Genomic DNA, 56,856 nt, shown 5'->3' on the forward strand with positions numbered 1-56,856 from the left:
CCATGAGGCCCTCGTCCACCGTGGTGCGGCCGGCGGTGTCGAGCATCACCACGTCGAAGCCGCCGAGGCGGGCGGCGTCCATGGCGCGCTTGGCGATCTGCACCGCCGACTGGCCGGCGATGATCGGCAGGGACTCGACGCCGACCTGCTTGGCCAGCACCGCGAGCTGCTCCATGGCGGCCGGGCGGCGCGTGTCGAGGGAGGCGAGCAGCACCTTGCGCTTCTCGCGGTCGGAGAGGCGGCGGGCGATCTTGGCAGTCGTGGTGGTCTTGCCCGAGCCCTGCAGGCCGACCATCAGGATCGGCACCGGCGCGGGGGCGTTGAGGTCCACGGTCTCGGCATCGGTGCCGAGCATCGCCACGAGCTCGTCGTTGACGATCTTCACGACCATCTGGCCGGGCGTCACCGACTTCAGCACGACGGCGCCGACGGCCTTCTCCTTCACCCGGTCGGTGAAGCCGCGGACCACCTCAAGGGCAACGTCGGCCTCCAGCAGGGCGCGCCGCACCTCGCGCATGGCGGCGGTGACGTCGGCCTCGGTGAGCGCGCCGCGGCGCGTCAGCCCCGAGAGGATGCCGGAGAGGCGGTCGGACAGGCCTTCGAACATGATCCTAGAGCCCCGCCGTCACTGTTCGAGCCCGGCGCGCTCGACGCGGCGGGCCTGCAGGGCCGCCTCGAAGCCGCGCACCGCGCTCGCGAACTTGTCCCGGCACTCCGGGTTGCAGAAGCCGACCACGGCCCCGTTGTAGAGGGTCAGCGAATCCGCCGAGATCGGCTTGCCCGACCACGGGCAGGTCTCGTTGATCGCGTCCTCGATGTTCAACGCTTCTTGATCGCGCGTCATGGGATGCCTCGGCCGGCGGATCCCGTCGCCGCGAATCGGCCAACACCCATCGCGCCCGAGGGCGCGGACGCGCTGTCGGGCGTTGACCTCCGGTCTCATGGGACCGGTCGGCTTGGCATCGGTCGATCTGCAACGGATCGGGAGGGCGGGGCGTAGCGGTACACGGCCGGAAAGTCAATTTTCCGGCCCCGCCGCCGGCGGCGGCGTGCCGGAATGGGCGGCCGATCGAAGTGCGGCTTTACCGAACGTTAAGCATGTTCGGATTGTCTTCGTGCCATATTCGCTCAGGACGCCCTCCGATGTCGGAACCCGCCCGCTCCCTCTCGCCGACCGAGTCCGGCAGCTTCCCCGCCACCGGCCCGCTCCGCGACTGGCTGGCGGCGATGAAGGCCCACGCGCCGACGGAGACGCACGGCGACGCGCGGCCGGCCGAGGCCCAGCCGGAACCGAAGCGGGTCCGCGGCGGAGAGGCGGCATGGTCGCCCCGGGTCGTGCCGGCCCCCGAGGCGCCGCGGGTGGCGACCGAGGATCCCGACATCGCCGAGCTGATGGCCGAGAACCTGATGCTCAAGGCCAAGCTCCGCGTGGAAGCCGGGCGCCAGGACGAGTTGCAGGCGATCCTGGCCGAGGAGATCCGGACCCTGCGCGAGCACATCCGCGACGAGATCGGCTCGCTGGAGGATCTGCGGGCCGAGCAGGAAGAGATCCGCATCGAGCGCGAGGAGTTCCGCGGGGAGCGGGAGCGCTTCCGGATCGAGCGCGAGGAGATGCGCGCCGAGCGCGACCGGGCGCTTGCGGACCGCGACGCCCTGCGGTCCGAGCGGCTGACCCTGGTCGGCGAGCGCGATGGCCTGCGCGAGGAGCGCGACCTGTGGCGCGCCCGGACCGAGGCGCTGGCCCAGCCGCTGTTCCAATCCCAGCGGCGCTGACGCGGCATCCGAACCCCGAAACGACGAAGGGCCACCCGCGAGGGTGGCCCTTCCATTGCCGAACCGTGCTGTCCGGCGGAACTGTCCCGAGATCGGGTCTCTGACGCGTCTTAGAGCGACGCGCCGGAGGCGACGGTCCAGGTCCGATGAGCCGAGACACACGGCTGATGACAATGAGACACTGGATCACCTCCTTTCGTTGGTTGCGGGTGACGCGAAGGTAAGTGGCCGCGCCCGGCTTGTGAAGCCCCGCGCCTGCGCCCGTTTGTCCTCTCCCGGCCCGCGCTTCCCCGCATCTCCGGCGGGGCGTATGACGGGTGCCCCGAGGTCAGCCCGTACCGCCTTGAACGCGCCCTTCGCCAATCCGCAACGTCCCGCCGACGAGGCCGCGCTCGATCCCGACGCGATGCGCCAGCCTCTGGGCAATGCGTGGTACTGCGTCGGGCAGGCCCGGAGCCTCGGCACGGCAGGCAGCCGGACGGGCCTGCGGGCCGTGGAACTCAACGGCGAGCAGATCGTGCTGGGCCGCGCCCCCGACGGCACGCCATTCGCGCTGCGCGACCGCTGCCCCCATCGCGGCATGGCCCTGTCGAAGGGCCGCTTCGACGGCGATACCCTGATGTGCCCGTTCCACGGCTGGCGCTTCGGCACAGACGGGCGCTGCCGCGACGTCCCGACCCTGTCGGAGCACGACGCGGCCGACTTCTCCCGCATCCAGGTGCAGCGCTTCCCCATCCGCGAGAGCGCCGGCTTCCTCTGGGTCAACCCGCATATCGGTCCCGCCACCGGGGCTGTGCCGGAGGTGCCCACACTGGATTTCGCGCCGGCCGGCTCCCTCGTGGTCGAACTCGTGGTCGAGGCCTCCTTCGACCTCACCACCCTGAGCCTCGTCGATCCCGGGCACGTCGCCTTCGTCCACGATTCGTGGTGGTTCCGGCCCTCGAAGCAGCTCCGCGAGAAGGTGAAGACCTTCCAGCCGGTGCCCCACGGCTTCGTGATGACGAGCCACGCCACCACGACGAGCTCGCCGGTCTACCGCCTGCTCGGCGGCGTCCCCGAGGTGGAGATCGAGTTCCGCCTGCCCGGCGTGCGGCTGGAGCGCATCCGCGCGGGTGAGAAGCGGGTGGCGAACTACACCTTCGCGACGCCGCTGACGCCGGACCGGACGCTGCTCACCAACGCCCTCTACTGGAGCATGCCGGCCCTGAACCTGCTCAAGCCGGTGGCGCGCCCGCTGATGCGGCAGTTCCTCACCCAGGACCAGCAGGTGCTTCAGCACGCGCAGGACGGGCTCGACCGCAAGCCCACCATGGTCCTGTTCGGCCAGGGCGATCTGCCCTCGCAATGGTATTTCCGGCTGAAGCGCGAGGCCCTGGAATCGGCCCGCGACGGGCGCCCGTTCGTCAACCCGCTGGAGCGCCGCGAACTGCGCTGGCGCTCCTGAGGCACGTCTACCGCGCCGTCGCGTCGTCCCGGCAGGGACGGATCGCCTCCGGCTTGGGGCGCGCCTCCGGCGCGGGCGCCGCGAAGACCGCCAGATAGGCCCCGTCGGTCAGCGGCTGGAAGCCGGTCTCCCGGTAGCCCGCGGCGGCGAGTTCGCAGCGCAGGAGCGCCGGCGGGGTGCCGTGCCGCGAGGGGATCGCGTCGGCATCCACGATCCCGACGCGGCCGCCCGGACGCATCGCCGCAGCGAGATTGTGGAGCAGGCCGAAGGGCTGGGTGATCTCGTGGTACATGTGCACGAGGATCGCCGCATCCACCGAGGCCGGCGGCAGGCGCGGATCGTGGGGCTCGCCCCGCACCACCGTGACGTTTTTCAGCGCCTTCACCCGCGTCTCCAGGGCCGACAGGTAGGCGGGCGTCACGTCCTCGGCGAGCACGCGGCCCGCCGGCCCGACCCGGGGGCTCAGCCGCACCACGTAGTAGCCGCTGCCGGCGCCGATATCCGCCACGGTCTCGCCGGCGGCGATGCCCATCCCCTTGGCGACCTGCTCGAACTCGCCGGCTTTGTCCCGCTCGGCCTCCGAGGACCAGCGCGGCGCGACGATCTCGGCCACCGGCCGGTCGGGCCGGGGAAAGGCGCCCGCAGGCGCACCCGGGGGGCCCAGCGGCTCGGCGGCGAGGGCCGGGCCGGCCAGGGCGACGGAGAGGACAGCGAGGGCACGGATCATGGCCGACAACCCGCGGGGGGCCCCGACGGTGCCGGGTCCGTTGACCGTGCCGCACCCGGCACGCCATCAAGCGCCATGACACGCGCGGACACGCCCTGGCGGGCCACGATCCTCACCCTCTATCCGGAGATGTTCCCGGGCCCGCTGGGCGTCTCCCTGTCGGGCGATGCCCTGGCGCGCGGCGACTGGACCCTGGAGGCCCGCAACATCCGCGCGCACGGCCTCGGCCGCCACCGCTCCGTGGACGACACGCCGGCCGGCGGCGGCGCCGGGATGGTGCTGCGCTGCGACGTGCTCGGCGCCGCCATCGACGCCGCGACCGGGGCGGAGGATCCGCGCCCGCGCCTGCTGATGTCGCCGCGCGGCCGGCCGCTCACCCAGGCCCGCGTCCGCGACCTCGCGGCGGGACCGGGCGCGCTGATCGTCTGCGGCCGCTTCGAGGGCGTCGACGAGCGCGTGATCGCCGGACGCGGCCTGGAGGAAGTCTCGATCGGCGACTACGTCCTGTCCGGCGGCGAGATCGCCGCCCTGGTGGTGCTCGACGCCTGCGTGCGGCTCCTACCGGGCGTGATGGGCAAGATGGAATCCGGCGTCGAGGAGAGCTTCGAGGGCGGGCTTCTGGAATATCCGCACTACACGCGGCCCCGTGCGTGGGAGGGACGCGCGATCCCGGACGTCCTCTCCGGCGGCAACCATGCGGCCATCGCCCGCTGGCGGCGGGCGGAAGCCGAGCGGATCACCGCCGAGCGGCGCCCGGACCTGCGCGCCGGGGGCGACCCCGGTCAGGCCGGCTCGAGGTCGATCACCGGGCCGTCGCGGTCGTAGTCCAAGGGATCGAGCTGCAGCGGCTGCGGCACGAGCCGCGGCGTCCGGCTCGCCAGCACGACGCGGGGTATTAAGGCCCCAATAACCAAGAGAAGAACTGACCAAATCGCCAATATCGCGGCGCTGTGGAAAGACATCGGCGCACCTCAAACGCAACGCGGCACCGCATTAAGGCTAACGGGCCTGGATTAATCGACTGTTCCCCGCGTCTCGACGCATTGTCCCGGGCAGGGGCATCGACGCGAAGACTGCTGACGGAACAAGCGCTTGCAAGCCGGCGGGTTTCGGCGCATGCGCGAGCCGGGACACGTCTCCCCGCGGAGGAGCGTCCCTCTGCAAGGATGGATCCGTCATGACCAGCCGCCCCACGCAGCGCCCGCGCGTGCCTCATTTCTCCTCCGGCCCCTGCGCCAAGCGGCCCGGCTGGTCCCCGGCCGCCCTGGCCGACGCCGCGCTGGGCCGGTCGCACCGCTCGCCCCTCGGCAAGGCCAAGCTCGCCCGGGCCATCGACCTGACGCGGTCCGTCCTGCAGGTGCCCGCCGGGTACCGGATCGGCATCGTGCCGGCCTCCGACACCGGCGCCGTCGAGATGGCGATGTGGACGATGCTCGGGCCGAAGCCCGTCGAGGTCGCCGCCTGGGAGGCGTTCGGCAAGGAATGGGTCACCGACGCGCTGAAGCAGCTCAAGATCGCGCCCCGCATCCACCAGACGCCCTACGGGATCCTGCCGGACCTCGCGGCGATCGACACCCAGCGGAGCGACGTGGTCTTCACCTGGAACGGCACCGCAGCCGGGGTGAAGGTGCCGGACGGCGCCTGGATCGCGGCGGACCGCGAGGGCCTGACGATCTGCGACGCGACCTCGGCGGCCTTCGCCCAACCCCTGCCCTGGGACAAGCTCGATGTCGTGACCTTCTCCTGGCAGAAGGTGATGGGCGGCGAGGCGGCGCACGGCATGCTGATCCTCTCGCCCCGCGCCGTGGCGCGGCTGGAGAGCCACACGCCGTCCTGGCCGCTGCCGAAGATCTTCCGCCTCACCAAGGACGGCAAGCTGATCGAGGGCATCTTCAAGGGCGACACGATCAACACGCCCTCGATGCTGGCGGTGGAGGACTACCTCGACACCCTGGACTGGGCCGAGCGGATCGGCGGACTGCCGGCGCTGCACGCGCGGGCCGACGCCAACGCCCGGGCGATCTACGACTGGGTCGCCCGGACGCCCTGGATCGCGCCGCTGGCCGTCGATCCCGACACCTACTCCAACACCGGCGTCTGCCTCGTGATCGCCGATCCGGACGTGCTCGCCCGGGGCGACGCGGCGGTCTCGGCCTTCGCGGCGGGGATCGTGGAGCGCCTCGACCGCGAGGGAGTCGCCCTCGACATCGGCGCCTATCGCGACGCCCCGGCGGGCCTGCGGATCTGGTGCGGCGCCACCGTGGAGACCGCCGATCTGGAGGCGCTGACGCCCTGGCTCGACTGGGCCTTCGCGGAGGAGAAGGCGGCGCTGACGCGGGCGGCGTAAAAGCGTCGGGGTCGATGCCCGGTCGCAGCCCCGCATCGTCATCGCGAGCGCGGCGCAGCGAAGCGATGACGGCCTGACGTAAAAAACCCCGGCCCTTTCGGAGCCGGGGTTTTCGTTTGCCTGGACGCGGCCCCGCAGGGCCGCGCCGTCCCATCTCAGTAATTGTAGGCGCGCTCGCCGTGATCGGCGATGTCGAGGCCCTCGCGCTCCTCTTCCTGCGTGACACGCAGGCCGATCGTCACGTCGACGAGCTTGTAGAGGATCGCCGAGCCGAGGCCCGACCACAGGAGCGTCAGGCCGACCGCCTCCGCCTGGATGATGACCTGGCTCACCATGTCGTAGGCACCGACCGCCAGCTCGCCCGGCTTCGAGGTGTAGTCGGGGATGCCGACGCCGCCGAGGTTCGGATCGACCAGGATGCCGGTCGCGAGCGCGCCCAGGATGCCGCCGACGCAGTGGACGCCGAAGACGTCCAGGGAGTCGTCGTAGCCCAGCGCGTTCTTCACGGTGGAGCACATCACGAAGCAGACCACGCCGGCGACGAGGCCGAGCACGATCGAGCCCATCGGGCCGGCGAAGCCGGAGGCCGGGGTGACGGCCACGAGGCCGGCGACCGCGCCCGACAGCATGCCGAGCAGCGACGGCTTGCCCTTGAGCGCCCACTCGGCGAACAGCCACGCCACCGCGGCGCCGCAGGTCGCCACGAAGGTGTTGAGCATCGCCAGCGCGGCGGTGCCGTTGGACTCGAGGTTCGAGCCGGCATTGAAGCCGAACCAGCCGACCCACAGCAGCGAGGCGCCGATCATGGTCATGGTCAGCGAGTGCGGGGCGAGGAGGTCGCGGCCGTAACCGATGCGCTTGCCCATGATCAGGCAGCCGACGAAGCCCGCGATGCCCGCGTTGATGTGGACCACGGTGCCGCCGGCGAAGTCCAGGGCGCCCTTCTGGAAGAGGAAGCCGGCATCCTTGTTGACCGCGTCGAGGGCCGCCTGGGCGGTCGCCTTCGAGGCGTCGTCGGTGGCGGCGGCCAGCGCCTTGGCGGCGTTACCGACGGCGTCCGGGCCGGCCCAGTACCAGACCATGTGGGCCATCGGGAAATAGATGATCGTGACCCAGAGGATCGTGAACACCACCAGCGCGGAGAACTTCATCCGCTCGGCGAAGGCGCCGACGATCAGCGCGGGCGTGATCATGGCGAACGTCATCTGGAAGCACAGATAGGCGTATTCCGGGATCACGACGCCGTTCGAGAAGGTCGCCACCGTCGAGTTCGCGTCGATGCCCTTCAGGAAGGCCTTCGAGAGACCGCCGACGAAGTCGTTGAGGCCGCCGCCGTTGGTGAAGGCGAGGCTGTAGCCGTAGAACACCCAGAGCAGGCCGACGATCGACACGATCGCGAACACCTGGGTCAGCACCGACAGCATGTTCTTGGTGCGCACGAGGCCGCCGTAGAACAGCGCGAGGCCGGGGATGCTCATCATCAGCACCAGGGCCGAGGAGATCATCATCCAGGCCGTGTCGCCCTTGTTGGGGATCGGCGACGGCGGCGGCGAAGCGGCTTCCGGGGTCGGCGTCTGTGCGAGGGAGGGCTCGATCAGGAGGGCGGCGATGGCCGCCCCTCCCAAGCCGAGCATGAGGGCATGACGAAGTTTCATGGGCACGTGGCTCCCGGTCTTAAATCCGTGTTGTGTCAGAAGGTCTCGACATCGGCGGGCCCGGACGCGCCGGGCCGCGGATCAGAGGGCGTCGGCGTCGGTCTCGCCGGTCCGGATGCGCACCGCCTTCTCCAGCGGCATCACGAAGATCTTGCCGTCGCCGATCTGGCCGGTGCGGGCAGCCCCGGCGATGGCGTCGATCACGCTGGACGTCAGGTCGGAGGCGACGGCGACCTCGATCTTCAGCTTGGGCAGGAAGCTCACCGCGTATTCCGCGCCGCGGTAGATCTCGGTGTGGCCCTTCTGGCGGCCATAGCCCTTCACTTCCGTCACCGTCAGGCCGTGGACGCCGATTCCGGTGAGCGCGTCGCGCACCTCCTCGAGCTTGAACGGCTTGATGATGGCCATCACGATTTTCATGGGCGACGCCCCCTTCGAAGTCCTTGGGAACCGTTGCCGTCACCCGACTGCGGGATGGCCCGGCCCGGACCATCCGCAAGCTCGGGATGACCCGCGGTCGCAAGCCGCTATTCAAGGACTATGCCAGTCGCGCTTGGCTGGGAACATTTTCGCGGATCGTCATTCTGCCCATCGATTAGCCCGGATCGATCACATCCCGGGCAGACCCGGCGCAGGAGCCGCACAACGATCAGGCAAACTGCACGATTCCGTGCACACAGCGATGTTGCGGATCGGCAACGCACGCGTCGGATCGCGTTTTAATCCCGGATCGGGCGGATCAAACCCTCCTGGGCGACCGAGGCCACGAGGTTGCCGGCCCGGTCGAAGATCTGGCCCCGCGCGAAGCCGCGGGCGCCGCCCGCGACCGGGCTGTCCTGCGCGTAGAGGAGCCAGTCGTCGATCCGGACGGGCCGGTGGAACCAGAGCGCGTGGTCGAGGCTCGCGGCCTGGATCGCCGGATCGAACACCGAGCGGGCGTGCGGGATCAGCGAGACGTCGAGCAGGGTCATGTCGGAGGCGTAAGCCAGCACGGCCCGGTGGAGCGCCGGATCGTCCGGCAGCGCCGAGGCCGCGCGCAGCCAGACATTGAAGATCGGGTCGGGGGCCCGGCCGCCCGCGCCCGCGGGCAGGTAGCGGTTCAGGTCGACCGGCCGCAGGGCGATCGGCCGCTCGCGACCGAAATAGGCCGCGATCGCCTCCGGCATCCCGGTGCCGCCGGCGGCCGCCAGGGCCTTGCCGTCGAGGAGCCCCTCCGGTCCGGCCACCGCGGGCATCGCCGGCTGGTGCGTCAGGCCCTCTTCCACAACCTGATAGGAGACGGTCGTGGCGAAGATCGCCCGCCCGTGCTGGATCGCCTTGACCCGGCGGGTCGTGAAGCTCCGTCCGTCCCGGATGCGCTCGACCTCGTAGACGATCGGCGTCCGGGGGTCCCCGGGCAGGAGGAAGTAGGCGTGGAGGGAATGGGCCGGGCGGTCGTCCGGCACCGTCCGCGTCGCGGCGACCAGCGCCTGCGCCACCACCTGCCCGCCGAAGACCCGCCGCCAGCCCGTCTTGGGGTTCTGGCCTCGGAACAGGTCGACCTCCAGCCGCTCCAGATCGAGAATGGCGATCAGCTCGGCGACGGCATCCGTCATCGCGTCGGTGTTGGCGTCGGTCATGACCCGCGGGGTTTCCGTTCGTTGTCCGCGTGCGACATAGGCTTTTCGAATGCACCAATCCACGCGTCCCGCATGCGCGACCCAAGGAGATCCGCCACGATGACGGCCGAGACGCCCCGACCCGGCAGCCGCCGCCTCCTGATCGCCGGCGGCGGCCTGCCCAGCCTCGCCCTGGCCCTGGCGCTCAAGCAGGCCCATGGACCGGCGCTCGCCGTGACGGTGATCGATCCGGGCCGCGCCGATCCCGGGCGGCATCGCGGCCGCGCCTACGCCCTCGCGGCGGGCGGCCGGCGGATGCTCGACCGCCTCGGCCTGTGGCCCCGCGTCGCGGAGGCGGCCGAGCCGATCACCGAGATGGTCATCAGCGACAGCCGCCTCGCCGACCCGGTGCGGCCCGTCTTCCTGACCTTCGGCCGCGAGGCGGAGGACGACCGCGACCCCGGCGAACCCTTCGCCCACATGATCGAGGCGGAACCGCTGGCCGAAGCCCTGGCGGAGGCCTGCCGGGGGGCGGGGGTGTCGATCGTCGCCGCGGGAGTCATGCGCGCGGTGCCGGAGGGTGCGGCGATCGGTGCGGTGCTGACGACCGGCGAGACCCTGCGGGGCGATCTGCTGGTGGCCGCCGACGGGGCGCGCTCGCGGCTGCGCGAGGCGGCGCGGATCGGCTGGGTCGGCTGGTCCTACCCGCAGGTCGGCATCGTGGCGACCATCGGCCATGCCCGGCCGCACGGGGGACGCGCCGTCGAGCATTTCCTGCCCGCCGGCCCGTTCGCGATCCTGCCGCTGCGGGACGGCGGCCCCCTGGGGCACCGCTCCTCCATCGTCTGGACCGAACGTTCGGACGACGCCGAGGCCCTGCTGTCCGGCGGGCCCGACGAGGTGCTGGCCGAGATCGAGCGGCGGTTCACCCTGGATCTCGGGACCCTCGCGCTGGAGCACGGCCCGAGCCGGCATCCCCTGGCCTTCGGCATCGCCCGCGCCTTCCGGGCCGAGCGCGTCGCCCTGCTGGGCGATGCCGCCCACGTGATCCATCCGATCGCCGGCCAGGGCCTCAATCTCGGGCTCGCGGATGCCGCGGCTTTGGCCGAGGCCGTGACCGAAGCGCTGCGTCTCGGGCTCGATCCCGGCGGACCCGACGTGCTGCGCGCCTACGAACGCGCCCGGCGCTTCGACAGCTTCGCCATGGCGGCGGCCACCGACGGGTTGAACCGTCTGTTCTCAAACGACGCCCTGCCGCTGCGCCTCGCCCGCGACCTCGGCCTCGGGATCGTGGACCGGCTGCCGGGGCTCAAGCGCTTCTTCATCGGCGAGGCCGCGGCCGCGCGCGGATCGCGGCCGCGTCTGTTGCGGGGCGAAGCGCTCTGAGCGGGCGTCAGGCCCGCTCCGGAGCGGGACCGGACCCGGAGACGAGCGGGCGGTCGGCCTCCGGGGCCGGCCTCCCCCCGAGGGCCCGCGCGGCACAGATCGCCAGGGCGGCGACGACCAGTCCGGCGATCACGTCGACGAAGTAGTGGCCCCCGTCGATCGGCGTGGCGGCGATGAGAAGGGCGTTGACCAGGAGGGCCGGGAACCGCGCCGCGCGTACGCTCCAGAAGGCCCAGATGTAGAGGCCGCCCAAAGCCGCGTGGAAGCTCGGAAACGTGATGATGCCCTCGACACGATCGAGGGAGATCGTCCGGAGCGTGCCGTCGCGCAGGCCGGCCAGATCCGCGACATGGACGTCGGCCGCGGCCGGCTCCAGCTGGGGGAAGTCTGCCGGAGACAGTCCCAGGAACTCGAAGTTCGCCATAGCTGGCGTCAGCGCCGAGATGAGGACCGTCACGGTCCCGGCGATGGCGAAGGCGAGGACGAAGTCCTGCAGGGCCCGCAACCGGCCGCTGAAGCCCAGCAAGATGACCGCCAGCATGGTCTGCAGGATCAGGCTGCGATAGGCGAGCGAGAGCACCAGCCCGAGCCGCGGATGGCCGTCCACGAAGGCCAGGTAGGCGCGCCAGTCCAGACCGAGCCGCTGGTCCCAGGCGTAAAAGGTCGCGTCCCAGAGCGGCCCGCCGGTGCTCGCCACGGCGTAGGACAGGGCGGCCGCGCAGGCGCTGAAGGCGATGACCTGCGCCAGGCCGTCGAGCGTGGCCGCGATGCGCGGTTCGGGACGGCGCGTGCGATAGACCAGCGCCAGGGCTTCGAGGCCCAGGCAGGCGCCGAGAGTGACGAGCGCGCTGTCCCAGGCGAAGCGCAGCCCGGCGACCGCCATCCAGACGCCGGTCGCGACCAGCATGGCGGCGATCAGAGGCCAGCTGCCGACGCGGCCGCGGGGGCGCTCAGCGAACATCGGGGCCGATCGCGTGTGGCGCTGTCATCGAAGGTCTTGAGGCCGGACTGGCCGGGGATGGTCCCGCACAAGTCTTAAGGATCCGCATCGGAAAAGCCCGGCATCGCCGCGTCGACCCGGGCGCGTCGATCCGAGCCCGCAGGCGCCACCAGCCGGCCAGCCCGTCGACCACGCCCTCGGCGCCCCTGCGGACGGCCCGGATCGGCCCTCGCAGCGACAGGGCCGCCAGCAGGTGCAGCGGCAGACCGACGGCGGCCAGCAGCACCAGAAGACCCCACCTGTCCCAGTCCGGACGATACGGCGCCAGGAGCAGGAAGGCGCCGCTGACGATGTAGAGATCGAAGCTCGTCCGCCCCAGGAAGGCCGCCACCGCGCGCGGCGGACCGCGCAGCCGGCCCGCGACCGCCAGCATGAACCCGCAGCCCGCCACGGCCGTGACCGCGAAGAGCGCCGGGTTGCCGTACTGCCCCGTCGCGACATGGACGAAGTTCCGCGGCGCGCAGAGGAGGAGCACGGCCAGACCGCAGACGCCGAGCAGCGCAGACGCGTCGAGCGCGCGCCGGCCGAGCCGCCGGCCCGCGACGTAGAACGGCAGGGCGCCGAGGAGCGCGTGGATCTGCCAGAACGGGAAGGCCTGCGCGCTGCAGATCCAGGACACGGCCAGGGCGGCGCCCAGAACGACCCAATAGGCATGGGGAAAGGCCAGGGCGAGCGCGGCGGCGTAGACCACCCGCACCAGCCCCAGGGCGACCAGGAACCAGAGCACGCTCAGGCTGAGGTCACGGCCGCGCAGCATGTCGAGGAGTGCGCTCCCCGGCGAAACGGTGCCGTCGAGAAGCGGCGGGATCAGCGCGAGGGTGCTGAACGCCAGCGCCGTGAGGACGAGCTTCAGGGCGGAGAGGCTCGCCGCGGCGATATCCTCATCCCCCCTGACCCGGTCGACCATCCCGCAGAGCAGGAAGAAGAACGGCATGTGGAAGGCGTAGATGACCCGCCAGACCGCGAGGGCGGGCCCCGGGTTGGGCCCCGACGGGCCGTAGAAGACGGGCTGCAGGAGGTGGCCGAAGAGGACCAGCAGCACGGCGAGGCCGCGCGCGGCGTCGAGCTGCGTGTCGCGGTGTCGGGCCATGAGATCGGTTCGCGGCATCGGGAACCGGATGATGCCGCGCCATGCTTTAGCAAGCCGTATCACCCGCTTGCGGAATCCACCCTCGACGGCGCCCGCGCAGCGCCGCGCGTCGGGACGCACCGGCGGGCCGCGCCTTGATCTCAGCCGGTGACGAGGGCGCGGGCCCGGCGCAGCCAGCGCAGGGACGCCTCGATCAGGGTGGGGCTGCGATGCTTGAGGATCGCCGATTTCAGCAGCGTCCGGGGCACCTCCCAGAGCTGGACGGATCCCACGGGGAAATGCGCCACGTCGCCCGGCGTCAGGTGATGGCGCCGGCCATCCGCGTCGGTGATGAAGACCTCGCCGTCGAGGATGGTGACGATCTCGTCGGCGTGGTGGGTCCAGCGGAACGTGCTGGCCGTGGTGCGCCACAGGTAGACCTGCGCGCTCCCGTCATGGGTCTGCGCGACTTCCGCGACCTCGGTGACCGGATCGCCCGCGACGACCCAGTGCGCCGGGATCGGCGCCGGGGCAAAGGCGGCCCCGCCGGGCCGGATCGCCGTGCTGGCGACGGGACGCCCCTGCTCGTGCAGCCGGATCTCGGCGAAGGCGCCGGCGCCGACCAGAACCGGCAGGATGGCGGCGCCGACGAGAAACTTCTTCACGGTCAGCTCCGCACCTCGGCGCGCGGCCCGCTTTCAGGCGAAGACAAGACTATCCGCGCATTGCCCGCGCAGGGGTAGCGGCTCGGGCGACCCTGTTCCAGCACAACCCCAAGATCTTCTTGGGTCGTACTTAATGCGCCCGCGCCGGAGCGGACGCGGCCCGGGCCGCCCGTGCGATCCGGCTCAGGCCGCGTCGGCCCGGCGCTCCGTGATCCAGCGCGTCGCGTCGGCCCGCGGGGCGACGACATCGGTGTCGATGCGCAGTTGCGGGCTGTAGGCCGGATCCTCCGCGATGACGTCGCCCCAGCGGCGCAGGAAGCGCGCGATCTGCGAGCCCGGCGCGAAGCTGGTCTGCCGCGAGGCGCTCTCGTGATGCGCCATCTCGGCGAACGGCGTGTAGACGATGCGGTAGCCGAGTTGCCGCATCTTCAGGCACAGGTCGACGTCGTTGAAGTCGAGGGCGAAGGCCTCGTCGAAGCCGTTCACGGCCTCCAGCACCGCCTTGCGGGTGGCGAAGAGCGCGCCGGTCACCGCCGAGCAATCGCGCTGCGTCAGGGCCCAGTCGCCGTAGGTCGGCTCGGCCGCGTCCCGGTTGTACCAGGGGTGGGCGAACACGTCGAAGATGCCGCCGGTCATGCCGGCATGCTGGATCTTGCCCGTGGGAAACAGCAGCCGGCCGCCGACCCCGCCGACGCCGCGGTCCAGCGCGAAGGCCAGGAGCGCCTCGATCCAGCCGGGCCGGCGCACGACGAGATCGTCGTTCATCAGGATGACGAGATCCGTCTCGGCCGCGCGCCAGAGCGTGTTCATCTTGGCCGCGTAGTTGAACCGCTCCCCCGGAGCCCGGGTGGTCAGCAGGCGGGTCACGGCGAACCGGTCGGAGCGTCCGCGATAGATCGCGTCGTCGGCCACGTCGTCGCCGATCAGCACGCGGATCCTGTCGGCCGGGTAGGTGCTGCGGCCGAGGCTGTCGAGCAGGTTGATCACATGCGGCTTGGCGCCCTCCACGACGCGACCCTGATCGTCCTTCGGGCGGCTCTGGTTGGTCGGCACCACCAGGGTTACGCCGGGCCGCGCGTCGAGGGTCCGGCGGATCTCCAGCGTGTCCGCGGTCAGCCCGGGGGCGGCGCGCAGGGGCATGCCGGACGCGTCGAACCACCGGTCGAGGGCGTGGGCGCGGGCCGTACGCGTCGCCTTCGGGCGTTGCAGCGGCGAGGCGATCAGCGTTTGGGGGATCCGGTCGATCCCGATCCCGGCGGAGATCGCGCCGAGCAGGACGCGGAACCACGCGGCGCTGCCGTGGCGCTTCCCGAAATCCGGGCTCAGACCGGCCAGGGCCGAGACCCGGATGAGGAGCGGGAAGCCGATATAATCGTCGGCCATGAGGAGGGCCGGGTTGAAGGTCGGCTTGCAATGGACGCTGCGGACCTGACCCGCGCCGTCCACCACGGCGTCATCGCCGTAGAAGATGCCGATATCGGGCCGCTCGGCCATCGCGCGCGTGAGATGCGCCACGAGGTCGGGGCACAGCTCGGAGGCTGCGGGAGCCACGAACACGGCCCGGCAGGCGGGCATCTGACCGGCCGCGATCTGGCCGAGCCGGCGCTCGTCGAGGGGACGGACCTGCGCGTCGAGGGGCAGCGGCAGGATCGCGTCCGGCCACGGGAGCGTGCCCCACGAGGCCGACGGGGCCGGAACCGGCTTCTTCTTCAACACGGGTCGCGTCTCCGGGGAATCAGGACCGTTCGGCGGCGAGCAGGCGGGTGAGGCTCGCCTCCATAGCGGTCGCCACCGCGCCGATGGACAGCCGCTCGCGGATGCGCGCCCTTGCGGCGGCGCCGATCCGGGCCGCGTCGCCGCCGGTCACCGCCCGGGCCGCGTCGTTGAGGGCCCGGGTGAGGTCCGCCTCGTCCACCTGGCCCCATTCGGCGCCGCGCAGATACGGGCCGTAGGTCTGGTCGAGGGCCGTGACCTCCGCCTTCACGGGGAAGCCGCAGGTGGCGTCGAGGAAGTCGCGGCAGCCGCCGTAATCGGTGGCGACCACGACCTTGCCCATCTCCATCGCCTCGGCGATCGTGAGGCCGAAGCCCTCCGAGGAGTGCGACGAGGCGTAGACCGCGCAGAGGTCGAACAGTGCGCCGAGCTCGTTCTGGGAGAGCGGCTGGTCGATCACCACCACGTCGCCCGCCGTTCCGACGAGGTCGAGGAGCTTCTTGCCCTCCTCGGGCAGGTCGAAGACGTGCTTGGTCTTCAGCACCAGTTGCCAACCCGCCTGCCCGAGCCCGGCCGCCCGGAAGGCCCGGATCAGGGCGTGCGGGTTCTTGCGGGCGAGATAGCTCGAGCCGTCGAAGGCGTAGAGGATCACCCGCTTGGACGGGTCGATGGCGAAGGCCTTGCGCAGGTTCGCCTTGGCGGCGGCGCTCGCCGGCTCGCCGGCCTCGTTCTCGACCACGTAGGGCACGACGTCGACCGGGATGTCGGTGATCTGCCGGAAGATCGCCGCGCAGAACTCCGTGGGGGCCCAGATCGCGTCGAGGCCGTCGACGGTGGGCAGCCAGCCGCCGGGCACGTGGGAGGTCTCCCAGACGAACAGCCCGATCTTCAGCCGCGCCGCCGCGGCGATCGCCCGCTGCCGGTCGCTCATCAGCGAGTGCCAGCTGTCGCCGTTGAAGTGCACCAGCGCGACGTCCGCGGGCCCCGAGAAGGTCCGGGCCTGCCACGCGGGCGCCACCCGGGCATGGACGTGGAACGGCCGCTCCATCGGGTGGACATTCAGCGCGAAGGGCGCGCGGTGCAGGGCGCGGGCGTAGCTGCGGGCCGCGACGCCGAGCCCGTTGGCGTAGTTCATCGGTGAGACGAAGGCGACGCGCAGCGGCCGCTCCGGCGCCTGGGGCTTGCGCAGGTCCGCCCAGACCCTGCCGCCCGGATACGTGTAGGTCACGTCGAGCCGGTCGAGGTCGAAGCCGCGCTCGGCGATCGCCTCCCGCACCGCCGCCCCGCCGATCGCGGCGTGCTCGCCCAGCAGCGAGCGCTTCACGAACGGGAAGCCCTGGGCCAGCATGTTCTCCCAGTCGAACAGGGTGCGGTTGTTGCGCGGGTCGTTGACCAGCGACATGTGCTTGTTCTGGGCCGAGAACAGGCTGCGCATACCGAGGCCGGCGGCGCGCATCCGTCCCGAGAAGGTCAGCTCGCACTCGGTGATCACCGCGTTCTTGTCCGGCCAGTTCGCCACGGCCTGGAGGAACTGGCTGAACGCATAGGAGGACAGGCAGCGCTTCTTCAGGGCCAGGAAGAAGCTCTGGAGGTGGTGGCTGTAGTAGAAATTGTCGGCGAGCCCGATCACCGCCTCCGGGAAGGCGTCGATCTTGGCGAGCAGGCCGACGAAGTCGGCGCGGTCGAGGGGCCCGACGAGGCTGTCGTTGGCGAGGTAGAGCGTCTCGGAATCGAGGAGGTCGGTGTCCTCTAGGAGGACATGCGCCCAGGCGGCGAAGTCGAAGCCACGGTTCTCGCGGAGATAGACGGAGGCGCAGAGATCCAGGATCGCCTGGGGCACGGCGTTCTTGTGCTGGTCGGCGGCGATGATCAGGACGAGGTCGGTCCCGTTCTCCGCGAAGGCCCTCAGGTAGGGCTCGACATGGCCGCGGATCCGCCCCTCGGGGCAGTGGGTGATGAACAGGGCCGTGCGGCCGTGCCGGCGGGCCGTGCGCTTCAGGCAGGAGAGGCGCGCGTCGGAGGCTTCCGGCACAGCGGCGCCGGGAACGCGGCGGGTCAGGCGGCCGGCCTCCAGGCCGGTGGTGACGTAGTCGACCAGCGGGTTGAGGCCCAGCGCGGCGACCTTCGGGTAGCGGGCGCGGTACCAGGGCGCGTCGAAGCGCGGCGACGGGCTCGTCGTGCGCCCGCCATCGGCGAGGAAATGCGCCAGCGGGTTCTGCCCGGCCGCGTCGTCGGCCGCGCGGGTCGCCAAGTAGGTCTCGGCGTACCAGCGCGTGTCGAACCAGGGCCCGGGATCGAGCCCCTCGGCGGCGCCGTGCTCCAGGTAGTGGACCAGGGGGTTGAGGCTGTCGGCCCGGACCGCGGCGGATTGCGCCGCGTACCAGTCGGGATCGAAGAGCGGATGGGGCGCGTAGCGGCGGTAGCCGCCGGCCATCACGTAGTGCTCCAGCGGCTCGAGCCCGCTGGTCTCCGCCTCGGGGCAGCGCGCCCGGTAGAACGCCGCGTCGAACAGGCCCGACCGGCGGATCAGGTCGACATGCCGGGACAGGCCGGCGAATTCCTCCGGGTTGCGCAGGTAGCCCTGCTTCCGGCCGGTCTCGAAGAAGTGGCTGAGGGCGTTGCCGCCGGCCGCGCGGGCATCCGGGTAGCGGGACAGGTACCAGGCGGTGTCGAACAGCGGCGACGGGTCGGTGTCGGACCGGGACAGGAAATCGGAGAACGCCCGGGCGCGGTGCTCGGCGCCGCCGAGATAGCGCGCCGCGTACCAGTCCGGATCGAACAGGGGGTTGGGCCGGAGACCCGCCGCGGCGCCGCGGTCGATATAGTGGAGCAGCGGGTTGATGCCCTCGGCCCGGAGGCCGGGAACGGAATCGAGGTAGAGATCGCCGTGGAACAGCGGGTGCGGCCAGCGGCCCTCGCGGCCGCCATGGACCGCGTAGTGGAGCGCGGGATCGAGTCCCTCGCCGACGACGTCGGGATAGCGCCGCGCGTACCAGGCCGGATCGAACAGGCCGGATTCCTTGACGGCGCGGACGAGGTCCGCCTGACGGGGCTCGCTGCGGCGGCGGCGCTTCAGGCGCCGGGTCAGCGGGCGCGCGAGGGATTGCGCCGCACCGGCGAGGCCGGCCTTCTCCGACGATCCGACGACGAACACATCTCGAAGGCGCATGGTCAGGTCCGGATACGCGGGAAGCCCGCAAAGCTGCCCACGCCGCGATCCGCGAGAGACATCAGAGGGTTCGGCCGGCCCGGCGGTCGCGGGTGAGGACCGCCCCGGCTTGGGCGCCTTCCTAAAGGTCCGGGTCGCCGACGCCAAGACCTGCGCCCGGGGAGGCGGTTTCGCTTCGGGTTGTGGTGTCGGGTCCACGCCGCGATAGCGGCGCCGCGGACCGAATCATCCGGGCAAAATCGTGCGACGATGGCGTGCGGCGATCCCGACCTTGCCAGCCCGGCACCAGAAGCCCCACACTTGTCGGAATGGCCAGAGGGGCCCCCGGGGCTCCGGACAGGAGATGGATAGCGGCATGACGCAGGGGATCAGCCCGGCCACGACCCTCGACGACGGCATCGTGGCGACCGCGGAGAGCTGCCTCGCTGCCGTCGGCGCGGCCCGCGAGGCGATCCACGGGGTGATCTTCGGCCAGGAGAAGGTCGTCGATCTCGCCCTCGTGACCATCCTGGCCGGCGGCCACGGGCTGCTGGTGGGCCTGCCGGGATTGGCCAAGACCAAGCTCGTGGAGACGCTCGGCACCGTGCTGGGCCTCGACGCGCGGCGCGTGCAGTTCACCCCGGACCTGATGCCCTCCGACATCCTCGGCACCGAGATCCTGGAGGAGGATGCCGAGCGTCGCCGCGCCTTCCGGTTCGTGCAGGGGCCGGTCTTCACGCAGCTCCTGATGGCCGACGAGATCAACCGGGCGAGCCCGCGCACGCAGTCGGCCCTGCTCCAGGCCATGCAGGAGGGCCACGTCTCGGTGGCGGGCGCCCGCCACGACCTGCCGCGGCCGTTCCACGTGCTGGCGACGCAGAACCCGATCGAGCAGGAGGGCACCTACCCCCTGCCCGAGGCGCAGCTCGACCGCTTCCTTCTGGAGATCGACGTCGGCTATCCCGACCGCGCCGCCGAGCGGCGGATCCTGATCGAGACCACCGGCGTCGACGAGGCGCGGCCGCGCGCGGTGATGTCCACCGAGCAGCTGCTCACCGCCCAGCGCCTCGTGCGCCGGCTGCCCGTGGGGGAGGCCGTGGTCGAGGCGATCCTTGACCTCGTCCGCGCGGCCCGGCCGGATAGCGGCGACGCCCTGGTGAAGGACAAGCTCCTCTGGGGGCCGGGCCCCCGCGCCAGCCAGGCCCTGACGCTCGCCGCCCGCGCCCGGGCCCTGATCGAGGGCCGGGTCGCGCCCTCCGTGGCCGACGTGAAGGCGCTGGCCGAGCCGGTGCTCAAGCACCGCATGGCGCTGAGCTACACCGCCCGCGCCGACGGCGAGACCATCGAGGGCCTGATCGCCAAGCTTGCGGAGAAGCTCTGAGCCTTCGGCAGTATCGAGTGAGGCGGATGCCGGCGAACGTGAAGAACATGCGTGGTCCAAAGCCGTCGTCAGCGCGGAACCCCGCCGAAGGACTGCGCTGACGATGGTGGCGACGAACGCCCTCGACGCGGGCAGGCGCAGCCCCGGCCGGCGCGAGAGCGAGGGCGCGGCCGCCCTCTCCGACAAGATGCCCCGCCTCGTCCTGGAGGCGCGGCGCGTGTCGAGCCTGCTCGCCCACGGCCTCCACGGCCGCCGCCGGGCCGGGCCGGGCGAAAGCTTCTGGCAGTTCCGCCCCTTCGTCACCGGCGAGGCCGCCGCCCGGGTCGACTGGCGCCGCTCGGCCCGGGACGACCGGCTCTACGTGCGCGAACGGGAATGGGAGGCCGCCCACAACATCTGGCTGTGGATCGACCGCTCGGCCTCGATGGGCTTCGTTTCCGATCTCGCGTCGGCGTCCAAGATCGAACGGGCTCTGGTCCTCGGTCTGGCCCTGGCGGACGCCTTCGTCGAAGGCGGCGAGCGGGTGGGCCTCCTCGGGCTGACCCGTGCAAGCGCGTCGCGGGGGATCGTCGAGCGTCTCGCCCAGGCGCTGGTGGCCGACCCAGCGGGCCTCACCCAGGACCTGCCGCCCCGGGCCAATCCCGCCCGCTTCGACGAGGTGGTGCTCATCGGCGACTTTCTGACCGCGCCGGACCGGATCGCCGCCGCCGTGCAGAACCTCGCCGGCCGCGGCAGCCGCGGCCATCTCCTGATGGTGGTGGACCCGATCGAGGAGACCTTCCCCTTCACCGGGCAGGCGGTCCTGCACGATCTGGAAGGCGGTCTCAGCCTCGATATCGGCGACGCCGATGCCTGGGGCGCGCGTTACCGCGCCCGGATCGCCGAGCACCGGGCCGCCCTTGCGGCGATCACCCGCGGCCAGGGCTGGACGCTGACGATCCATCGGACGGACCGGCCGGCGAGCGAGGCGGCCCTGCGGCTCGCCACGCTGATCGCCGCCCGCGGCACGGAGTGAGGTGGCCATGCTGGGTCTGACCTTCGCCGCCCCGCTGGCGCTCGCCGCCCTGATCGGCCTGCCGGCCCTGTGGTTCCTGCTGCGGGTGACCCCGCCGCGCCCGCGGCGGATCAATTTCCCGCCGCTGAAGCTCGTCGCGGACCTGATGCCGCAGCGGCAGACCCCGGCGCGGACGCCGCCCTGGCTGCTGATCCTCCGGCTTCTGATCGCCGCCGCCCTGATCCTGGCGGTGGCCGGCCCGGTCTGGAATGCCGGGGGCATCGGGGCCGGTGGCGGCCGCAGCGCCCTCCTCGTGCTCCTCGACAACGGCTTCCCCGCCGCCCACGACTGGCGCGACCGGCTGCGCGTCGCCACCGACGCCGTGGAGGGCGCGGCCCGTGACGGCCGTCCGGTGGCGGTGATCGGGCTCGCCGACGCGCCATCGGCCTTCGAGGCGAAGACGCCGGCCGCCGCCCTGGAGCGTCTGCGCGCCCTGGCGCCGCGCCCGATCCTCCCCGCCCGCGACGCGCATCTCGCCACGATCGAGACGTTCCTGGACAAGAACCGGGGTGCCGCCCTCGTCTGGATCAGCGACGGCGTCGCCGGCGCGAACGATACGCGCTTCGCAAAGGGTCTCGCCGATCTCGCCGGCGACAAGGGCGCCGCCCTCACGGTGCTGCGCGCCGACAGGCCGCCGGCCCTGGCCCTCACCGCCACCGAGAACGCCGGCAAGCTCGTCACGCACGCCCTGCGGGCCGCGCCGAACGGGCGCGATACCGGTTTGATCCGGGCGCTCGACCAGAAGGGCCTGCCGCTCGCCGAGCGCGACTTCGCCTTCGCGGCCGACGCCACCGAGGCGGACGCGACCTTCGAGCTGCCGGTGGAGCTGCGCAACAGCATCAGCCGGCTTGAGATCGCGGGCGAGCGCTCGGCCGGCGCGGTGGTGCTGCAGGACGAGCGCGGCAAGCGGCGCCGGGTCGGCCTCGTCTTCGGCGGCACCCTCGACCAGGCACAGCCCCTGCTGGCGCCGACCTACTACCTGTCCCGGGCGCTTCAGCCCTTCGCGGACGTTCAGGAGCCGCGGGGCGCCAAGGGGATCGCCGAGTCGATCAACCAGCTCCTCGACAATCAAGTCTCGGTCCTCGTTCTGGCCGATGTCGGCGCGCTGGACGAGAAGACCACCGCCCGGATCGAGAGCTTCGTGAAGGAGGGCGGGATGCTGCTGCGCTTCGCCGGCCCGCGGCTCGCTGCCGGCAACGATCCGCTGGTGCCGGTGCGGTTGCGCCGGGGCGGCCGGACGCTCGGCGGCACCCTCTCGTGGGACAGCCCCAAGACCTTGGCGCCGTTCCCGCCCGAGAGCCCCTTCGCGGGCCTGACGCCGCCGGCCGATATCGGCGTGCGCCGCCAGATCCTGGCCGAGCCGGACGGCGACTTGCCGAACCGGACCTGGGCCTCCCTCCAGGACGGCACCCCGATCGTCACCGCGCAGAAGCGCGGCCAGGGCACGATCGTGCTGTTCCACGTCACCGCCGACACGACGTGGTCGAACCTTCCGCTCTCGGGCCTGTTCATCGACATGCTCCGACGCGTCGTGGCGTTGGCTGGCGCCTCGGCGCCGGTGCAGGGGGATCCTTCCCGGGCCACCGCGCCGGTGCTCGCCCCGCGGGTGACCCTCGACGGGTTCGGCGCATTGGGCTCGCCGCCGGCCTCGGCCACCGCGGTGTCGGCCGACTACGCCGACCGGGCGACCCTTGAGCATCCGCCGGGCTTCTACGGCCCGCCGGACGGAGGCATCAGCGTGAACGCCCTGAAACCGGATGATCGGTTGAAGCCCCTCGACGCCGCAGCCCTCGACGGCGCCCGGTTCGGATCCCTGGCGGGCGCCGAGACCCTGGACCTGCGACCGAGCCTGTTCACCCTGGCGCTGCTTCTGCTGGCCCTCGACACACTGGCGGGCCTGTGGCTCGGCGGCTTCCTGCGTCGCGGCGGCCTGGCGGCTCGCCTCCGCGGGCGGCCGGCCGCTCTGGCTCTCGGTGCCCTGCTCCTGCTCGCCGCCCTGCCGGTGCGCCCTGCCCAGGCCGAGGAGCCGCCGGCCAACCGGCCGAACGGCGTCGAATCGGCACTGGTCACGCGCCTCGCCTACGTGATCACGGGCGACGCCGCCGTCGACGAGGCGAGCCGGACCGGCCTCACCGGGCTGACCCAGATGCTCGCCGCGCGCTCCGCCCTGGAGCCGGGTGAGCCCGCCGGCATCGATCCGGCCAAGGACGAGTTGGCCTTCTACCCGCTGATCTACTGGCCGATCGCCCCGAACCGGCCGCAGCCCTCGGACGTGGCGATCCGCAAGATCGACGCGTTCATGCGCAACGGCGGGACCGTCCTATTCGACACCCGGGACGGGCTCACCGCCCGTCCTGGCGGTCCGCCCACCCCGGAGGCCGCGTATCTCCGCAAGATGCTGGCGACGCTCGAGGTCCCGGAGCTGGAGCCGGTGCCCCTCGACCACGTGCTGACCAAGGCGTTCTACCTGGTGGACAGCTTTCCGGGTCGCTACGCCACCGGCCAGACCTGGGTGGAGGCTCTGCCACCGGCCGCCGATGGCGTCGAACGCCGTCCCGCCCGGGCCGGCGACGGCGTGAGCCCGATCATCATCACGAGCAACGACCTCGCCGCCGCCTGGGCGGTGGGGCGTCGGGGCGAGCCGCTCTATCCCGTCGTGGGCGGTGACCAGCGCCAACGCGAGATGGCGTTCCGGGGCGGCGTGAACATCGTGATGTACACGCTCACCGGCAACTACAAGGCGGATCAGGTCCACGTGCCCGCGCTGCTGGAGCGGCTGGGGCAGTGACGACCGTCGCGACGTTCCCAAGGCCGCGCGTGCTCCCATCCATCGTCCTCGTCCTGAGGTGCGGCCGCGCAGCGGGCGCCTCGAAGGAGCCCTCCAGAGGTCTCGATAATCCCTGGAGCCCTCCTTCGGGGCCGCCGACGCGGCGCCTCAGGATGAGGGGATTTGATCGGTCGACCGCCTCGTCCCGCATACGCATCCCGGAGGCCGGACCATCATGCTGAGCCTCAGCTTCACCCCCCTCCTGCCCTGGCCGGCGATCGCCGTCCTGGGCGTCATCGTCGTCGTCCTGGCGGTGTTCGCCGTCCTGGCCCGGGGCCGGACCGCTCTGCTGCGCGTGCTCGTCCTCGCTCTCGTTCTGGCAGCGCTCACCAACCCGGCGCTGGTGCGCGAGGACCGGGAGCCCGTGAAGGACGTCGCCGCCATCGTGGTCGACCGGTCCGGATCCCAGGCCCTGGGCGACCGGCCGCAGATGACCGACGCGGTCCGTGCCGAGCTGCAGCGCCGGTTCGGTGCGCTCACCGACATCGAGCCCCGCTTCATCGACGTGCCGGATTCCAAGGACGGCGATGACGGTACCAAGCTGTTCACGGCTCTGAGCCAGGCCCTCGCCGACGTGCCGCCGGAACGCCTGGCCGGGATCGTGATGCTCACCGACGGCGTGGTGCACGACATTCCCGCCTCCCTGGCGCAGCTCGGCATCAAGGCGCCGCTCCACGTCCTCGTCACCGGTCATCCGGACGAGCGCGACCGGCAGATCAAGCTCCTGGAGGCGCCCCGCTTCGGCATCGTCGGCAAGGATCTGACGATCCGCGCCGAGGTCATGGAGCGCGGCGGGACCGGCCACGCCGTCGTCACCGTGCGCCGCGACGGCGAGGAGATCGGCCGGCGGGACGTCGCCACCGACAAGCCGTTCTCCCTCAACCTGCGCATCGAGCATGGCGGCCCGAACGTCGTCGAGATCGAGGTCGAGCCGCTGCCGGGCGAGTTGACCACGGTGAACAACCGCGCGGTCCTGCCCATCGAGGGAATTCGCGAGAAGCTCAGGGTGCTCCTCGTCTCCGGCGAGCCGCACCAGGGCGAGCGCACATGGCGCAACCTCCTGAAGTCGGACGCCAATGTCGACCTCGTCCACTTCACCATCCTGCGCCCTCCGGAGAAGCAGGACGGCACGCCGATCTCGGAACTCTCCCTGATCGCCTTCCCGACGCGCGAGCTGTTCGTCCAGAAGATCAAGGACTTCGACCTGATCATCTTCGACCGCTACGCCAATCAGAGCGTGCTGCCGCAGGCCTATTTCGACAACATCGTCCGCTACGTCCGCGAGGGCGGCGCACTCCTCATCGCGGCCGGGCCCGAATTCGCCGGACCGGCGAGCCTGGCGCGCACCCGGCTGGCCGGGATCCTGCCGGGCGACCCGGACGGGCGCGTGGTCGAGAAGCCCTACAAGGCGACGCCGACGCAGGTCGGCCAGCGCCACCCGGTGACCCGCGCCCTGCCGGGCTCGGATGCGAACCCGCCCGCCTGGGGCGACTGGCTGCGCATCGTGGAGGCGCGCACCCGCCCCGGCATCCAGCCGATCCTGTCGGGGGCCGAGGGGCTGCCGCTGCTCGCCCTCTCGCGCGAGGACAAGGGCCGGGTCGCCCTGCTCCTGTCCGACCACGCCTGGCTCTGGGCCCGGGGCTACCAGGAGGGCGGGCCGTATCTGGATCTGCTGCGCCGCCTCGGCCACTGGCTCATGAAGGAGCCGGCCCTGGAGGAGGAGGCGCTGCGCGCGCAGACCACCGGACGCGGCCGCGAGGTCCGGGTGGAGCGCCAGACCATGGCGGATCAGGCCGAGCCGGTCACCGTCACCGGTCCCACGGGCAAGGTGACGACCCTCACCTTGAAGCCCGGTGAACCGGGTCTGTTCACGGCGACCTTCGATGCGGAAACACTGGGGCTGCACACGCTGCGCTCGGGAAACCTCGTGGCCTTCGTCAGCGTCGGCCCGGCTAATCCGCGCGAACTCGCCGACGTGTTCAGCGACACCGACCGCCTGAAGGCCGTGGCCGACGGATCGAGCGGCTCGGTGCGCCGGGTCGCCGAGGCCGGCGGCGGCATCCAGGTCCCGCGCCTCGCCCTGGTGCGCGGCGGTCGCCTCGCAGGCAGCGACTGGATCGGCTTCCGGCCGAGCGACAGCGCCAATATCCGCGGCGTCGAGGTCTATCCCCTGGCACTCGGCCTCGCGGCGCTGGCCGCCCTGGCGGCCGCCCTGCTCGCCATGTGGCTGGTCGAGGGCAGACGGGGCCGGGCGGCGTGACAGGCCTTCGGATGGGGAATGGCCGTCGCTCGCGCCGGGCGGCGTGCGGCCCCGCATGGTCGACGGATGGCGGCCCGCGTCCTATGACCCCCTGATATTTTCGAGTTGTCCGCGCCCGCGCGGGCCCGATGCAACGGAGACAGCCTGCCCGTGACAGCGCAGACCGTGACTGGACGCCTCCTCGCCGCGACGCTCCTCCTCGCCTGCCTCCAGCTCGTTCCGGCCCACGCGCAGGAACCGGTCGCGATGCCGTCGACGCCGGCCACCCTGCCGGCCGCCAACGGCCAGTGGACCCACGCGATCACGCTGATGGGCCAGCCGAAATACGGCCCCGACTTCAAGCATTTCGACTATGCCGACCCGGCCGCGCCCAAGGGCGGGATGGTCCGGTTCGGGGCCCAGGGCGGCTTCGACAATTTCAACATCGTCGTCGCCGGCCTGAAGGGCGACCTCGAGAACGGCATCCAGCAGATCTACGATTCGCTGATGACCGAGTCCTCGGACGAGCCGTTCACCTCCTACGGCCTGCTCGCCGAGGCTGTGCGGATCGCCCCCGATCTCGGTTCGGTCTCGTACCGGCTGCGCGAAAACGCCCGCTGGCACGACGGCAAGCCGATCACCCCCGAGGACGTGGTCTGGTCTTTCGACGTGCTGAAGGCCAACAGCCCGTTCTACGCCGCCTATTACCAGACCGTGGCCAAGGCCGCGGTGACCGGGCCGTGGGAGGTTACCTTCACCTTCACGGAGACCGGCAACCGCGAGCTGCCGCAGGTGATCGGGCAGCTGCGCGTCCTGCCCAAGCACTGGTGGACCGCCCAGGACGCCAACGGCAAGCCGCGCAGCGTCACCGAGACCACCCTGGAGCCGCCGCTCGGCTCGGGCCCCTACCGGCTCGCGAAGTTCGAGCCGGGCCGCACCACGACCTACACCCGCGTCCCCGACTACTGGGGCAAGGACCTGCCGGTGAATGCCGGGCGCTACAACTTCGACACCGAGCGCTACGAGTATTTCCGCGACGGCACCGTGCTGGTCGAGGCGCTGAAAGGCGATCTCTACGACTTCCGCGTGGAGAACATCGCCCGGAACTGGGCGACCGCCTACGAGGATTTCCCGGCCGTGAAGGAGGGGCGGCTGATCAAGGAGGCCTTCCCCGAGCGCGGCATGGGCATCATGCAGGCCTTCGCGTTCAACACCCGCCGGGACAAGTTCAAGGACCCGCGCGTCCGCCGGGCCTTCAACCTCGCGATGAACTACGAGGAGATGAACAAGGCCCTGTTCTACGGCCTGTACAAGCGCATCAACTCCTACTTCTTCGGCTCTGAACTCGCCTCATCGGGCCTGCCGGAGGGCGAGGAGAAGGCGATCCTCGAGAGCGTCCGGGACAAGGTCCCGCCTGCCGTCTTCACCACGCCCTACGCCAACCCAATCAACGACGGCCCGGAGGCGGTGCGCAAGAACCTGCGCGAGGCCGTCGGCCTGCTGCGCGAGGCCGGCTTCGAGCTGCGCGGCGGCAAGATGGTCAGCAAGGCGACCGGCGAGCCGCTGACCGTCGAGTTCCTGGAGTTCCAGAACACGTTCGAGCGCGTGATCCTGCCGTTCTCCGCGCAGCTGAAGCTGATCGGCATCGACGCCACCCTCCGGGTGATCGATCAGGCCCAATACCAGAACCGCATCCGCAACTTCGATTTCGATGTCACCACGACGTCGTGGGGCGAGTCGCTCTCGCCGGGCAACGAGCAGCGCGAGTACTGGGGCTCGGCGGCGGCCGACAAGCCCGGTTCGCGCAACCTGATCGGCATCAAGGATCCCGGAATCGACGCCCTGATCGAGAAGGTGATCTTCGCCAAGGACCGGCACACCGTGATCGCGGCGACGCGGGCCCTCGACCGCGTGCTCCTGGCGCATGATTACGTCGTCCCGCAATGGTCCTCCGACCAGCAGCGGACGCTGCGCTGGAACCGGTTCGGCCACCCGGCGATCCTGCCGCTCTATGCCAGCTCCGGCTTCCCGACGACGTGGTGGTACGACGAGAAGCTCGCGGCCAAGACCGGGGCGCCCCGTTGACGGGCGGTCCCGGGTTGCCGACCCGGCGCGGGCTGGTCCTCGGCGCCGGCGCCCTGGCGGCGATGCCGCCGTGGCGCCGCGCCAAGGCGGCCGACGCCGCCGAGCGCCACGGCCTGTCCAGCTTCGGCGAGCTGAAATACGGACCCGACTTCGCGCATTTCGACTACGTGAATCCGATGGCGCCCCGCGGCGGGCGCTTCTCGGCGCAGCTCGCCGCGACGACCGGAAACCAGTCGCTCAACACCTTCAACACGCTCAACATCTACGTGCTGCGCGGCGACGGGGCCGCCGGCATGCCCTTGACCTTCGACAGCCTGATGGTCCGGGCCCTCGACGAGCCGGACGCCCTCTACGGGCTGGTGGCGCGCGCCGTCACGGTCAGTCCGGACGGCCTGACCTACACGTTCGCCCTGCGCCCGCAGGCGCGGTTCCACGACGGCTCGCCGCTGACCGCGCGGGACGCGGCCTTCAGCCTCAAGCTCCTGCGCGACAAGGGCCACCCCGAGATCGCCGAGGTGATCCGGCCCATGACCGATGCCCGGGCCGAGGGCGACGGGCGGCTGGTGGTGACCTTCGCGCCGGGCCGCGCCCGGGACCTGCCACTGTTCGTCGCGCAGCTGCCGCTCTTCTCCGCCGCCTACTACGCCGGCCGGGACTTCGAGGCCTCGACCCTGGACGTGCCCCTCGGCTCCGGGCCCTACCGGGTCGGCACGGTCGATCCGGGCCGGTCCATCGGCCTGGAGCGCGTGCCGGATTACTGGGCCGCCGAGCTGCCGGTGAATGTCGGCCAGAACAATTTCGACGCGATCCGCTACGAGTATTTCCGCGACCGCACCGTGGCGTTCGAGGCGTTCAAGAGCGGCGCCTTCACGTTCCGCGAGGAGTTCACCGCCCGGGTCTGGGCGACCGGATACGATTTCCCGGCGATGACCGAGGGCCGCGTGGTCCGGGAGATGGTGCCGGATGCCCGGCCGAGCGGCACCCAGGGCTGGTGGATCAACACCCGCCGCGCGGCGTTCCGCGACCCGCGGGTGCGCGAGGCGATCGGCCTGTGCTTCGATTTCGAATGGTCGAACCGCAACCTGATGTACGGCGCCTACACGCGGACGGCCTCGTTCTTCGAGAATTCCGACCTCAAGGCGACCGGCAAGCCCTCGGCCGAGGAACTCGCCCTGCTGGAGCCGTTCAAGGACCTGCCGCCGGAGGTATTCGGCGAGGCCTGGACGCCGCCGGTCTCCGACGGGTCCGGCCAGGACCGGGCGCTGCTCAAGCGCGCCGACGCGCTCCTGCGGGAGGCCGGCTGCACCCGCCAGGGTGGCAGCCTCATGCTGCCCGGCGGCCAGCCCCTGACCCTCGAGTTCCTCGACGAGGATCCGGTCTTCCAGGCGGTCACCCAGCCCTTCATCCGCAACCTGGGCCTGCTCGGCATCAAGGCGAGCCTGCGCACGGTCGACCCGTCCCAGTACCAGGCGCGGCTCAAGGATTTCGACTTCGACGTCACGCCGCGCCGCTACAGCAGCGGGCTCACCCCCGGCGCGGAGCTGCGCGAGACCTACGGCTCCCGATCCGCCGGGACCTCGGGCTCCAACAACCTCTCGGGGATCGCGAACCCGGCGATCGACGCGCTGCTCACCGCCGTCGCCGACGCGACGTCGCGGGCGGACCTGACCACCGCCTGCCGGGCTCTGGACCGGGTCCTGCGGGCCGGGCGCTACTGGGTGCCGATGTGGTATGCCTCGACCCACCGCCTCGCCCTGTGGGACGTGTTCGGCCGCCCGGCCACGCCGCCGAAATACGATCTCGGCGCCCCCGGGACGTGGTGGTTCGACGCCGACAAGGCCAAGCGGATCGGCCGGGACTGACGCCATGCTCGCCTACATCCTGCGCCGCATCGGCCTGATGATCCCGACCCTGTTCGGGATCATGCTGATCACCTTCACGATCGTGCAGTTCGCCCCAGGCGGCCCGGTGGAGCGGGTTCTGTCGCAGCTTCAGGGGCAGCGCGACGGAGCCATGTCCCGCGTCACCGGCGGATCGGGCGACCTCGGCGGCGCCAGCCGGCCGTCGGGCGGTGGCGGCGACGCCAGCTCCCGCTATCGCGGCGCTCAAGGATTGAGCCCGGAATTCATCGCCAAGCTCGAGAAGCAGTTCGGCTTCGACAAGCCTGCGCCCGAGCGCTTCGCCAAGATGCTCTGGGACTATGTCCGGTTCGATTTCGGACGCAGCTACTTCCGCGATGTCAGCGTCATCCAGCTGATCAAGGAGCGGCTGCCGGTCTCGATCTCGCTCGGCCTGTGGATGACGCTCCTGTCCTACGCGATCTCGATCCCGCTGGGCATCCGCAAGGCGGTGGCGGACGGCACGCAGTTCGACCGCGCGACCTCCTTCGTGGTGATCATCGGCTACGCGATCCCGGGCTTCATGTTCGGACTGATGCTCATCATCCTCTTCGCCGGCGGATCGTTCTACCAATGGTTCCCGCTGCGCGGGCTGACCAGCGAAGGCTGGGAGAGCTTCTCGACCTGGCACAAGGTGACCGACTACGCGTGGCACATGGTGTTGCCGCTCACAGCCCTGGTGATCGGCGCCTTCGCAACCTCGACCCTGCTCACGAAGAACTCGTTCCTCGACGAGATCCGCAAGCAATACGTGCTCACCGCACGGATGAAGGGGCTCTCCGAGCGGCGCGTGCTCTACGGCCACGTGTTCCGCAACGCCATGCTGATCGTGATCGCGGGCTTCCCCGGGGCCTTCATCTCGGCCTTCTTCACCGGCTCGCTGCTGATCGAGACGATCTTCTCCCTCGACGGCCTGGGCGAGCTGTCGTTCCGGGCGATCGTCGGGCGCGACTATCCGGTGGTGTTCGCCACCCTCTACATCTTCTCGCTGCTTGGTCTCGCGGTGAACCTGCTCTCCGACCTGATCTACGTCTGGATCGACCCGCGGATCGACTTCTCCGCGCGGGCGACGTGAAGATTTTCCAGGGCGCCCACACCATACGAAAGGATACGGATCGCTGAAATTTCTTCCGCATCCCGCGGGACAGAAAAGATTCACCCCGACCCAGACCCCTTCAACACGCATACGCCGGCTGACACAGACCGCCTTTGCTGGCAATGTCAGGGCAGGATCGATCCTGATCCGCGACTTTAGGCAGACGGGTCGTGGCATTGTCTTCTGGCGCAGGCTCGTCGTCGATGTCGGACCAGCACGAAAGCTTGGAAGCCGGGCCGCACCCCGCTCCCATTGCCGTCATCGGGGCAGGCTTCAGCGGCACGATGGCGGCGATACAGCTGCTCGCCCGCTTGCCGCCGCACCAGTCGGTTCTGTTGTGTGAACGGGCGGAGCGCTTCGGGAGCGGTCGCGCCTACGCCACCGGGAACCCCGACCACCTGCTCAACGTGCGCGCCGCCAACATGAGCGCCTATCCCGACCGGCCCTCCCATTTCGAAGACTGGCTTTCGAAGATCGCCGCGGGTGAGGCGGGCACCGGTGCCGGCAACCCCGCGATCGGGCAGGGACATGTGGGCATCTGGCGGACCCCGGCCGGGACCTTCGCGGCACGCGGGCTATACGGAGATTATCTGGCGGCGCTTCTGACCGAAGCGGTGACAGGCGGTTCGACGCCGCGGCTGCACCTGATCAACGACATGATCATCGACCTCGTGCCGGACGAGGACCGTCTGGTCATGGTTGCCGAGGGCGGCCGACGCGTCGACGTCGCGGGTGCGGTGCTGGCGATGGGCAACCTCGCCCTGCCCCAGGAACCGGAAAGCCGCTTCCGGGGCGATCCGTGGAAGCCGGAGCATGACGCGCGGCTGCATCCGGATCATCCGGTTCTCATCATCGGGACCGGTCTCAGCATGGTCGATGCGGTGATCAGTCTTCGGCGCCAAGGCTTTCGCGGGCAGATCATCGCGCTCTCGCGGCGGGGGCAGATCCCGGCCGTGCACGTACGCGCCGCCCCCTGGCCGCGTCCGGACTTCACGGCCGCCGAGACCCGTTCGATCACCCAACTTCTGGCCCGGATCCGCCGGGAGGTCGCCTCCGCGGCGGAGGCTCGCATCGCCTGGCATGGGGTGATCGACGCTCTGCGGCCGGTTACGGACGCCCTCTGGCTCGGCTTGCCGCCAGCCGACCAGGCGCGCTTCCTGCGCCATCTCCGCCCGTTCTGGGACACGCATCGGCACCGCTCCGCACCGCCCACGGGCGCGGCCATCGCCGACGAGATCGAAGCCGGCTCGCTTCAGGTGCTCGCCGGAAAGCTGGTGGCGATCGAGGATCAGACCGGTGAAGCGCGCGTCACGTACCGGCCGCGGGGGGCATCCGAACCCAGAACCCTCGGCGTGCAGCGCATCTTCGATGTTCGCGGCGTCGGACGGGTCGCGGATACGACCGACCCGCTTCTGCGCAATCTGATCGGTCGCGGCCTTGTCCGAGCCGGTCCGTTCGGCCTCGGTCTTGCCGTGCGCCCCGATCTGACGGTCCTGGGTGCATCCGATACAGCGGCGCGCCTCTGGACTCTGGGCCCGTTGCTCCGCGGCGCATACTGGGAATGCACGGCCGTGCCGGACATCCGCAACCAAGCCGTCGACCTGGCTCGGTCCGTCGCGGCGGCGCAGGAACCGTCCGCATCGCTTGAGCCCTCTGCACAGGCTTGAGAGTCGGTCCCGATCAGGTTGCCGAGCGGGGAGGGTGAGCGTCGAGCACCCGCGCCACCGTCAGTCGTAGTGTCTGGACACTTCGATACCCCACCGCCGCCGCCACAACCCGGGGCGGGCGTCCTTCGGCCGCGAGCGCCAGCGCACGGATCACCCGGGCCCGCGCCCGCCAATCACCGAAGCTGAGGCCCGTCTCGGCGCGGAACCCCCGGGTCAGCGTGCGCCGGCTCGCCCCGGCCCGGTCGGCCCAGGCATCGAGGTCGTCCTCCGAAGCCGGATTCTCGATCAGCTCCAGGCAGACCCGGCGCAGGCGTGCGTCGCGCGGAAGTGGCAGGGCGAGCGGCGTGGCGGGGGCCCGGCCGATCTCGTCGAGGACCAGAGCGGCGAGATGGCCGCCGCGGCCATCCTCTGCGTAGAGCACAGGCTCCTCGGCCAGCGCCGTGAGCGCGGAGGCGAGGAGCCGCGACACCGCGATCACCCGGCAACTCGCCGGGAAGGACCGAACCGCGGCGGGATCCAGATAGGCCGAGCACATCGAGACGGCGCCGTGGGTCGCGACCGCGTGCGGCAGCCGCGGCGGGATCCAGAGCGCGTGCCCCTCGGGAACGACCCAGGTGCCGTCCTCCGCGAACGCCATCATCAGCCCGGCCGTGGCGTAGAGCAGCTGCGCGCGGGGATGGAAGTGCCGGGCGAGATGCATCCCGGCCGCGTAGGTCTTGGGCATCACTGCGACCGGGCGCGGGACGTCCTGATAGTCGGCCGCCTCGGTCGACCGCTTCGCGGCGACAGGTGCCTCCGTCAACATTGGCCCGTTCGCATACATATCCGGCCCAACACCACCATCGGGTCAGGCTATCAGCGCGCAGTCCCGGAGGATACGCCGCGATGGATTCCGATACGCTGTCCCGCCGCACCCTGCGCTTCGTCAACGTCGCGCATGCCCTCGACCATTTCGTACTGCTGATCTACCCGACCGCCGTCATCGCCATCGCGGCCCAGACGGGGCTCGGCTACGGCGAGTTGATCGGGCTCGCCACCGGCGCCTTCGTGGCCTTCGGCCTGTGCTCCCTCCCGATGGGTTCGCTCGCCGACCGGTTCGGGCGGCGCAACATGCTGGCGGTGTTCTTCTTCGGTTACGGCCTGTCCTGCCTCGGCGTGGCGAGCGCCTCGACGCCGCTGGCCTTCGCCCTCTGGCTCTGCGTGCTCGGGCTCGCCTCGGCGATCTACCACCCGGTCGGCTCGGCCATGCTGGTGACCCATGCCCGCCGGCTCGGGCGCGATCTCGGCATCAACGGCGTCTGGGGCAATTTCGGCGCGGCCTCGGCTTCCGGACTCACGGCGCTGCTCGCCGCCACCGTCAGTTGGCGCGCGGCCTTCGTGGTCCCGGGCCTCGTCTGCCTCGCCTGCGGGGCCGCCTTCCTGGCCCTGGTGCCGGGCGACGGGGACGGCTCGGGCCAGAAGGCCGGCGGCGCGGCGGTGATCCCGGTCACCCGGCCCTGGGCGCTGCTGGCGATGTTCGCCCTGTCGATCTTCGCGGGCGGCCTGACCTTCAACCTGACGACGATCAGCCTGCCGAAGGTGATCGACGAGGGCGTCGGGCAGGCGCTGCCGCTGGCGCTCACCGGCTCCCTCGCCACCGGCGTGTTCCTGTTCGGCGCGCTGATGCAGTTGGCCATGGGCCGCCTCATCGACCGCTACAGCCTGCCGTCCCTGTTCGTGGCGCTCTCGGTGCTGCAGCCGGTGGGGCTCGGGATCGCCGCCCTCTCCACCGGCCTGCCGCTGCTCGCCGGGCTCGTGCTGGCCATGACGGCGATCTACGGGCAGGTGGTGATCAACGACGCGATGATCGCCCGCTACGTCCCGCCCGTCTACCGGGCCCGGGCCTACAGCCTGCGCTACTTCGTGGGCTTCACGGCGAGCGGCTTCGTGGTGCCGGCGATCGCCCTCCTGCATGACCGCGGCGGCTTCGCGCTGGTTCTCGGCGTCGCCTCCGCCTGCGGCGCGGTGATCTGGCTCTCGGCCCTCGGCTTCCTGCGGCTGACCCAGGGCGGCGGACAGTCCGCTCTGGCGGCCGCCGAGTAGCGCGGCGGTTTGCGGGTCCGGCCCGGCGCTGCTACGCGGCGCCGGTCCGAGCCGCGAGCAACCCGTGACCGATCTGTCCCTCGTCATCCGGCCCGAGCGGCCGGAGGATGCCCCCGCCATCGAGCGGCTTCATGCCCGGGCCTTCGGCCCCGGCCGCTTCGCCCGTACCGCCTACCGCCTCCGCGAGGGCGCGGCCGAGCGGATCGATCTCGGCATCACCGCCTCGGTGGGCAGCTTCCTCGTCGGCTCGGTCCGGATGGGGCCCGTGCGGACCGGGGCGACATCCTTCGTGATGCTCGGTCCGCTGGCCGTCGATCCGAGCTTCGCGGGCCGCGGCATCGGCGGTACCCTGACCCGCGCGGCGATCGAGGGGGCGCGGCAGGCGGGCGAGGGTCTCGTGATCCTCGTCGGCGACGCGCCCTACTACGCCCGCTTCGGCTTCACGCCGGTCCCGCCCGGGCGCCTGAGCCTGCCGGGACCGGTCGACCCCGCGCGCCTGCTGTGGCTGGAACTGGCCGACGGATTCAGCGCAGGCGCGTCCGGCCTCGTCGAGGCCCGCGGCGCGTCACTTTAAGGGACACCGCCGCGCGCCTCCGGCAGCGCGCGGGGGCCATGGCGGCGACGGAAACTGACGCCGTCGGCGAGCGCGAGCCCGTCAGGCCCGGCGGAGCGCCAGCGCGGCGATCAGCCCGGCGGAGAGGAGCGCCAGCGCCACCGGCGTCGCCGAGGTCGCGGGCCAGGCGGAGGCGGCCGCCGTGAACAGCGCCCCGAAGGTCATCTGCGTGAAGCCGTAGAGGCTGGAGGCTGAGCCGGCCGCGTGCGGATCGACGTTCATCAGCCCCGCCACCGCGTTGGGGCTGAGCAGGCCGACGCCCACCGCGTAGGCGAAGAGCGGCACGATCAGGCTGACGACGCCGAGCATCCCGGTGCGGTCCACGATCAGCAGCGTCAGCGCCGCGGCGATACAGAGGAGATTGCCGCTCCGCGCTGCCTTTCGGATCGGCACCCGGGTGGCGAGCCGGCTCGCCAGGACGGCCCCGCCGACCATGCCGAACACGACGATCAGGCAGTCGAATCCCACCTCCTGAGAGGAGCGCCCGAGCCGGTCCACGAGGAGGAACGGCGCCACGGCCAGGAAGGCGTAGAGGCTGGTCCCGCCGCAGGCCCCCGCCACCAGATAGGCGCGGAACACGGGGATCCGCACGAGCCGGAGGTACCCGGACAGAACCGCGACGAATCCCGGCAGCGCCACCTTGTGGCGGTTGGTCTCGGGCAGGGTGAAGACCACGAGCGCGCCCAGCAGGGCGACGAGGCCGGCCAGCACCACGAACACGGCGCGCCAGCCGAAGGCCTCGGTCACGACGCCGCCGATCGCCGGCGCCAGGGCGGGCGTGAGCGTCATCGCGGTGGTGAGGATCGCGAGCTTCCGGGCGGCGTCCTCGCGGGTGGAGACGTCGCGCACCATCGCCCGGCCGATCACCAGGGAGCCGCAGGCGCCGAGCGATTGCAGGACCCGGGCGACGAGCAGGACGCCGATGTTCGGCGCCGGGATCGCGAGCAGCAATCCGGCGAGATAGAGGCCGAGGCCGCCGATCAGGACCGGCCGCCGACCGTACCGGTCCGAGAGCGGGCCGTAGAGCAGCTGACCGCCCGCAAGCCCGATCAGGTAGACGGTGATCGTCAGTTGCGCGCCGGCGGCGTTGGTGCCGAGGTCCACGGCCGCCGCCGCCAGCGCCGGCACGAAGATGTGCAGCGCCACCGTCCCGGTCATGGTCACGGCAACGAGCAGCGGGAGGGGCGCCCGGCGCTCCTCCCCAACGGAACTTCGGTCAGCCAAGGGGTCCTACGCGGTTTTCAATCCGGCACGATGCCGGGGCGCGGCCGCCTTAGAGCAAGGGGCGCGCCCGGAGCCATGCCGGCGGAACGCGCCTGACACGCGAGGGGCGGGACCGTCCGGAGCCCCGCACCCGGCCCGTGCCTCTACTCCTTCGGAAGCGGCTGCGGGGTCGGCAGCGGCGCGTTCAGGTCCTTGGTCGGGCCGCCGACCTCGAGATCCTTCGCCCGGTCGACCGCCTCGGGATTGGCCTGCGCGGGCGGCTCCTTGGCGGCCGGCGCCGTCGGCGCGGTCGGCTCGGCGGGGATCAGGCTCGAAGGCTGACCCTGCTGGTCGCTGTCATGGGCGCCGGCCGGCGGAGCCGGGGCGTTGCGGTCGCTCGATTCGCCGGTCGTCCGCGGGCTGCCGGGCGACTTCGCCTCGACCGGCTTGGCGGCGCCGGTATCGGCGGGCTTGGCCGGGCTGTCCTTGCCTTCGGACGCCTTGCCGGCGGCGGGCTTGTCGGCGGACGGCTTCTCGGCGGGCGCAGCCGCGGGCTTGTCGTCAGGCTTGGCCGCCGCAGGCGCAGCCGACGGGGCCTCGTCCTTCTCGACGGCGGGCAGCGGCTTCGGCGTCTCGGCCAGGGTTCGCAGATAGGCGATGACGTTGGCTCGCTCCTGCGGCGAAGCGATGCCGGCGTAGGCCATCTTCGTGCCCTTCACGTAGCCCTTCGGGTTGGTGAGGAAGCCGTCGAGGTCGGCATAAGTCCACGTGCCGCCCTTCTCCTTCAGGGCCGCCGAATAGTCGAAGCCCGGATGAGAGGCCTTCGGCCGCTCCACGACCCCGTACAGGTCGGGACCGACCTTGTTCGGGCCGCCCTTCTCGAAATTGTGGCAGGCATGGCAGGCCTTGGTGCCGGCCTCGCCCTTCTCGACATTGGCGCTGGCGAGGCGGACGGCGATCGGCTCGACCTTGGCCTCGGGCGCCGCGGCGGCGGCCTCGGGCTGCGGCTCGGGGAGGTCGTAGCCGGCGTTGCCCGCCGGCTTCGGGTGGTAGATCAATTCGGCGACGAAACCCGATCCGGCCGCGAACAGAAGGGCGCCGAGGACCGCACCCAGGACCTTGTTCACCTCGAACGAGTTCATGCTCTTCTCGCAACTCGGCCGTGCCGATCGCGCGCCTGACACGGGCGAGCGGGCTCGGACACCGGACATTGGAAGATTTCGAGGTTGCCTTAGCGGTTCCGGGCGGCTCCTGACAATGCCACCAGAGGGCTCCGCGTCGCTCCAGCGCAGGATTGTTCCACTGAATTGCCCAGCTTGTCACCGAGTGGCACATTTTCTCCACTGCGCTCCGGCCCGTCTCCGGGGGGACGACAATCGGGGGCCGGCCTGTTAAGCAGCCGGCCGCCTGCCGCCGCGGCCCCGATCCGCGCATCCGGATCCGAATCTCGATGTCCGATCCCCTGGTCCTGATCCCGGCCCGCCTCGCCGCGACCCGCCTGCCGAACAAGCCGCTGGCCGACATCGCCGGCGAGGCCATGATCGTCCATGTCTGGCGCCGGGCCATGGAGGCCGGCATCGGCCCCGTGGTGGTGGCCACCGACACGGCAGAGATCGCCCGGACGGTCGAGGCCGCGGGCGGCCTCGCGGTGATGACCCGGGCCGATCACCCGTCGGGCTCCGACCGCCTCGCCGAGGCGCTCGACATCGTCGACCCGGAGGGTCGCCACGACGTGGTCGTCAACGTCCAGGGCGACCTGCCGACCATCGACCCGGCGATCATCGGCGCCTCCATCGTGCCGTTGGCCGACCGCACCGTCGACATCGTCACCCTCTGTGCGCCGATCACCGACCCCCACGAGGCCGACAACCCGAACGTGGTCAAGCTCGTCGGCCACATGGTCGGTCCCGGGCGCCTGCGCGCCCTGTACTTCACCCGCGCCCGGGCTCCCTGGGGCGACGGGCCGCTCTGGCACCATATCGGCCTGTACGCCTACCGGCGCAGGGCGCTCAGCCGATTCGTGGCCTTGCCGCCCGGCGAGCTGGAGATGCGCGAGAAGCTGGAGCAGCTGCGGGCGCTCGAAGCCGGCATGCGCATCGACGCCGCCATCGTCGACGACCTGCCGCTGGGCGTCGACACCCCCGCCGACCTGGAGCGCGCCCGCGCCCTGCTCCAGAGCCGGCGCCTGAACTGACCCGACCAACGAATCCAGACCGCCATGACAGACCGCACCATCGCCTATCAGGGGGAGCCCGGGGCGAACTCGCACATCATCTGCGCGGAGGCGTATCCGGACTGGACGCCGTTGCCCTGCCCGACCTTCGAGGACGCTTTCGCGGCGGTGACAGAGGGGCGCGCCCAGCGGGCGATGATCCCGATCGAGAACTCGATCGCGGGCCGCGTCGCCGACATCCACCACCTGATCCCGATCTCGCCGCTGCACATCGTGGCCGAGCACTTCCTGCCGATCCACTTCCAGCTGATGGTCCTGCCGGGCACGCAGCGCGAGGCTTTGAAGAGCGTCCACAGCCACGTCCATGCCCTGGGCCAGTGCCGCCGGATCATCCGCCGGCTCGGCCTGAAGGCCGTGGTCGCCGGCGACACCGCCGGGGCCGCCCGCGAGATCGCCGAGATCGGCGACCCGAGCCGGGCGGCTCTGGCGCCCGCACTCGCCGCCGGAGTCTACGGCCTCGACATCCTGGAGCGCGACGTCGAGGACGAGGCGCACAACACCACCCGGTTCGTGGTGTTCTCCCCGGAGCCCCAGCCGGTGGAACAGGGCACCGTGCCCTGTGTGACGAGCTTCGTGTTCCGTGTGCGCAACATCCCGGCCGCGCTCTACAAGGCGCTCGGCGGATTCGCGACCAACGGCGTCAACATGTCGAAGCTCGAGAGCTACATGGTCGACGGCGAATTCACCGCCACGCAGTTCTACGCCGAGGTCGACGGCCATCCGGACGATCCGGGCCTCAGCCGGGCGCTGGACGAACTCGGCTACTTCTCGCGCGAATTGCGGGTGATCGGCACCTACCCGGCCCACCCCTTCCGCGAGATGGCGCGGCCGGCGGCGGAGTGATCCTCACTCCCGCCGGAGCACCCGGTCCACCGCCAGATCCGACCAGAAGCCCGGCCGGAAATCGCGCTTGAGCGCCTCGGGGTCGTAGACGGTCTCGACCCAGGTCAGGAAGTCGAGCCCCCTCGCCTCGCCCTCGATGCGATACCGGGCGAAGAATGCGTCGAGGATGCCGGTCTTGGCGAAACGGAGATGGCCGTAGCGGGCGGAGAGCTGCCGGGCGGCCTCCGCCACCGGGCGCCCCTCGTGCAGGATCAGGTAGAGGGCCGAGGCGAGGCCGGCCCGGTCGGCGCCGGACTTGCAGTGCATCACCGCCGGGTACTCGATGCCGGCGAAGAAGGCCTTGGCGCCGAGGATGGTGGCCCGGTCCGGCGCTTCCCGCGAGCGGAGCACGAACTCGACCAGCTTGAGCCCGTGGCGCTCGCAGGCCTCGCGCTGCAGCGGCCAGGATCCGTGCTCGCGCCCGCCGCGCAGGGAGATGATCGTCCGCACGCCCTCGGCCCGGAAGCGGGCGAGCTGATGGGGGCCGGGCTGGGCCGAGCGCCAGAGGGCGCCGGAGCCGACGCGGTGCCGGTTGAGATAGGCGAGGCGGAAGACGCCGTGGTCGATCAGCAGCATGCTGGCCCAAGCCATGAGCCGGTCGCCGGGGCCGGCGATCGGCCGCTCGAAGCGGGCGATCCGGGCCATGCGGCGCGCGTAGCGCCTCTCGGGCTTGAGGAAGCGGTTGAACAAGGCCGTGCTGCCGGGGGAACCGAGCCCGGGCTCTATCAGCCGCCCGCCGGCCCGGCAATTCGCGGGCCGGCGGGCCGGCACCGGCATCACGCGACGTCACGCGACGTCACGCAGGCCGACGCGACGCGGCGCCATTCTTGCCTTCACTCCGCCTGGATCGGCATCGAACCTGCGCGGGCCGCGCGGGTTATCCGCCGGTCGGACGACGGGAGGCCCGAAGCCCATGAGCACGCGCACCACGAGCATCCGCCGGGCCCGCGAGGCCGATCTCGGCGGCTTGTCCAAGGTGTTCGATGCCTCCTGGCGCGAGGCCTATCGCGGCATCATCCCGGGCGTCGCCCTGGAGCGGGTGATCTCGACCCGGGACAGGGCCTGGTGGCAGAGCGCCCTGCGCCGCGGCCGGCCGATCGCGGTGGTGGAGACGGGCGAACTCGTCGTCGGCTACGCGGCCTACGGACGGACGCGCAGCCGGGCGCTCGGCACCGAGGCCGAGATCGACGAACTCTACCTGTTGCCGGAGTATCAAGGCGTCGGCCTCGGCCGGCGCCTGTTCCGGGCGGTGCGCAACGACCTCGCGGATCACGGCCTCACGCGGCTGGGCGTGTGGAGCCTGGAGGACAATGTCCGCGCCGGCGCCTTCTACGAGGGGCTCGGCGGCGTCGCCGGCCCGCGGGCGCTGGACCGCGTGGCGGGCATCCCGCTCCCCAAGGTGGGCTTCCTGTTCGGCTAACGTTTTCCAGCGCTCGTTGCCGGGCCGCACCATCGGCCGATTTGCTTTGCCAAGCGGCGCCACTAAGAGATCCGGGAAGCGGACGAGACCGCATTCCGGAAGCGACACGCCATGAAGATCGACGCCATCCCGCTCGGCAAGAAGCCGCCGCACGACGTCAACGTGATCGTCGAGGTGCCGCTCGGCGGCGAACCGATCAAGTACGAGATGGACAAGGAATCCGGCGCGCTGGTCGTCGACCGGTTCCTCTACACCCCGATGTTCTATCCGGGGAATTACGGCTTCATCCCCCACACCCTGTCGGGCGACGGCGATCCCTGTGACGTGCTGGTGGCCAACACCCGCGCCGTGCTGCCGGGCGCGATCATCAGCGCGCGTCCCGTGGGCGTGATGGTGATGCAGGACGAGGGCGGCGAAGACGAGAAGATCATCGCGGTGCCCTCGCGCCACCTGACCAAGCGGTACGACCGGGTCGAGAACTACACCGACCTGCCCGAGATCACGATCCAGCAGATCCAGCACTTCTTCGAGCACTACAAGGATCTGGAACCCGGCAAGTGGGTCAAGTTCGTCCGCTGGGGCGACAAGGAAGAGGCCCACCGGCTGATCGAGGAAGCGATCGAGCGCGCCAAGGCCAAGAAGTAAGCGGGCCGGCCGCTCCCGCCCGGGAGCGGCCCATGTCCCTCAGCCGTCGATGCGGCGCAGCCCGGCCTTGTAGCGCCGGGCATTCTCCACGTAGCGCAGGGCGGCCTGCCGCACCCCCTCGACCGCGGCCTCGTCGAGGGTGCGCACGGCCTTGGCCGGCGCCCCGACGATCAGGCTGTGATCCGGGAATTCCTTGCCCTCGGTGACCAGCGCGTTGGCGCCGATGAGGCAGCCGCGGCCGATCCGGGCGCCGTTCAGGACCGTCGCCCCCATGCCGACGAGGCTGCCGTCGCCGATGGTGCAGCCGTGCACGATCGCGCCGTGGCCGACCGTGACGTCGCTGCCGATGACGAGGGGAAACCCGGGATCGACGTGCATGATCACGCCCTCCTGGACATTGGTGCGATCGCCGATGCGGATCGGCTCGTTGTCACCGCGCAGAGCCGCGCCGAACCAGATGCCGACATCGAGGCCGAGATGCACGCGGCCGACCACCTGCGCGTCGGGCGCGATCCAGACCCGGGCGGGGTCGGCGAGGTCGGGGACGTGATCGTCGAGGGCGTAGAGCGGCATGGCGGCCTTTCGTGGGGATCGGGCTTAACGGCCGCGCGATGCGGCCGGGATCGCGACGGATGACGCGCATCGCCTGTCGCGGGAATGGTACGGCGCGTCCAGGCTGCCAATGCTAGGCTGGTTCCGCAAGCAGCCTCGACCTGGACGGGAAACAGAGATGGCGCGATTCCCGGCTCTGATCGGTCTGACGGTGATCCTGCTGACGCAGGGGGCGGGGGCGGCGGACCTGCGGGAGCGGTCGCCCCTGGGCCGGTTCCGGGCGACCTGCGAGGATCTCGCGACCTTCTGCTTCGCCGATGGCTGCGGCGGCGACCAGATCGCCGCGGCTCAGGGCTGCCGGGCGCGCTGCCCGAGCGCGTCGATCATCGATGTCGTGCCGAGCGTCTGCCGGCCGCCCGACGTCCAACCGGCGATAGGTCTCCGGCGCCGGGGCTGAGTTTCCGTCGCGTCCGGTCTCCGGGAGAAAATTCCGCCCGCTGCGGCAACGAAACGCGGAGCGCGGCATTGACCGGTCTCGGACAGTTGAACAACGGGGACGCGCACAGATGCTCGTGAACGCGCGCGAGGCCCGCCGTCGCACTCTGCTGACAAGCAATCTTCACCCGCCCGAGGGCGGCCTGAACGCCGATCCAATTCTATATGGTGTCGCCGCGGGTTTGGCCTCGCTGTTTCCGCCCGTAACGGCGCAAGCGCAGGATCGTTCCGAGCCGCGCGGACATGCCGAGGGTGACCGGCCCGGGGACAGGACGGCGTCCCGGTAAGACGCCGCCAGCGCCGCCTGTCAGGAAGCCAGTCGCGCGAGAAGGAGCAGCGTCGCCACAGCCGGCACGGCGGTGGCGAGCCATAGGGCGCCGGGATGAAACCCCTCGGGCCCCGTGAAACGGAGGCTCCGCGTCACCGTGGGACGCGAGCGGTCCCCGCGTCCGATCCCGATTCCGACTGGCATCCGTGGCCTCCTCGATACACGAGGAATGAGCCCCGACGCCCCTCAAGGCCGTCTGAATCGGCGACCGCCATCATGCGGCGTGGTGAACCGCTCCTTAAAGGGCGCGGTCGAACTTCAGCTCGCCGTTCGGGCTCTTGAGCACGAGCTGCGAGCCGACCAAGTCCCACACCGCCGAGGTGCGCAGGGCGATGAAGAACGCCTGCTCGGCGGCGGCGAGGCCCTTGTCGCAGCTCTTCTTGGTGAGTGCGAGCGGGCCCACGGCGATGTGCTGCTCCTTGAGCGGGAATGCGGTCGCCGCGAAGGTGTTGCAACCGCCGTAGCCGCGGGCGCGGTACTGCTTGTCGATGATGAAGCTCGGCCGGTCGCCACCCGTGAAGGGCTTTCCGTTGAGGCTCACGGCGGTCCAGGTCGAGTCGAGCGGGAAGATCTTCTCGCTGGCCTTGGTCCCCGGCACGTACTGGGGCTTCTTCTCCTCTTCGCCGCCGGGGCGGCGATTGCCCCGGCCGAAGCCCGTCGGCGAACCGCCCATCTGGGCCTGCGCCTGCGTCACCGCGGATAGGTCCATGGCCAGCACGGCACAGGCCAAGCTCGCGATCAGCACCCCTCTCATCGTCCAGTCCCCATGTCGCGCGCACCGCGCGCAGGTTGTCCCGGTCCGGAGGCGCCACGCCGGCCGCGCAGCACGGCCCCGCGAGAGACCGCTCCGAATCCTTGCGCCTTGGCGGATGCGACAGGATTTCAGCACAATTATGGTCGCGCTCCGACCGGATGTGCCCGGAAACGATCCGCGACCGCAATCGTTGTTGATGATCGCCGAGGAGGAGAGTGAGCGTGGCAGGATCGGACGAGGGCGCACAGAGCGGAACGCAGGCGCCCATCATGAGCCCCGCGCAGTCGCGGGCGGCCCGTGGGCTGCTCGGCTGGTCGCAGGCCGATCTCGCGGGCAAAGTCGGCCTGGACGAGCACTTCGTGCGGGATTTCGAGGGCGGCTACAGCGACCCGCCGAGCGGGCAGATCGAGGCCCTGCGGAGCGCCCTCAGCGCAGCCGGCGCGGTGTTCACCGACGCTCCGACCCTCGGCGTCCACCTGGCGGCCGGACCGGGCGTCGACGAGGGCACCCGCGCCGACGCGCTCACCACCGAGAACGATCGGTAACGCGCGCCGGAACTCCGGAACGCGCCGCTCATGGCGTGTTCAGGCGCAGGATCCGAGAACCAGGGACGCCCGACCCCGCGCACCGTCCTTGGAGCGTCCCGTGATCGATCTCGTCAGCAGCCCGTCGCCGCGCGACCGGCGTCCTGTCTTCGAACGGACCGGAGGCCAGTGATGCGCGCCGACACCTTTCTGGCCGCCGCCGACGCGTTGCCCCTGGCGAGCCTCGATGCCCTCCTGGGGAGCCGGGGGCTGGTGGTCGTCGCGCCCCACCCCGATGACGAGAGCCTCGGATGCGGCGGCCTGATCGCAGCCGCCCGGGCGTCCGGGCGGCCCGTTCACCTCGTCGTGGTCAGCGACGGATGCGGCTCGCACACGCAGTCCCGCCTCTATCCGCCGGAGAAGCTGCGCGCCCTGCGCGAGGCGGAGACGCAGCGGGCCGGAGCGGTGCTCGGCCTCGGATCCGGGGACGTGACCTTCCTGCGCCTGCCCGACGCGCATGTCCCGAGCGACGGGCCGGAGGCCGACGCGGCTGCGGCGGCCGTGGCCCGCGCGGCCGCGGCGATCGGGGCCGGCGCGGTTTTCGTCACGTGGCGCCACGATCCCCATTGCGATCACAAGGCGGCCGCTGCGATCGTCGCCCGCGCCCGACCGCAGATGCCGGGAGTCCGGGTCTATGAGTATCCCGTCTGGGGCTGGACCCTACCGCCCGAGACCGAGGTCGGCCCAAGCCCGACCGGCCTGCGCCTCGACGTCTCCGCCTATCGCGAGACCAAGGCGCGGGCCGTGGCGGCGCACGAATCGCAGACCACCGACCTCATCGCGGACGATCCCCAGGGCTTCCGGCTCGAGCCCGCCATGATCGACCGGCTCTGCGGTCCCTACGAGCGCTTCGTCGCGATCCCCGCATGACCCGGCGGACCCAGACCCTGCCGGAGGATTACTTCCGCGGCATCTACGCCAGCGACCCGGATCCCTGGCATTTCACCTCCTCGCCCTACGAACGCGAGAAATACGCGGCGACGCTCGCGGCCCTTCCCCAGCCGCGCTACCGGTCCGCCTTCGAGCCGGCCTGCTCGATCGGCGTCTTCACCCGCGCCCTCTCGGAACGCTGCGCCCGGCTCCTCGCCACCGATCTCGTCCCGGCCGCCGCGGAGGCCGCCCGGGCGCGATGCGCGGATCGTCCCCATGTCGAGATCCGGCAGGGGACCATGCCGGCGGACTGGCCGATCGGGCCCTTCGACCTGATCGTCCTCTCCGAGTTCCTGTACTTCCTGGCCCCGCCGGATTTCGCCGAGCTCGTGCGCCGGGCCGGCGAGACGATCGCGCCGGGCGGGGACATCGTTCTGGTGCACTGGCTGGGCGAGACCGATTACCCGCTTTCGGGCGATGGTGCCGCCGATGGCTTCATCCGCCTCTCCGCCGCCTTCGCCCAGGTCCTGAGTCAGTCGCGGACCCCCGATTATCGGATCGATGTCCTGCGCGCCGGAGCCGCCTCGTGAGCATCGCGGTCATCACGCTCAACAAAGGTCGGCGCGCACACCTGACCCGCCTGCTCGACGGTCTCGGTCGCGGCGATCCGCCCGATCGCTGCGTCGTCGTCGAGATCGGCGGCGATGAGGCGCCCTACCCGGCGCTGCCCTTCCCGGTGGAGCGCGTCGCGTTCCCGCATGCCGGCCTGCCCCTCGCGGCGGCGCGCAATGCCGGGCGACGGGCGGCCCAGGCCGAGACGCTGATCTTCCTCGACGTTGATTGCATCCCCTCGGCGGGGCTCGTCGCGGGCCTGTCGCGGGCGGTGGCCGAGCAGGACGGCCTGATCTGCTGCGAGATCGGCTACCTGCCGGCCGGCGCGGTGGCGGATGGATGGTGCGCGGCGGATCTGGAGCGGTTCGGCCAGCCGCACCCGGTGCGGGCCTTCCCGTCCGCAGGCGTGGTGGCGCCGGCACCGCAGGCCGGGCTGTTCTGGTCGCTCGCCTTCGCGGTGCGCGCCGAGACCTATGACCGCCTCGGCGGGTTCGACGAAACCTTTTCCGGCTACGGCGCGGAGGACACCGATCTGGCGTTCCGGGCGGAGAAGGCGGGGGTGCCGATCCTGTTCCTGGGAGGCCCCCGGGCCTACCACCAGCATCATCCGGGCTACGACCCGCCCCTGCAGCATTTCCGCGACATTGTCGCCAACGCGGCCCGCTTTCACGACCGGCACGGGATCTGGCCGATGGACGGCTGGCTCGACGGGTTCGCCCGGCTCGGGCTGATCGGGGCGGATCGGTCGAACGGGATCGTCATCCATCGCGACCCGACTCCGGACGAGATGGCTGCGGCGCGGCTGCCGGACGATCGGCCGTTCTAGGGCCGTCGCGGCCGCCGCGCCGCAGAGTTTGTCCCTTCTCCCGAAGAGACTGGTGAGGGGTGAACCCGCTCCGGGGCCTTCTCCAACCCTCATCCGAACCTGTCACGCGGTCACGGGCTTGCCCGCGATCCGCTCCGATCTGCCCCGGGGCCCGGCAAGCCCGGCCCCGGTCATGCAGCTGCTTGGCGCGCCGTTCGGGCGGCCTCAGCCCTTCATGGCGTTCGCCTTCTCGATCAGCGCTTCGGCCATGCGGATCGAGGCGATGTCGATGAGGCGTCCGTCCAGGGACACGGCGCCGCGGCCGGCCTTGGCGGCCTCTTCCATGGCCTCGAGAATGCGGCGGGCCTTGGTGACCTCGGCCTCCGAGGGGGTGAACACCTCGTTGGCGAGATCGATCTGCGACGGGTGGATCGCCCACTTCCCTTCGAAGCCGAGGGCGGCGCAGCGGCGGGCCGCCGAGCGGTAGCCGTCCGGATCCGAGAAGTCGCCGAACGGTCCGTCGATCGGGCGCAGGCCGTAGGCGCGGCAGGCCACCAGCATGCGGTTCTGAGCGAACAGCCACGGATCCTGCCAGTGGGTCTGACGGTTGCCGGCCTCGTCCTTGTCGGTGAGCACCGAGAAGTCGGGGTTCACGCCGCCGATCACCGTCGAGCGGGCGCGGGTCGAGGCGGCGTAATCGGCCACGCCGAAGGACATCGCCTCCAGGCGCTTCGACGACTGGGCGATCGCCTCGACATTGGCCATGCCGAGCGCGGTCTCGATCAGCACCTCGAAGCCGATCTGCTTGTCACGCTTCTTGGCCTGCTCGATCTGGGTGACCAGCACGTCGATGGCGTAGACGTCGGCCGGCACGCCGACCTTCGGGATCAGCACCATGTCGAGGCGCGGGCAGGCTTCGACGATGTCGACCACGTCGCGGTACATGTAGTGGGTGTCGAGACCGTTGATGCGGATCATCATGGTCTTGTTGCCCCAATCCAGGTCGTTGAGCGCCTGGATGATGTTGGTGCGGGCCTTCTCCTTGTCGTCGGGGGCGACCGCGTCCTCGAGGTCGAGGAAGATCACGTCGGCGGCCGACTGCGCCGACTTCTCCATGAAGGTCGGGTTGGAGCCGGGGACCGCGAGTTCGGACCGGTGCAGGCGCGGCTTGGCCTGCTGGATCAGGGTGAAGCTCATCTTGGATTCTCTCTCCTGGTGACGGTTCTGATGCCGTTGCGGGGCTGGACCCCGTTCACCGGCGGCAAATGGCGCGCACTGAGCTGCCTGACAGGGCGCGCAGGCGCGTTTCGACCTGATCCCTCAACGTGCGAGGCCCGCACCGCCTCACCCGGTCGCCCCGAAGCCGACCGCGATGCAGTTGATGGACAGGAGCAGGGCCGACTTCACCGCCTCGCGCCGGTCCTCGTCGGTCTCGGCGCGGTAGCGGGCGAGCAGTTCCACCTGCTCGCGGCTGACCTGGTTGATGGTCGGAAGCCGCCCCTTCAGGCGGTCCCGGAACAGGGGGAAGCGCTCGGCGAGATCCGCGCCGCCGCTCACCCGCAGCACCATTTCCCGGGTCAGTGCGTATTCGGCCTCGATCATCGAGAAGATCCGGTCCCGGATCGCCGCATCCGGGACGAGGCCCGCATAGGCGCGGGCGATGTCGAGATCGACCATCATCAAGGTCTTCTCGACCTCGTCGAGGACGAGGCGGAGGATGCGGGATTCGTTGAACAGCCGCTTGAGGGTCGCCTCGCCGTCGCGGCCGCGCACGTCGATGAAGCTCGCGAGCCCGGACCCGACCCCGTACCAGCCGGTGATCACGTGCCGGTTCTGCGACCACGCGAACACCCAGGGGATCGCCCGCAGGTCCGAGAGCGAGCGGGCGCCGAACCGGCGGGCCGGCCGCGAGCCGATGTTGAGGAGCGCGATCTCGTCCAGCGGGCTCGCGGCCTGGAAGTAATCGACGAGGCCGTCGGTCTGGAGCAGCTGGACGTAGGCCGCCCGGGACGCGCCGGCCAACGCCTCCAGGGCGTCGTCGTGGCCGGGGCCCGCCCGCTCGCCGTCGCCGGCGAGCGCGTGCTCGAACACCGAGGCGGCGAGCAGCTCCATCTGGTAGGCGGCGGTGCCGCGGTTGGCGTACTTGAACGAGACGACCTCGCCCTGCTCGGTGGTGCGGAACCGGCCGCGGATTGAGCCCGGCGGCTGGGCCATGATTCCGCGATGGGTCGGCACGCCGCCGCGGCTCACTGAGCCGCCGCGCCCGTGAAAGAAGGCGATGCCGACACCGAGTTCCTCGCCGAGCCGGGTCAGCTTGCTCTGCGCCTTGTAGAGCTCCCAGTTGGCGGCGACGAAGCCGCCGTCCTTGTTGGAGTCGGAATAGCCGATCATGACCTCCTGCACCCCGCCCTGCCAGCGGGTGGAGCGGCGCACCACCGGCACGCCGAGCAGCGCCCGCATGATCGCCGGGGCGGCACGCAGGTCGTCGATGGTCTCGAACAGGGGCACGATCGGCAGCGGGCAGATCTCCGTCCCGGCCGCGTCGAGGAACACCCCCGCCTCCTTGGCCAGCAGGTAGGCGCCGAGGACGTCCTCCACCGAGCGGGTCATCGACAGCACGAAGGCGCCGAACGCCTCCCGGTCGAGGGCCTCGCGCATCTCGGCGACGAGGGCGAAGGTGGCGAGGGTCTCCCGGGCGGCGTCGGGCAGGTCCTCGAAGGACCGCTCGGGATCACGGGGCCGGGCGAGTTCGGTATCGAGCCACTGGCGCCACGCGGTCGAACCGAGGGGCGGCGGCTCGCCGTCGCCGTTGCGCTGGCGCCAGAGGGCATGGAGCGTGTCGGTGGTCCGCGTGGTGTTCTCGCGCAGGTCGAGCCGGACCGTCGAGAAGCGGAAGATCTCCACCATGCGCCGGACAGGGCGGACGAGATCCCGCGCCAGCGCCCCGCACTTGGCCTCCGTCAGGCCGCGCTCCAGGGTGCGCAGATCCTCGATCAAGCCGTCGGCGCTGGCGTAGTCGGGACCGGACGGGTGCTCACCTTCGTTGCGGGCGATCGTCGCCTCGATCTTGCGCAGGACGCAGGAGAGATACTGGCGATAAGGCTCGCCCGGGTTGCGCCGGGTGATGGCGCGGGCCTGGCCGCTCTCGGCGAGCTGCCGTTCGAGTTCCGCGTGAAAGCTTTCGGGCAGCGGCAGCGAGCGCTCGGTGAGCGAGAGGGTCCGGCCCAGTTCCCGCACGCCGTCGCGGTAGCGGGTGAGCGAGGCCAGGGCGTTGCGGTGCAGGGTCTGCCGGGTGACCGCGGCCGTGACGTAGGGGTTGCCGTCCCGGTCGCCGCCGATCCAGGAGCCGAACTGGAAGAACGGCGGCACCTTGAAGTCCGTGCCCGGATAGGTCTCGGCGAGGGCCTCGTGCAGGGTCTCCAGGGTCTCGGGCAGCATCTCGAACAGGGTCTCGTCGAAGAAGTGCAGCCCCCAGGCCACTTCCCGCTCGACCGTCGCCTTTTCCAGGTGCAGCTCGCCCGTCATCCAGACCAGCTCGATCTGGTCGCGGAGCTCGTTCATGAGCCCGTTGCGCTCACGATCGGTCCAGCGCGGCATCTCCAGCTCGCGCAGCACGAGGTAGATCCGGCGGAACTTCTCCAGCACCGTCACGCGCTTGCCCTCGGTGGGGTGCGCGGTGAGCGTCGGGCGGATGCGCAGGTCGCTGAGCAGCGCCTGGATCTTCTCCGGGGGCACGCCCTGCCGGCGGGCATCCGCGAAGACCTTGGCGAAGGAGCCGCTGAGCGCGGCACGGCCTTCCGTGCGCTCCACGTGCCGGCGGCGGCGCATCGCGGCGTTCTGCTCGGCGATGGAGATCAGCTGGAACCAGATGCCCTGCACCTGCAGCGCGCGCGCCAGCATCTGCGGCGAGAAGCGCGAGATGTCGGCCGTGCCGTGCAGGACCGCCTCGAGGTCGGGATCGTGCCGGCGGGCGACATCGAGCAGCGCCTGGAACAGGATGTCCAGCGCCTGCTCGGCCGAGGTGCCGACGATCACCGGCGGCGCGAAGGCTGTCGCGTCGACGAGACCTGGATGTGCGTGAAGGGTGCGGGTCATGAGGCCACCTCGTGGCGCGCGGTTTTCTTGGAGGATGTTCAGCGCGAAGCGTCGTCACCGCCGGCTCGGGAGGTGCGCGCATCGGCCGGTGCCCAGCGCGACGAGCCCCCTCTTCCGTGCGGGAGAGGGTCGGGGTGAGGGACGCGATGGTTCAGGATCGAGCGCGCCGCCGGTACGCCGATGGACCGCGCCTTCTCCGGAAGGATCCGATCCCTCACCCTGTCCCTCTCCCGCACGGGAGGGGGACCCACGCCGCATTCTGAGACTGTGCGGCAGGCTGGCTGCGGCTACGCCGCCCGGGCCAGCACGTCGGCCACCGTCTGGCCGAAGGAACCCGGATCGGGCGCCACGGTGAGGCCGTAGGAGCGCATGATCTCGGCCTTCTCGGCGGCGCTGTCGCCGGCAGCCGAGATGATCGCCCCCGCATGGCCCATGCGGCGGCCCTTCGGCGCCGTGAGCCCCGCCACGAAGCCGATCACCGGCTTCGACATGTTCTCGCGGATCCAGGCCGACGCCTCGGCCTCCTGCGGGCCGCCGATCTCGCCGATCATCAGCACCGCGTCCGTGTCCGGATCGGTCTCGAACAGGGCGAGGTGGTCGAGGAAGGACGAGCCGTTGATCGGATCGCCGCCGATCCCCACCGAGGTGGAGATGCCGAGCCCGAGCTCCTTGAGCTGCGAGGCCGCCTCGTAGCCGAGCGTCCCCGAGCGGGAGATCACCCCGACATTGCCCGGGAGATAGATGTGACCGGGCATGATGCCGAGCATCGCCTTGCCGGGGGAGATGATGCCGGCACAGTTCGGGCCGACCACCATCGTGCGGCGATCCCGCGGATAGCGCATCAGGTAGCGCTTCACCCGCATCATGTCCTGGGCCGGGATGCCGTCCGTGATCGAGCAGACCAGCCGCAGGCCGGCATCGGCCGCCTCCATGATGGCGTCGGCCGCGAAGGGAGGCGCCACGAAGGTGATGGACGTGGTGGCGCCGGTCGCCGCCACCGCCTCCTTGACGGTGTTGAACACCGGCAGGCCGAGATGGGTGCGGCCGCCCTTGCCCGGGGTGACGCCGCCGACGACGTTCGTGCCGTAATCCAGCATCTCCTTGGCGTGGAAGGTGCCCTTGTCGCCCGTGATGCCCTGGACGATGATCGGGGTGGTCTCGTCGATGAGGATGCTCATGGCGCGGTCTCCCCTTCAGTGCTGCGTCTTGGCGGTGGCGCAGGCGTCGACCGCCTTCTTGGCCGCCTCCGACAGGGTGTCGGCGGTGATCAGGTCGAGGCCGCTCTCGGCCAGGATCTTCTTGCCCGCCTCCACGTTCGTACCGGCGAGCCGGACCACCAGCGGCACGTCGATCTTCACTTCGCGCGCCGCCTGGACGACACCCTCGGCGACCCAGTCGCAGCGGTTGATGCCGGCGAAGATGTTGACGAGGATCGCCTTCACGTTGCGGTCCGACAGGACCAGCCGGAAGGCCGTGGCCACCCGCTCGGGCGAGGCGCCGCCGCCGACATCCAGGAAGTTCGCCGGCTCGCCGCCCGCGTGCTTGATCATGTCCATGGTGGCCATGGCCAGCCCGGCGCCGTTGACGATGCAGCCGATCTCGCCCTCGAGGCCGATGTAGCTGAGGTTGTGCTCGGCGGCCTGCGCCTCGCGGGGATCGCCCTGCGAGGGGTCGTGCATGTCGGCGATGCCCGGCCGGCGGAACATCGCGTTGTCGTCGAAGGACATCTTGGCATCGAGCGCGAGCACCCGGTCGTCCTTGGTGACGACCAGCGGATTGATCTCCAGCATCGTGCCGTCGCAGTCGCGGAACGCCCGGTAGGCGTTCATGATCGTCTTCACCGCGGCCGAGACCTGCTTGATGTTGAGACCGAGCTGGAAGGCGATCTCCCGGGCCTGGAACTGCTGCAGGCCCACCGCCGGCTCGACCACCACCTGGATCAGGGCGTCGGGCTCGTTCGCGGCGATCTCCTCGATGTCCATGCCACCGCGCTGGCTGGCGATGACGCGCACGCGCTCGGCCTTCCGGTCCAGCACGTAGCCGAGGTAGAGCTCACGCTCGAACGGGTCGGCGGTCTCGACGTAGACCCGCTGGACCGGCTTACCCTCGGGGCCGGTCTGGTGGGTGACGAGGCGCTTGCCGAGGAGATCCTTGGCGGCGTCGCGGACCTCGTTATAGGTCCGGCAGAGCTTGATGCCGCCGGCCTTTCCGCGGGCACCCGCGTGGATCTGCGCCTTCACGGCCCAGAAGGATCCGCCCAATTCCGTAGCCGCGTAAACCGCCTGATCCGGGCTGAACGCGATCGCGCCCTTCGGGACGGCCACGCCGAAGCTCGCAAGCAGCTCCTTGGCCTGATACTCGTGGACGTCCATTCGGCGCCTCCTCCGCGGTTCGTTGCCGCCGTTGATGCCCTTCACTTTAGTTGAGTCGAAGGAATAAGCCCGTCAAATTTTTTGATCTCGGGCTTGACGACGACTTTTTCGCGGTCGCAGCACGGATCGTATTCGATGCTGCGCTGCGGCATACTCAAAAACAACGAGGCCGGGGCATGATGCACCCGGCCTCGACTGTCGATGGTTTGCCGGCGCCAGGATCAAGCGCCGCGAGCGTCAGTTCACTTTGGTCTTCACCACCTCGTAGACCTTCTCGGTCAAGGCCCCGGCCCCGGCCAGAAGGTCTTCGAGTTCCTTCAGCCGCTCGTCGGCGAAGTCCCGGTCCTCGAGACCCTTCGCGTTCACGTAGACGTTGAGCGCTGCGCTGCGCAGTCCGGCATAGGCGGAGAGCACGGCCACGCCGGCATCCGACACGACGTTGAGGTTGCCCTTGTCGGCGGTGATCGCCGCGAGGTCGATCACCGCGCGGCAAGCCCGGCAGCAGGCGAGCGGCACGTCGCAGGCCGTCTTGAGGGCCGCCTGGATTTTCTCCGCGCGGGCCGCCTTCTCGTCGTCGGTGGCCTTGGGCAGGCCGTAGGCCCCCATCACGGCGTCGAAGGCCTGGACGTCCTCCCCGATCATGCCGGTGAGCACGACCCGCAGGCCCTCGGACTTGGCCAGGACTTCCTTCAGCTCGGCCTCGACCTCGACATACTTCTTCTTGCCGATGGTGAGGTTGCAGACCATCGACACCAGAGCCGCGCCCATGGCGCCGGAGATCGCCGCCGCGCCGCCACCGCCGGGGGTCGGGGCGGCGCTGGCGAGTCCCGTCAGGAAGGTCTGGATGGACGCGTTTTCCGGCGCCTGCTGCGTGTCCGACATGGGCGTCCCTCCCGTCAGGCCATCGACTTGGCGAGCGAATAAATCTCCTCGGCGTCGAGCACCTTGTCGGTGCTCTCGAAGAGCTGGCCCACGCAGGCCCGGTGCAGCTTGAGCTTCAACCCGCCGATGCCCAGCGCGCCGAAGGCCTGCTTGCCGTTGCGCTCCTTACCCTTGTCCATCACGTCGATGCCGCCGATGCCCGTCGGGGGCTGGGCGTTGTAGTCGGCGACGAACTCGATGGACGATTCCTGCGCCCAGGCGGATTCGGGGAGCAGCTCGACGCCGATGGCGCCGGCCGTGAACACGAGGTTCGTGCCCTTCACGAGGGCCACGCGGGACGCCTCGTCGGGGGTGGCGGCGGCCTTCACGTTGACCTTGAAGCGCTTGTTGATCTGGTCCGCGGCAGCCTGGGTCTTGTCGAGGGCGCGGCCCGCGATGGTGACCTCGGCGCCCTCGCCGGCGAGCAGCGCGGCCGAGCGCATGCCGACCGGGCCGGTGCCGGCCAGCACGACGGCCTTCTTGCCCTGGAGCGAGCCTGCGGCCTTCGCCACCAGCGCGACGCCCGCGGCGGCCGTGGTGTTGGAGCCGTTGGAATCGAGCATGACCGAGACGCGGAACGGGCCGAAGAACCGCTTCTTGACCGCGGTGAACAGCTCCTCGCCGGCCGCCATGCTGCCGCCGCCGACGAAGATCGCCGTCGACTTCTTTTCGGAACCGCCACGGGTGTAGATCGTGCCGTCGACCAGAGCGCCGACATTGTCGGGGTTCACGCCACCGTAGCCGGCGATGTGGTCGGCGCCGCCGTCGTAGCCGACGACCGTGTCGAACACGTTCGGCACGGCATCGGTGTCGAACAGGAACAGCAGCTTCTTCGTCACGATTCAGACCTTTCTGTCGCGCCCTGCGGCGCTATCGTCTTGTTTTCAAAGGGCGGTCGCAGCGCGCGACCCATCCGCGTCATCGTGCGCCCGAGCTTTCAGATGGCATAGCGGGCGAGGCGCGGGCCCCCTCTCCCGTGCGGGAGAGGGACAGGGTGAGGGGCGTGCCTCATCCGGAGAATTGTCCTCCCTCACCCCAACCCTCTCCCGCACGGGAGAGGGGGCCTGTCGCGCCTACTCGACCACGTTCTGCGGCTTACCCGCCACGAAGGCCTCGACGTTGTCGACGAGCTGGTCGGCCAGGATTTGCATCGCCTCCTTGCTGGCCCAGGCGACGTGCGGCGTGACGATCAGGTTCGGCAGGTCGGCCTCGCACAGGATGTTGCCGTCCTTGGGCGGCTCCTGCGCCACCACGTCGAAGCCGGCGCCCGCGATGGTGCCGTCCTTGAGCGCTTCGAGCAGGGCCGCCTCGTCCACGAGCCCGCCCCGGGCCGTGTTGATGAGGATGGCGCTCTTCTTCATCTTCTTGAATTCGGCCGCGCCGATCATCCCCTTGGTCTCGGGGGTCAGCGGCACGTGCAGCGTGATCACGTCGGACTGCGTCAGGATCGTCTCGAAATCGACCAGCCCGTCCTGCGGGAACACGTCGTAGGCGATGACCGTCATGCCGAGCGCCTCGGCGCGCTTGGCGATCGACTTGCCGAGCGCCCCGTAGCCGACGATGCCCAGCGTCGAGCCGGCGATGTCGTAGATCGGGTAGTCGAAGTAGCAGAACTGCTTGGACTTCGCCCAGTCGCCCCGCTTCACCGAGTTCGCGTAGGGCACGATCGCCCGGCGCAGGGCGAACATCAGCCCGACCACGTGCTCCGGCACGGTGTTGAAGGCGTAGTTGCGGATGTTGACGACGGTGATGCCCTGCGCCTTGGCCGCGGCCTTGTCGACCACGTCGGTGCCGGTGGCGGCGACGGCGATCAGCTTCAGGTCGGGGAGCTGCTTCAGCGTCTCGGCCCGCATCGGGACCTTGTTGATCAGCGCGATCTCCGCCCCCTGGAGGCGGGAGACGATCTCTTCCGGCGTCCAGGTCGAGTCGTGCTCGACGTATTCGTGCGGGAAGTTGAACGGTCGGACCCTGGCATCGAGGGATTCACGATCCAGGAACACGATCTTCTTGGTCATAGGACCCCTCTCGTACGACGGGCAGTTTCCTCGATAGTCTTGTTCTTACTTGCGCGTCGGGGCGGGCCCGGCAACCCGGCCCCGCCCCGATCGCGTGCGCCGATTACGCCTTATGCAGCGGATTCTCGCGCAGATAGCTGGAGGCGGCGGCGACGCCCGAGCCCGGCGTGACCTTGATGCCGCAATCGATCATGGCCATCTCGGCGCCCGCGATGGCGCCCAGCAGCGAGAGCTCGTTCAGGTCGCCCAGGTGGCCGATGCGGAACACCTTGCCGGCGACTTTCGAGAGGCCGGCCCCGAGCGACAGGTTGTAGCGCTCGTAGGCGTGGATGATCACCTTGGCGGCGTCGGCGCCCTCCGGCACCACGATCGCCGTGACCGTGTCGGAGTTCCACTTCGGCTCCTTGGCGCAGGGCTTGAGGCCCCAGGCCGCCACGGCCTGACGGGTCGCCTCGGCGAGCACGTGATGGCGGTGGTAGACGTTCTCCAGCCCCTCCTCCTTCACGATCGCCAGGGCCTCACGCAGGCCGTAGAGCAGCGGCAGGACGGGGGTGTAGGGGAAGTAGCCGGTGGCGTTGGCGGCCAGCTGGTCCTTCCAGGCGA

General features: G+C 70.9%; 49 protein-coding genes (2 of these 49 running past the window's edge). 24 read left to right on the top strand and 25 right to left on the bottom strand.

The window, feature by feature from the left end; all coding sequences use genetic code 11:
- Positions 1 to 607, bottom strand: partial view of a signal recognition particle protein gene (ffh, locus tag BM396_RS07405; RefSeq protein WP_043381156.1) — the start only. It extends 956 nt beyond the left edge of the window; the window shows 607 of its 1,563 coding nt (coding positions 1–607); its start codon is at positions 605 to 607; the stop codon falls past the left edge of the window.
- 18 nt (positions 608 to 625) lie between these two features.
- Complete coding sequence (locus tag BM396_RS07410) at positions 626 to 844, bottom strand: glutathione S-transferase (protein WP_043381159.1); 219 nt, start codon at positions 842 to 844, stop codon at positions 626 to 628.
- A 299-nt stretch (positions 845 to 1,143) separates the two neighbouring features.
- On the opposite strand from BM396_RS07410, the gene BM396_RS07415 reads away from it, so the two are divergent.
- A complete protein-coding gene (locus tag BM396_RS07415; RefSeq protein ID WP_043381161.1) occupies positions 1,144 to 1,773 on the top strand; it encodes a hypothetical protein in 630 nt (209 codons plus the stop codon).
- 310 nt (positions 1,774 to 2,083) lie between these two features.
- Positions 2,084 to 3,217 (top strand): aromatic ring-hydroxylating oxygenase subunit alpha, encoded by a 1,134-nt coding sequence (locus BM396_RS07420; protein ID WP_078947063.1) that lies wholly within the window; start codon positions 2,084 to 2,086, stop codon positions 3,215 to 3,217.
- Between the two features lie 7 nt (positions 3,218 to 3,224).
- Here BM396_RS07420 and BM396_RS07425 read toward each other — a convergent pair whose 3' ends face one another.
- Positions 3,225 to 3,944 (bottom strand): class I SAM-dependent methyltransferase, encoded by a 720-nt coding sequence (locus tag BM396_RS07425; protein ID WP_043349974.1) that lies wholly within the window; start codon positions 3,942 to 3,944, stop codon positions 3,225 to 3,227.
- A 75-nt stretch (positions 3,945 to 4,019) separates the two neighbouring features.
- On the opposite strand from BM396_RS07425, the gene trmD reads away from it, so the two are divergent.
- Both trmD and BM396_RS07440 read left to right on the top strand, forming a co-directional pair.
- Positions 4,020 to 4,769: a tRNA (guanosine(37)-N1)-methyltransferase TrmD gene (gene trmD / locus BM396_RS07430; protein ID WP_043381166.1), complete on the top strand. Its 750-nt coding sequence runs from the start codon at positions 4,020 to 4,022 to the stop codon at positions 4,767 to 4,769.
- Between the two features lie 352 nt (positions 4,770 to 5,121).
- On the top strand, positions 5,122 to 6,291 hold the full coding sequence (locus BM396_RS07440) for a phosphoserine transaminase (RefSeq protein ID WP_043349978.1): 1,170 nt from the start codon (positions 5,122 to 5,124) through the stop codon (positions 6,289 to 6,291).
- 155 nt (positions 6,292 to 6,446) lie between these two features.
- Here BM396_RS07440 and BM396_RS07445 read toward each other — a convergent pair whose 3' ends face one another.
- The 3 genes from BM396_RS07445 to tesB all read right to left on the bottom strand — a co-directional run bounded on the left by BM396_RS07445 (position 6,447) and on the right by tesB (position 9,565).
- Positions 6,447 to 7,946, bottom strand: a complete 1,500-nt coding sequence (locus BM396_RS07445; protein ID WP_043381174.1) for an ammonium transporter — start codon at positions 7,944 to 7,946, stop codon at positions 6,447 to 6,449.
- An 81-nt stretch (positions 7,947 to 8,027) separates the two neighbouring features.
- Entirely contained in the window at positions 8,028 to 8,366 is a 339-nt protein-coding gene (locus tag BM396_RS07450) for a P-II family nitrogen regulator (protein ID WP_010683623.1), read from the bottom strand.
- A 299-nt stretch (positions 8,367 to 8,665) separates the two neighbouring features.
- Entirely contained in the window at positions 8,666 to 9,565 is a 900-nt protein-coding gene (gene tesB / locus BM396_RS07455) for an acyl-CoA thioesterase II (RefSeq protein WP_078947062.1), read from the bottom strand.
- A gap of 99 nt (positions 9,566 to 9,664) precedes the next feature.
- Here tesB and BM396_RS07460 point away from each other — a divergent pair, with 99 nt between their 5' ends.
- Positions 9,665 to 10,930, top strand: coding sequence for an FAD-dependent monooxygenase (locus BM396_RS07460; protein ID WP_043381176.1), 1,266 nt, complete (start codon positions 9,665 to 9,667; stop codon positions 10,928 to 10,930).
- 7 nt (positions 10,931 to 10,937) lie between these two features.
- Here the strand turns inward: BM396_RS07460 and BM396_RS07465 are convergent, their stop codons facing one another.
- The 5 genes from BM396_RS07465 to BM396_RS07485 form a co-directional block, all read right to left on the bottom strand.
- Positions 10,938 to 11,891, bottom strand: coding sequence for a phosphatase PAP2 family protein (locus BM396_RS07465; RefSeq protein WP_043381178.1), 954 nt, complete (start codon positions 11,889 to 11,891; stop codon positions 10,938 to 10,940).
- Positions 11,881 to 13,020, bottom strand: a complete 1,140-nt coding sequence (locus tag BM396_RS07470) for an acyltransferase family protein (RefSeq protein ID WP_043381181.1) — start codon at positions 13,018 to 13,020, stop codon at positions 11,881 to 11,883. The genes BM396_RS07465 and BM396_RS07470 overlap by 11 nt, the downstream gene beginning before the upstream one ends.
- A gap of 140 nt (positions 13,021 to 13,160) precedes the next feature.
- Positions 13,161 to 13,664, bottom strand: coding sequence for a cupin domain-containing protein (locus tag BM396_RS07475; RefSeq protein WP_043381183.1), 504 nt, complete (start codon positions 13,662 to 13,664; stop codon positions 13,161 to 13,163).
- A 183-nt stretch (positions 13,665 to 13,847) separates the two neighbouring features.
- On the bottom strand, positions 13,848 to 15,380 hold the full coding sequence (locus tag BM396_RS07480) for a glycosyltransferase family 2 protein (RefSeq protein ID WP_043381185.1): 1,533 nt from the start codon (positions 15,378 to 15,380) through the stop codon (positions 13,848 to 13,850).
- 19 nt (positions 15,381 to 15,399) lie between these two features.
- Positions 15,400 to 18,546, bottom strand: a complete 3,147-nt coding sequence (locus BM396_RS07485) for a rhamnan synthesis F family protein (protein ID WP_043381187.1) — start codon at positions 18,544 to 18,546, stop codon at positions 15,400 to 15,402.
- 355 nt (positions 18,547 to 18,901) lie between these two features.
- Between BM396_RS07485 and BM396_RS07490 the strand changes: the two genes are divergently transcribed.
- From BM396_RS07490 to BM396_RS07525, 8 genes are all read left to right on the top strand, one after another.
- Positions 18,902 to 19,906 (top strand): AAA family ATPase, encoded by a 1,005-nt coding sequence (locus tag BM396_RS07490; RefSeq protein ID WP_043381190.1) that lies wholly within the window; start codon positions 18,902 to 18,904, stop codon positions 19,904 to 19,906.
- Positions 19,907 to 20,009: 103 nt separating this feature from the next.
- Positions 20,010 to 20,921: a DUF58 domain-containing protein gene (locus tag BM396_RS07495; RefSeq protein WP_043381192.1), complete on the top strand. Its 912-nt coding sequence runs from the start codon at positions 20,010 to 20,012 to the stop codon at positions 20,919 to 20,921.
- Positions 20,922 to 20,928: 7 nt separating this feature from the next.
- Positions 20,929 to 23,748, top strand: coding sequence for a DUF4159 domain-containing protein (locus BM396_RS07500; RefSeq protein ID WP_043381194.1), 2,820 nt, complete (start codon positions 20,929 to 20,931; stop codon positions 23,746 to 23,748).
- Positions 23,749 to 23,962: 214 nt separating this feature from the next.
- Entirely contained in the window at positions 23,963 to 26,047 is a 2,085-nt protein-coding gene (locus tag BM396_RS07505; RefSeq protein WP_043381197.1) for a membrane protein, read from the top strand.
- A gap of 150 nt (positions 26,048 to 26,197) precedes the next feature.
- Positions 26,198 to 28,111 (top strand): extracellular solute-binding protein, encoded by a 1,914-nt coding sequence (locus BM396_RS07510; protein ID WP_043381198.1) that lies wholly within the window; start codon positions 26,198 to 26,200, stop codon positions 28,109 to 28,111.
- A 62-nt stretch (positions 28,112 to 28,173) separates the two neighbouring features.
- Positions 28,174 to 29,973 (top strand): extracellular solute-binding protein, encoded by a 1,800-nt coding sequence (locus BM396_RS07515; protein WP_236962096.1) that lies wholly within the window; start codon positions 28,174 to 28,176, stop codon positions 29,971 to 29,973.
- Positions 29,974 to 29,977: 4 nt separating this feature from the next.
- Positions 29,978 to 31,084, top strand: coding sequence for a microcin C ABC transporter permease YejB (locus tag BM396_RS07520; protein ID WP_043381203.1), 1,107 nt, complete (start codon positions 29,978 to 29,980; stop codon positions 31,082 to 31,084).
- A 224-nt stretch (positions 31,085 to 31,308) separates the two neighbouring features.
- Positions 31,309 to 32,772: an FAD/NAD(P)-binding protein gene (locus BM396_RS07525; protein WP_051975995.1), complete on the top strand. Its 1,464-nt coding sequence runs from the start codon at positions 31,309 to 31,311 to the stop codon at positions 32,770 to 32,772.
- 13 nt (positions 32,773 to 32,785) lie between these two features.
- Here the strand turns inward: BM396_RS07525 and BM396_RS07530 are convergent, their stop codons facing one another.
- Positions 32,786 to 33,577: an AraC family transcriptional regulator gene (locus tag BM396_RS07530; protein WP_043350024.1), complete on the bottom strand. Its 792-nt coding sequence runs from the start codon at positions 33,575 to 33,577 to the stop codon at positions 32,786 to 32,788.
- An 80-nt stretch (positions 33,578 to 33,657) separates the two neighbouring features.
- On the opposite strand from BM396_RS07530, the gene BM396_RS07535 reads away from it, so the two are divergent.
- Complete coding sequence (locus tag BM396_RS07535) at positions 33,658 to 34,854, top strand: MFS transporter (RefSeq protein ID WP_043381208.1); 1,197 nt, start codon at positions 33,658 to 33,660, stop codon at positions 34,852 to 34,854.
- Between the two features lie 64 nt (positions 34,855 to 34,918).
- Positions 34,919 to 35,428: a GNAT family N-acetyltransferase gene (locus tag BM396_RS07540; RefSeq protein WP_043350027.1), complete on the top strand. Its 510-nt coding sequence runs from the start codon at positions 34,919 to 34,921 to the stop codon at positions 35,426 to 35,428.
- 81 nt (positions 35,429 to 35,509) lie between these two features.
- Here BM396_RS07540 and BM396_RS07545 read toward each other — a convergent pair whose 3' ends face one another.
- Positions 35,510 to 36,691, bottom strand: coding sequence for a multidrug effflux MFS transporter (locus tag BM396_RS07545; RefSeq protein ID WP_043381210.1), 1,182 nt, complete (start codon positions 36,689 to 36,691; stop codon positions 35,510 to 35,512).
- Positions 36,692 to 36,834: 143 nt separating this feature from the next.
- Positions 36,835 to 37,812 carry a c-type cytochrome gene (locus BM396_RS07550; protein WP_075380789.1) on the bottom strand — a complete coding sequence of 326 codons (978 nt, stop codon included), beginning with the start codon at positions 37,810 to 37,812 and terminating at the stop codon, positions 36,835 to 36,837.
- Between the two features lie 308 nt (positions 37,813 to 38,120).
- Between BM396_RS07550 and BM396_RS07555 the strand changes: the two genes are divergently transcribed.
- Positions 38,121 to 38,864 carry a 3-deoxy-manno-octulosonate cytidylyltransferase gene (locus tag BM396_RS07555; protein WP_043347096.1) on the top strand — a complete coding sequence of 248 codons (744 nt, stop codon included), beginning with the start codon at positions 38,121 to 38,123 and terminating at the stop codon, positions 38,862 to 38,864.
- A 24-nt stretch (positions 38,865 to 38,888) separates the two neighbouring features.
- Positions 38,889 to 39,746, top strand: a complete 858-nt coding sequence (locus BM396_RS07560; protein WP_043347099.1) for a prephenate dehydratase — start codon at positions 38,889 to 38,891, stop codon at positions 39,744 to 39,746.
- A 3-nt stretch (positions 39,747 to 39,749) separates the two neighbouring features.
- Here BM396_RS07560 and BM396_RS07565 read toward each other — a convergent pair whose 3' ends face one another.
- The gene (locus BM396_RS07565; protein ID WP_043381213.1) at positions 39,750 to 40,475 is read right to left on the bottom strand and encodes a tyrosine-protein phosphatase; all 726 of its coding nucleotides are present in this window, start codon (positions 40,473 to 40,475) and stop codon (positions 39,750 to 39,752) included.
- Between the two features lie 223 nt (positions 40,476 to 40,698).
- Here BM396_RS07565 and BM396_RS07570 point away from each other — a divergent pair, with 223 nt between their 5' ends.
- Positions 40,699 to 41,205, top strand: coding sequence for a GNAT family N-acetyltransferase (locus BM396_RS07570; protein ID WP_043347102.1), 507 nt, complete (start codon positions 40,699 to 40,701; stop codon positions 41,203 to 41,205).
- A 111-nt stretch (positions 41,206 to 41,316) separates the two neighbouring features.
- A complete protein-coding gene (gene ppa / locus BM396_RS07575) occupies positions 41,317 to 41,850 on the top strand; it encodes an inorganic diphosphatase (protein WP_043347104.1) in 534 nt (177 codons plus the stop codon).
- 39 nt (positions 41,851 to 41,889) lie between these two features.
- Here ppa and BM396_RS07580 read toward each other — a convergent pair whose 3' ends face one another.
- Entirely contained in the window at positions 41,890 to 42,423 is a 534-nt protein-coding gene (locus tag BM396_RS07580) for a gamma carbonic anhydrase family protein (protein ID WP_043381215.1), read from the bottom strand.
- Positions 42,424 to 42,580: 157 nt separating this feature from the next.
- Between BM396_RS07580 and BM396_RS07585 the strand changes: the two genes are divergently transcribed.
- Positions 42,581 to 42,859 (top strand): hypothetical protein, encoded by a 279-nt coding sequence (locus BM396_RS07585; RefSeq protein WP_043381216.1) that lies wholly within the window; start codon positions 42,581 to 42,583, stop codon positions 42,857 to 42,859.
- A 604-nt stretch (positions 42,860 to 43,463) separates the two neighbouring features.
- On the opposite strand, the gene BM396_RS07595 is transcribed toward BM396_RS07585, so the two are convergent.
- Positions 43,464 to 43,979 (bottom strand): META domain-containing protein, encoded by a 516-nt coding sequence (locus tag BM396_RS07595; RefSeq protein WP_043381219.1) that lies wholly within the window; start codon positions 43,977 to 43,979, stop codon positions 43,464 to 43,466.
- A gap of 221 nt (positions 43,980 to 44,200) precedes the next feature.
- Between BM396_RS07595 and BM396_RS07600 the strand changes: the two genes are divergently transcribed.
- The 4 genes from BM396_RS07600 (at position 44,201) to BM396_RS07615 (ending at position 46,871) form a co-directional block, all read left to right on the top strand.
- Positions 44,201 to 44,524 carry a helix-turn-helix domain-containing protein gene (locus BM396_RS07600; protein WP_043355970.1) on the top strand — a complete coding sequence of 108 codons (324 nt, stop codon included), beginning with the start codon at positions 44,201 to 44,203 and terminating at the stop codon, positions 44,522 to 44,524.
- Positions 44,525 to 44,695: 171 nt separating this feature from the next.
- On the top strand, positions 44,696 to 45,433 hold the full coding sequence (locus BM396_RS07605) for a PIG-L deacetylase family protein (RefSeq protein ID WP_043381221.1): 738 nt from the start codon (positions 44,696 to 44,698) through the stop codon (positions 45,431 to 45,433).
- Positions 45,430 to 46,023 (top strand): class I SAM-dependent methyltransferase, encoded by a 594-nt coding sequence (locus tag BM396_RS07610; protein ID WP_043381223.1) that lies wholly within the window; start codon positions 45,430 to 45,432, stop codon positions 46,021 to 46,023. The genes BM396_RS07605 and BM396_RS07610 overlap by 4 nt, the downstream gene beginning before the upstream one ends.
- Positions 46,020 to 46,871, top strand: a complete 852-nt coding sequence (locus BM396_RS07615; RefSeq protein ID WP_043381225.1) for a glycosyltransferase family 2 protein — start codon at positions 46,020 to 46,022, stop codon at positions 46,869 to 46,871. Before BM396_RS07610 ends, BM396_RS07615 begins: the two co-directional genes overlap by 4 nt.
- Positions 46,872 to 47,075: 204 nt before the next feature.
- Here BM396_RS07615 and BM396_RS07620 read toward each other — a convergent pair whose 3' ends face one another.
- From BM396_RS07620 to BM396_RS07655, 8 genes are all read right to left on the bottom strand, one after another.
- Positions 47,076 to 48,047, bottom strand: a complete 972-nt coding sequence (locus tag BM396_RS07620; protein WP_043355694.1) for an HpcH/HpaI aldolase/citrate lyase family protein — start codon at positions 48,045 to 48,047, stop codon at positions 47,076 to 47,078.
- A gap of 147 nt (positions 48,048 to 48,194) precedes the next feature.
- On the bottom strand, positions 48,195 to 50,945 hold the full coding sequence (locus tag BM396_RS07625) for a phosphoenolpyruvate carboxylase (RefSeq protein WP_043381227.1): 2,751 nt from the start codon (positions 50,943 to 50,945) through the stop codon (positions 48,195 to 48,197).
- Between the two features lie 287 nt (positions 50,946 to 51,232).
- Positions 51,233 to 52,123, bottom strand: a complete 891-nt coding sequence (gene sucD, locus BM396_RS07630) for a succinate--CoA ligase subunit alpha (RefSeq protein ID WP_043355698.1) — start codon at positions 52,121 to 52,123, stop codon at positions 51,233 to 51,235.
- Positions 52,124 to 52,138: 15 nt separating this feature from the next.
- Complete coding sequence (locus BM396_RS07635; RefSeq protein WP_043355699.1) at positions 52,139 to 53,317, bottom strand: malate--CoA ligase subunit beta; 1,179 nt, start codon at positions 53,315 to 53,317, stop codon at positions 52,139 to 52,141.
- A gap of 237 nt (positions 53,318 to 53,554) precedes the next feature.
- A complete protein-coding gene (fchA, locus tag BM396_RS07640) occupies positions 53,555 to 54,199 on the bottom strand; it encodes a methenyltetrahydrofolate cyclohydrolase (protein WP_043381230.1) in 645 nt (214 codons plus the stop codon).
- Between the two features lie 14 nt (positions 54,200 to 54,213).
- Positions 54,214 to 55,077 carry an NADP-dependent methylenetetrahydromethanopterin/methylenetetrahydrofolate dehydrogenase gene (locus BM396_RS07645; protein ID WP_043381233.1) on the bottom strand — a complete coding sequence of 288 codons (864 nt, stop codon included), beginning with the start codon at positions 55,075 to 55,077 and terminating at the stop codon, positions 54,214 to 54,216.
- Between the two features lie 234 nt (positions 55,078 to 55,311).
- On the bottom strand, positions 55,312 to 56,253 hold the full coding sequence (locus BM396_RS07650) for a D-2-hydroxyacid dehydrogenase (RefSeq protein ID WP_043355704.1): 942 nt from the start codon (positions 56,251 to 56,253) through the stop codon (positions 55,312 to 55,314).
- Between the two features lie 103 nt (positions 56,254 to 56,356).
- Positions 56,357 to 56,856 carry the 3' portion of an aminotransferase class V-fold PLP-dependent enzyme gene (locus BM396_RS07655; RefSeq protein ID WP_043385155.1) on the bottom strand. 709 nt of this gene lie beyond the right edge of the window, so only the last 500 of its 1,209 coding nucleotides appear in the window; the start codon falls outside the window, past its right edge; its stop codon occupies positions 56,357 to 56,359.

The organism is Methylobacterium sp. UNCCL125 (assembly GCF_900116795.1).
Taxonomy (GTDB): Bacteria; Pseudomonadota; Alphaproteobacteria; order Rhizobiales; family Beijerinckiaceae; genus Methylobacterium; species Methylobacterium fujisawaense.

Excerpts from the sequence above, each read along its gene's own strand:
- BM396_RS07410 (WP_043381159.1), bottom strand. The coding sequence starts at position 844 with ATGACGCGCGATCAAGAAGCGTTGAACATCGAGGACGCGATCAACGAG.
- BM396_RS07415 (WP_043381161.1), top strand. The coding sequence starts at position 1,144 with ATGTCGGAACCCGCCCGCTCCCTCTCGCCGACCGAGTCCGGCAGCTTC.
- BM396_RS07420 (WP_078947063.1), top strand. The coding sequence starts at position 2,084 with ATGACGGGTGCCCCGAGGTCAGCCCGTACCGCCTTGAACGCGCCCTTC.
- BM396_RS07425 (WP_043349974.1), bottom strand. The coding sequence starts at position 3,944 with ATGATCCGTGCCCTCGCTGTCCTCTCCGTCGCCCTGGCCGGCCCGGCC.
- trmD (WP_043381166.1), top strand. The coding sequence starts at position 4,020 with ATGACACGCGCGGACACGCCCTGGCGGGCCACGATCCTCACCCTCTAT.
- BM396_RS07440 (WP_043349978.1), top strand. The coding sequence starts at position 5,122 with ATGACCAGCCGCCCCACGCAGCGCCCGCGCGTGCCTCATTTCTCCTCC.
- BM396_RS07445 (WP_043381174.1), bottom strand. The coding sequence starts at position 7,946 with ATGAAACTTCGTCATGCCCTCATGCTCGGCTTGGGAGGGGCGGCCATC.
- BM396_RS07450 (WP_010683623.1), bottom strand. The coding sequence starts at position 8,366 with ATGAAAATCGTGATGGCCATCATCAAGCCGTTCAAGCTCGAGGAGGTG.
- tesB (WP_078947062.1), bottom strand. The coding sequence starts at position 9,565 with ATGACCGACGCCAACACCGACGCGATGACGGATGCCGTCGCCGAGCTG.
- BM396_RS07460 (WP_043381176.1), top strand. The coding sequence starts at position 9,665 with ATGACGGCCGAGACGCCCCGACCCGGCAGCCGCCGCCTCCTGATCGCC.
- BM396_RS07465 (WP_043381178.1), bottom strand. The coding sequence starts at position 11,891 with ATGTTCGCTGAGCGCCCCCGCGGCCGCGTCGGCAGCTGGCCTCTGATC.
- BM396_RS07470 (WP_043381181.1), bottom strand. The coding sequence starts at position 13,020 with ATGGCCCGACACCGCGACACGCAGCTCGACGCCGCGCGCGGCCTCGCC.
- BM396_RS07485 (WP_043381187.1), bottom strand. The coding sequence starts at position 18,546 with ATGCGCCTTCGAGATGTGTTCGTCGTCGGATCGTCGGAGAAGGCCGGC.
- BM396_RS07490 (WP_043381190.1), top strand. The coding sequence starts at position 18,902 with ATGACGCAGGGGATCAGCCCGGCCACGACCCTCGACGACGGCATCGTG.
- BM396_RS07495 (WP_043381192.1), top strand. The coding sequence starts at position 20,010 with ATGGTGGCGACGAACGCCCTCGACGCGGGCAGGCGCAGCCCCGGCCGG.
- BM396_RS07500 (WP_043381194.1), top strand. The coding sequence starts at position 20,929 with ATGCTGGGTCTGACCTTCGCCGCCCCGCTGGCGCTCGCCGCCCTGATC.
- BM396_RS07505 (WP_043381197.1), top strand. The coding sequence starts at position 23,963 with ATGCTGAGCCTCAGCTTCACCCCCCTCCTGCCCTGGCCGGCGATCGCC.
- BM396_RS07515 (WP_236962096.1), top strand. The coding sequence starts at position 28,174 with ATGCCGCCGTGGCGCCGCGCCAAGGCGGCCGACGCCGCCGAGCGCCAC.
- BM396_RS07520 (WP_043381203.1), top strand. The coding sequence starts at position 29,978 with ATGCTCGCCTACATCCTGCGCCGCATCGGCCTGATGATCCCGACCCTG.
- BM396_RS07525 (WP_051975995.1), top strand. The coding sequence starts at position 31,309 with ATGTCGGACCAGCACGAAAGCTTGGAAGCCGGGCCGCACCCCGCTCCC.
- BM396_RS07530 (WP_043350024.1), bottom strand. The coding sequence starts at position 33,577 with ATGTTGACGGAGGCACCTGTCGCCGCGAAGCGGTCGACCGAGGCGGCC.
- BM396_RS07535 (WP_043381208.1), top strand. The coding sequence starts at position 33,658 with ATGGATTCCGATACGCTGTCCCGCCGCACCCTGCGCTTCGTCAACGTC.
- BM396_RS07550 (WP_075380789.1), bottom strand. The coding sequence starts at position 37,812 with ATGAACTCGTTCGAGGTGAACAAGGTCCTGGGTGCGGTCCTCGGCGCC.
- BM396_RS07555 (WP_043347096.1), top strand. The coding sequence starts at position 38,121 with ATGTCCGATCCCCTGGTCCTGATCCCGGCCCGCCTCGCCGCGACCCGC.
- BM396_RS07560 (WP_043347099.1), top strand. The coding sequence starts at position 38,889 with ATGACAGACCGCACCATCGCCTATCAGGGGGAGCCCGGGGCGAACTCG.
- BM396_RS07570 (WP_043347102.1), top strand. The coding sequence starts at position 40,699 with ATGAGCACGCGCACCACGAGCATCCGCCGGGCCCGCGAGGCCGATCTC.
- ppa (WP_043347104.1), top strand. The coding sequence starts at position 41,317 with ATGAAGATCGACGCCATCCCGCTCGGCAAGAAGCCGCCGCACGACGTC.
- BM396_RS07580 (WP_043381215.1), bottom strand. The coding sequence starts at position 42,423 with ATGCCGCTCTACGCCCTCGACGATCACGTCCCCGACCTCGCCGACCCC.
- BM396_RS07585 (WP_043381216.1), top strand. The coding sequence starts at position 42,581 with ATGGCGCGATTCCCGGCTCTGATCGGTCTGACGGTGATCCTGCTGACG.
- BM396_RS07595 (WP_043381219.1), bottom strand. The coding sequence starts at position 43,979 with ATGAGAGGGGTGCTGATCGCGAGCTTGGCCTGTGCCGTGCTGGCCATG.
- BM396_RS07605 (WP_043381221.1), top strand. The coding sequence starts at position 44,696 with ATGCGCGCCGACACCTTTCTGGCCGCCGCCGACGCGTTGCCCCTGGCG.
- BM396_RS07610 (WP_043381223.1), top strand. The coding sequence starts at position 45,430 with ATGACCCGGCGGACCCAGACCCTGCCGGAGGATTACTTCCGCGGCATC.
- BM396_RS07620 (WP_043355694.1), bottom strand. The coding sequence starts at position 48,047 with ATGAGCTTCACCCTGATCCAGCAGGCCAAGCCGCGCCTGCACCGGTCC.
- BM396_RS07625 (WP_043381227.1), bottom strand. The coding sequence starts at position 50,945 with ATGACCCGCACCCTTCACGCACATCCAGGTCTCGTCGACGCGACAGCC.
- sucD (WP_043355698.1), bottom strand. The coding sequence starts at position 52,123 with ATGAGCATCCTCATCGACGAGACCACCCCGATCATCGTCCAGGGCATC.
- BM396_RS07635 (WP_043355699.1), bottom strand. The coding sequence starts at position 53,317 with ATGGACGTCCACGAGTATCAGGCCAAGGAGCTGCTTGCGAGCTTCGGC.
- fchA (WP_043381230.1), bottom strand. The coding sequence starts at position 54,199 with ATGTCGGACACGCAGCAGGCGCCGGAAAACGCGTCCATCCAGACCTTC.
- BM396_RS07650 (WP_043355704.1), bottom strand. The coding sequence starts at position 56,253 with ATGACCAAGAAGATCGTGTTCCTGGATCGTGAATCCCTCGATGCCAGG.